This is a genomic window from Pseudomonas sp. TE3910 (genome assembly GCF_056279025.1).
This window is the reverse complement of the sequence record NZ_JBWBQN010000001.1, coordinates 1314955-1372625: the sequence shown is the minus strand read 5'-3', so window position 1 is coordinate 1372625 and position 57671 is coordinate 1314955. Positions and strand designations below refer to the sequence as shown.

Sequence of the window (57671 nt, the reverse complement as noted above, 5' to 3'; positions counted from 1 at the left end):
TGACAATCGCGAGCTGCAACGGCTGATTCGTGCCGCATTTTCCCCGGATGCCCCCAAGAGCGCCGAAGCGATGTCTGTCACGCGGCCATCCGGGCTGGTCAACCTGGGCCTGGTGGTCGAGTCGATTCCCTCGCTGGACTGGGCGGAAGAGAAGGGCCAGCCCGCCGCGCTGGTGTATATCCGCGACGCCGCGAGCAAGTCGCTGGCCAGCGAAGTGGTGACCAAGCAGTTGTTCAACCTGACCAGGGCCGAGACTGCCCTGGCAATGGAGTTGGCCAACGGTTTGTCCCTGGAGGAAGCGGCCGAAGTGCTGAACATCCGGCGCAACACCGCGCGTGCCCATCTGCGTTCGATTTTCTCCAAGACCGGCGTGCGCCGGCAGACCGAACTGGTGCGCATCATGCTCAACAGTGTCGTGGCGTTGGGCAAGCCCAAGGTCGCCCTCAAGGCTGTTGAAAAACTCAAGGTTCCACCGCCGCAGCTGGCGGTAGCTGCCCGTCAGGCGTGAATCGCCATTCTGTTTCCGGTCGGCAGGCAGTCGCCCGGCGCCACCACGAGCCTGAACACCCTTAGTCCGCACAGACGATGCAGCCTCGTGGTCGGTCTCTCGATACTGCCCGAACCTATCACGGAGAATACCTATGCCAGTTACAGCTATCAGCGGCAGCGCTTCGGGAATCGGTGCCGCGGTGAGCACTGCATTACGCGCCGCCGGACATCGTGTCATCGGAATCGACCGCAGCAATGCCGAGGTGATCGCCGACCTTTCAACGCCCCAAGGCCGTGAGGCCGCCATTGCCCAGGTACTCGAGCTCAGCGACGGGGTACTCGACGGCCTGGTCTGTTGTGCGGGTGTCGGGGTAACGGCCCCGTCCTGCGGGTTGATCCTGGCGGTCAACTACTTCGGCGTCAGCCAGTTGCTGAGTGGCCTGGCCGGGGCTTTGGCCAAGGGTGATAGCCCGGCTGCGCTGGTGATCGGCTCGGTGGCCGCGACCCAGACCGGTGCCGATCAGCAGGCGATGACCGAGGCGATGCTCGCCGGTGATGAAGCCAATGCACTGGAACTGGCCAATGCCCTTGGTCAGCCCCATGTGGCCTATGCCTGCTCCAAGTATGCAATCACCCACCATGCCCGGCGTACTTCATCCAGTTGGGCAAGCAAGGGTATTCGCTTGAACGTGGTGGCACCGGGGGCGGTGGAAACCCCGCTGCATCAGGCATCGCTCGACGATGCACGTTTCGGCAAGGCGGTACGGGAGTTCGTTGCGCCCTTGGGCCGAGCCGGGCATCCGCAGGAAATTGCCGCACTGGTGGCCTTCCTGCAGTCCAGGCAAGCCGCGTTCATCCATGGCAGCGTGGTGTTCATCGATGGCGGCATGGACGCCATGGTTCGCCCGCAGCGTTTCTAAAAGGACTCCTCATGAGCAAGGTGGCATTCATTACCGGCGCCAGCCGTGGCATCGGTCGCGAAGCGGCATTGGCGTTCGCGCGGGCCGGCTTCGACCTGGCGATCAGTGCGCGCACCCTCGACGAAGGTGAGCAGCACCCGCACGCCCTGCGCGACGCTGCAGGCGCGCCGCTTCCCGGCAGCCTCAACGGCACCGCCGAAGCGATCCGGGCACTGGGACGGCGGGTACTGGTCGTGCCCATGGACCTGCTCGACAGTGCCTCGGCCATCGGCGCCTGTGAGGCGGTGCTGGCCGAGTATGGGCGGATCGACGTGCTGATCAACAACGCGATCTACCAGGGCAGTGACCTTAATGCGGGCTTCATGAGCCTGCAGCCGGAAACGCTGGAGCGGATGTACAAGGGCTACATCCTGACGCCGTTCCTGTTGACCCGGGCAGTGGTCGAGCACATGGTCGAGCAGGGCACTGGCGTGGTGATCAACGTTACCTCCGGGGCCGGCGAGAGTGACCCGCCTGTGGCGGCCGGCAAGGGCGGGTGGGGGTATGCCTATGGGGCCGGCAAGGCGGCGGTATCGCGCCTTTCAGGGATCCTCTCGGTAGAGCTGGGGGAAGCCGGTGTGTGTGCTTACACCCTCAACCCGGGAGTGGTGACGACCGACGCGCTCAAGGCGACCATTGGTGACAAGGGCGTGATCGCCTTGCGTGCCGGTAGTGCGCCGCCGCAGGTTCCTGCCGAGGTGATGCTCTGGTTGGCGACGGCAGAACAAGCGCCTCGTTACCAGCGTCGAACCATCGCTGCGCAGCCGTTTGCGCTGGAGCATGGCATCGTTGCCGACTGGCGTTGAACACTTGATGTATTGACACCTTGATGTGAAGTTATTGGCGACTCAGGTCGCCAATAACGCAGGGGCAGGATCAGCCGATACCCAGTGACTCAGGCCTGGCGGCGTTGCCGGGCGAGGGTCATGGCGGTGTCCTCGATCATGTCCTCCTGGCCACCCACCATGCCGCGACGGCCCATTTCGACGAGGATTTCCCGCGCCGAGACGCCGTACTTCTTCTCGGCCCGCTTGGCAAACAGCAGGAACGAGCCATAGACCCCGGCATAGCCCATGGTCAGTGCATCGCGGTCGCTGCGGATCGGGAAGTCCATGATGGGCACGACCAGGTCTTCGGCCACGTCCTGGATGCCGAACACACTGACACCGGTCTCGATGCCCATGCGGTCGCAGACCGCGACCAGTACTTCCATGGGCGTATTGCCAGCGCCTGCGCCGAGGCCGGCACAGGCGGCGTCAATGCGGGTGGCCCCAGCGGCGATGGCGGCGATCGAGTTGGACACGCCCATCGACAGGTTGTGGTGGCCATGGAAGCCGATCTCGGTTTCCGGTTTCAGTGCCGCACGCATTGCCGCCACCCGGGCGCTGACGTCATGGGGCAGCAAGTAGCCTGCCGAGTCGGTCAGGTAGATGCAGTTGGCGCCATAGCTTTCCATCAGCTTGCCCTGCTTGACCAGGCCTTCCGGGCTGTTCATGTGGGCCATCATCAGGAAACCGACCGTGTCCATGCCCAGGCTGCGGGCGTGGGAAATATGCTGCTCGCTGACGTCTGCTTCCGTGCAGTGGGTGGCTACGCGAATGGTGTTGACGCCCAGCTCATGGGCCATCTTCAGGTGGTCGACGGTGCCGATCCCTGGCAGCAGCAGGGCCGAGACCTTGGCCCGTTTCATCAGCGGGATGACGGCCGACAGGTAGGCCTCGTCGCTGTGCGCGGGAAAGCCGTAGTTGACCGAGCTGCCGCCCAGGCCGTCGCCGTGGGTGACTTCGATCAGCGGGACGCCAGCTGCATCCAGGCCGCAGGCAATGTCTTTCATCTGTTGCAGGCTGATCTGATGACGCTTGGGGTGCATGCCATCGCGCAGGCACATGTCATGAACGGTGATGTGTTTACCGCGAAGATCCATGGTCGATTCCTCAGGCAAGGGCGGGTTGTGCGTGGGTGGCGTGCAGGACCAGTTCGCCCTTGAGGATTTCTTCGGCGAACATTTCGGCGGTACGCGCTGCGGCGGCGGTCATGATGTCGAGGTTGCCGGCGTACTTGGGCAGGTAGTCGCCCAGGCCTTCGACTTCCATGAACACCGAGACGCGGTTGCCCTCGAATACCGGGCCATTTACCAACTTGTAGCCGGGGACATAGCGCTGCACCTGCAGGATCATTGCCTCGATAGCGGCGGTGATGGCTGCCTGGTCGGGTTCCGTTTCGGTCAGGCAATGCACGGTGTCGCGCATGATCAGTGGTGGCTCGGCGGGGTTGATGATGATGATCGCCTTGCCCTTTTTCGCACCGCCGACCTGTTCGACCGCGCTGGATGTGGTGCGGGTGAACTCGTCGATGTTCTTGCGCGTGCCCGGGCCGACCGATTTGGAGGCCGCGGTTGCAATGATTTCGGCGTATTCCACCGGCTGCACGCTGGATACTGCCGCGACCAGCGGAATGGTGGCCTGGCCGCCGCAGGTGACCATGTTGACGTTCATCACGCCCAGGCCGAGGTTGGTCTTCAGGTTGACCGGTGGTACGCAGTAGGGGCCGATGGCAGCAGGGGTCAGGTCGATCATCAACACCCCCAGCGCATTGAGTTTGCGTGAGTTCTGCTCGTGAACATAGGCGGATGTGGCGTCGAAGGCGATCTGCACCTGGTCTTCGATAACGTGGGGCAACAAGCCGTCGACCCCGTCAGCGGTGGTTTTCAGGCCCAGCTCACGTGCCCGTGCGAGGCCCTCGGAGGTGGCATCGATACCGACCATCCAGACCGGCTCAAGCACCTCACTGCGCATCAGTTTGTACAGCAGGTCGGTGCCGATGTTGCCCGGCCCGATCAGCGCGCATTTGATCTTCTTGCTCATTGTCTATGGCTCCAGGGGAGGGATTGCGTAGGGTTCACTCAGGGCACGAAGCGCAGGCTGGTCTGGCCCAGGCCACTCATGGAAAGGCTGATGCGGTCGCCCGCCACAACCGGAACGAGCGGTGCCAAAGCTCCCGAAAGGATGATTTCGCCCCGGCGAAACGGGATGCCGAGCTCACCCAGGGTGTTGGCCAGCCAGGCCACCGCCGCACACGGATGGCCTTGCACCGCCGAACCCAGGCCGCTGCCCGCCGGTTGGCCGTTCTTGGACATCTGCATTTCGACCCGGGCCAGGTCCAGCCCGCGAGGGTCGATGCGCTGTGGGCCGAGGGCGAACACGCCGCAGGAGGCGTTGTCGGCCACGGTGTCCTGAATACGGATCTGCCAGTTGTCGATACGCGAGTCGACAATCTCGAAGCACGGCACCACGTATTGGCTTGCCGCCAGCACGTCTTCGGCGTTGATACCCGGGCCTTGGAGGTCTTCGCCGAGAATAAAGGCGATTTCGCCTTCGGCGCGCGGCTGAATCAGGTTGTAGCGGGCCAGGCTGACATCGCTGCCGTCGTCGACCTGCATGGCATCGGTGAGGAAGCCGAAGTCCGGTTGGTGGACATCGAGCATTTCTTGTACCGCGCGGCTGGTGACACCGATTTTCTTACCGATGACACGTTCACCGAGGGCTTCGCGGCGTTGCAAAAAATGCAGGGAAATCCGGTAGGCCTGCTCAAGGGTGATGTGCGGGTAGCGGCGGGTCAGGGGGGCGAGCGTCTGGCGTGTGCGCAGGGCGTTGAACAGTTCGTCACCGAGTGCGTTGATCAAGTGGGCGTCCATGACGGGGTGCTCTGTATGAAGGAAATAAAAGGGCCGGGCCCAACGGGCTCAGGGCGCCGGCCAAAAAACGGCGATGTTCAGCCGGGCCAGACCGTGGAGTCCGCGCCGCCGTCGACATCGATGATTTTTCCGCTGACCCAGGCCGAAGCGGGGCTGGCCAGGTACAGGGCCGCGGCGGCGATATCTTCCGGGCTGCCCAGGCATTTGAGCGGGGTATTGGCTTCCATGGTCTGGCGCATGGCCGCCGGCATCACGCCGTTCAGCGCTTCGGTCAGGGTGGGGCCGGGCGCGACAGCGTTGACCCGCACCAGTGGGGCAAAATCCTGTGCCAGCAAGCGGGTCAAGTGGCTCAGGGCTGCCTTGGCGGCGCCGTAAGCGCTGAAGTGCCGCTGTGAGTAGCGGGCGGCTACCGAACTGATGTTGACGATATTGCCGCCACCGGCCTCACGCATCAGTGGCACGCACAGTTGGCAGAAGGCGTAGGCGGTGGACACGTTGAACCGCAGGATCTCGTCGAACTGCTCTGGGCTCATGCTTAGTGGATCGTTGGGGCCGCCACCACCGACGTTGTTTACCAGATGAGTGATGCGCCCCATCTGCTCATGGCTCTGGCTGACCAGCGCCTTGCGCTGCTCGCTGTCGTTGACATCGCAGGCGATGGCCAGGGCGCGTCGGCCCAAGGCGCGCACTTCCTCGGCAACGCGTTGCACATCCTCAAGCGAGCGCGCGGAACAGACGACATCGGCACCCGCTTCGGCATAGGCCAGCGCGATGGCGCGGCCAATGCCTCGGCCACTGCCGGTGACGATGGCGACGCTACCGTCCAGGTGGAAACGCTGCAGGATACTCATGGGCTGTCCTTCCTCAAGGTAGGGGTTGGGTTGAACCGGTTTTCAATGTATCGAATATCCCGAGACTGACTCGCGGCTGCATCGTCTCAATGGACTAACGCAGGTGACCCGCGCCCTTTGCGGCAGCGCGGTGTCCTAGTCCGCTTTGACGATGAACGATCCGTCACTCGCCCCGATGATCAATCACGGCTCGCGCACCGGCGCAGCGAGATTGGGAGAATTGAGTGATGCAAAGCATGCGAGAAAGGACCCAGGACGAAATCGAACTGATCGAACGTGCGCGGCGCCTTGTGCCGGCACTCAAGGAGCGTACGGCGCAGGCTGACCGCGACTTGAAGGTCCCGGACGAAAGCATTGCCGAATTGCAATCGGCCGGGCTGCTGCGTGCCTTGCAGCCGCGTGCGTTCGGAGGCTATGAAGTCGACCCGCGAACCTTCTTTGAAATCCAGATGATTCTTGCCGAAGGCTGCATGTCCACGGCCTGGATCTACGGTGTGATGGGGGTCCACCCGTGGCAGTTGGCGCGCTACCCTGTCGAAGCCCAGCGTGAGGTCTGGGGCAACGATCATGAGGCCCTGATTTCCTCGACCTATATGCCGTCGGCCAAGGTGACAGTGGTCGAGGGTGGTTATCGCATCAGCGGCCAGTGGAGCTTCTCCAGTGGCAGCGAGCACTGCCAATGGGTGCTGCTGGGTGGCATCCTGCCCGCCGAGGGTGATGTTGCGGCGGAGCACGGCACCTTCCTGCTGCCTCGCAGCGACTACCGCATTCAGCGCAACTGGGATGTACTCGGGCTGCGCGGTACCGGCAGCCACGACATTCTGGTCGAGGATGTGTTTGTGCCGGCGCACCGGGTTCAGCGCACCAACAACTGCACCATCGAGGCCACGCCAGGGCGTCTGGTCAACACCAACCCGATCTATGCGATTCCGTTTGCCCAGGTGTTCTCCCGCGCGGTCTCGACCTCGGCCATCGGCGCGCTGCAAGGGGCGATCAATGAGTTCCGCGCCAATGCCGCCAAGCACATCGGCAAGCATGGTGCACGCACGGCGGATGACCCCGTGGCGCAAACCGCGGTGGCTGAAGCGACGATTACCGTCGACAGCCTGAAGCTGGTGCTGGAGCGCAACTACGAGCACCTCATGAGCCTGGCCAGGGCCGGCGAATACCCGGACACCGAAACCCGCTTGTTGTATCGCTACCAGTCCGCCTACGTGACCAACGTCTGTGCCGACAAGGTGAATGACCTGCTGCGCAGCATGGCGGCGTCCGGTCTGTACAACACCAACCCGGTTGCCCGGCTGTTCCGTGACCTGCACCAGGCCCGTGGGCACATCGCCAACAACTTCATGGCCTACGGTCGCGCCTTCGGTGCGGTGCAATTGGGCTTGCCCAACCCGGACCCGTACGTCTGAGGCTGCCCGGCCGTTCTAACGCCATCGCGTCTACACCCGCCTGTCTCTCGCAGGCGGGTGTTAATGAGTACCTGACCTATGAATGATTATCTTGCCCTGCGCGTGGCGCGGGTGATCGAGGAAACGGCCGACGCGCGCTCTCTGGTGTTCGACGTACCCGAGCACCTGGCCGAACGCTTTCGTTATCGCCCCGGTCAATTCCTGACGCTGCGTGTCCCGTTTGAAGATGGCTGGTTGCCCCGCTGTTACTCATTGTCCAGTACGCCGATGCTGGATGAGCCCTTGCGTGTGACGGTCAAGCGCGTGCATGAAGGCCGCGCCTCGAACTGGCTCTGCACTGAGCTGCAGGAGGGGCAGACCTTGCAGGTGCTGCCACCAGCAGGCGTGTTCGTGCCGCGTAACCTCGACAGCGACCTGCTGCTCTTTGGTGGCGGTAGCGGCGTAACACCAGTGCTGTCAATTCTGCGTTCGGCATTACTGGCGGGGCAGGGGCGGATCCTGCTGATTTATGCGAACCGTGACGAGGGCTCGGTGATTTTTCGCGATGAGCTCAGGTTTCTGGCCAGTGCTCATCCACAGCGCCTGCAAATCGTCCATTGGCTGGATTCGGTACAGGGCATTCCGGCGGTCGGGCAACTGGCCGAACTGGCCCGGCCGTTCATTGATGCGCAGGCGTTCATCTGCGGCCCAGGCCCGTTTATGGACGCTGCGGTCAGCGCCCTGAAAAGTCTGGGCATGCCCGATGCCAGGGTGCATGTAGAACGCTTCGTGTCGTTGCCGGGCGAGGGTGAGTTGCCAGTGGTCACCAGCAGTGAGGCTGCCGTAGCCGCGCAACTTGCCGTTCGCCTGGACGGTGAGGAGCACAACCTGGCCTGCGACAGCGGCGAAACCCTGCTGGCAGCGATGCAACGCGCCGGCCTGAACCCGCCGAGTGCGTGCCGTGTCGGTGGCTGCGCCTCGTGCATGTGCACCCTGGAAAGCGGCGACGTCGAACTGCTGCACAACGATGCCCTGGATGACAACGAGTTGGCCGAGGGCTGGATCCTCGCCTGCCAGGCCGTGCCGACCAGCGCGCAACTGCGTATCCGCTTTCCCGAATGATGCAGATGACCGAGCCTACGATGAATCAGAGCCTGAAGTGTTCCCCGCCGGTGCTCGATGCGCCGACCACCATTGCCCAATTACTGTTCTCCAGCGCCGAGCGGTTCGCTGGGCATACCGCCATTGAAGAGAATGGCCAGTGCACGGACTACGCCGAACTGCCCAATCAGGCGCTGACCATCACCCGTGGCCTGATGGCGCTGGGCATTCAGGCCGGTGACCGGGTTGGCATATGGGCACCGAACAGCCGGGACTGGATCCTGGCGGCTTTGGGTATCCACTGTGCCGGTGCGGTGCTGGTGCCGATCAACACCCGCATGAAAGGCACCGAGGCGGCCGATGTACTGGCGCGCAGTGGCTGCCGGGTGCTGTTCGTTCAGCAGCGCTTTCTCGACGTCGATTACCCGGCGATGCTTGAGCCCTATCGACCCGCCAGCCTTGAGCATCTGGTGGTGTTGGCTAGTGACACGCCGCTGCGCTCGGGCGATCTGAGCTTCCAGCAGTTTCTGCTGGGGGCTGCCACCTACGACACCGAGGCGGCGCGACGTCGTGCGCTGGCCATTGAGCCGCAGGCGATGTGCGATCTGCTCTTCACCTCGGGTACCACGGGCAAACCCAAGGGCGTAATGAGCGGCCACGGGCAGAACCTGCGGGCATTCAGCGAGTACGTCAAGGTGATTGGCCTGGTGCCGGGTGACCGCTACCTGATCGTCAACCCGTTCTTTCATGCCTTTGGCTACAAGGCTGGTTGGTTGACCTGTCTGATTGCCGGGGCAACCATCCTGCCGCATGCGGTGTTCGATGCTGATGCGGTGTTCCAGCGTATTGCCAATGAGCGCATCAGCGTCTTGCCCGGTGCCCCGACCCTTTACCTCTCACTGCTGGCCCACCCTCGTTTGGCCGAAACCGACCTGTCCAGCTTGCGGATTGCCGTAACCGGCTCGGCCAGTATCCCGCCGAGCCTGATCGAGCGCATGCGCAACGAGCTGGGTTTCAGGGTGGTGACCACCGCCTACGGGCTGACCGAATGCGGCGGCCTGGCGACCCTGTGCGACCCGCAGGATTCGGCGCAGGTGATCGCCGGCACCAGCGGGCGGCCGATTGCCGGTACCGAAGTGAGCATCCGCGACCCGCACAACCACGCCTTGGCCAATGGCGAAACCGGCGAAATCTGCTTGCGCGGCTTTCATGTCATGCAGGGCTATTTCGAGAACCCCGAGGCTACCGCCGAAGCCATCGATGCTGACGGCTGGCTGCACACCGGCGACGTCGGGCGCCTGGATGAAGCGGGCAACCTGATCATCACCGACCGCCTGAAAGACATGTACATCGTGGGTGGCTTCAACTGCTACCCGGCGGAAATCGAAGCCGCATTGATCGCCCACCCGGCCATTGCCCAGGTTGCCGTCATCGGCGTTGCGGACGCACGCATGGGTGAAGTGGGGTGTGCCTGTGTGGTGTTGCGTGAAGGCCAGACGCTGGACGAAAGCGCGTTGATCAGTTGGAGCCGTGAACGGATGGCCAACTACAAGGTACCCCGTCTGGTGCGCTTCTTCGATGCGCTGCCACTCAACCCCTCGAACAAGGTTGCCAAGAACGAACTGCGCGCTGCGATCAATCCAGGCTGACGGGCAACAGGCCGACATAACCAAACGGACGATGCGCAGGCCCAGGCAGTTTTTCAGACTGGGCCAGCAAACCGGAAAACAACAAGAAAGGAGAGGAGCATGTCTACGTTGAACCCTGCGGCGCTCAACGCGGCTAACGGTACTCGCCGGCACTGCCTGCTGGCCGTGGCCGTTGCGCTGGCCAGCGGTACGGCCAGCGCCGGGCCCACCATCGAGTTGGGAGAAAACACCACGCTGGACTCGTCGCTGACCGTCAACTACACCGCGTCGGTGCGTACCGCCAAGCCTGCCCAGCAATACCTCAACGACCTGAACAACGACGACGGTACGCGCAACTTCGACCGTGGCTCGATGATCAACAACCGGGTCAGCCTGTTTGGTGAGCTGCTGCTCAAGCACGACAATCTCGGCGCAGTGCTGCGCGGTAGTCATTTCTACGATGACGTCTACCACGAGCGCAACGACAACGATTCGCCGGATACCGTGAACAAGATCGGTCGGGCCAACGGCTTCAGCGAAGACACCCGTCGCCTGAGCGGGAGCAAGGCGCGCCTGCTCGATGCCTATGTCTACGGCAACTTCGATGTCGCCGACAGCCAGTACCTGTCGGTCAAGGCCGGTCGTCACCTGGTGGCCTGGGGTGAAAGCCTGTTCTGGCCGAACATCAGCCAGGGGCAGGCGCCGGTGGACGCTACCAAGTTCAACGTGCCAGGCACCGAAGCCAAGGACTCCTACCTGCCGGTGGGGCAGGTGTCCGCGTCCTGGTCGCTCAACGAAGACCTGGCGCTGGTCGGTTACTATCAGTACGAGTGGGAGAAGACCCAGCTCAACCCGGTGGGTGACTACTTCGGCAGCGATTACTTCGGCCCGGGCGCCGAGTTCTTCCGGCTCAACGCGGGGGTGATCAACAGCCTGCCGGACAAGACCTTTACCGGCGTCAACTATGCCGGTGAAGTCGATGCCCGCGACAGTGGTCAGTGGGGGCTTGGCGCGCGCTACCGGCTCACCGAAAACACCGAAGTGGGGCTGTTCCATTACCGCTACCACGAGCGGGTCGGGTCGATCTTTTTCGACTTCAGCGGCAGTACCCAGTACTCCTCGCTCAAGAGCATCGGCGAGCGCTCGAACACGGCAGTTGCGCCGGCCTACCGGTTGGGCTATTTCGAGGATGTCGAGCTGACGGGAATCAGCTTCAGCTCCAAGATCGGCGACTCGGTACAGTATGCCGGTGACTTGAGTTACCGCGATGGTGCCTCGGTTTATCTGAACAATGGTGCACCGACGACCGGGCAGCTCTGGCAGGCCAACCTCAACGCTACCTACATCCTGGGCCCAAGCTTCCTGGCCCAGCAGACCACCTTCCTCGGCGAAGTGGTGCATCAGCGTATCGAAGGGGTCGACACGTTGGTGGTCAGCGGTGGCGGTCCCGGTATCGACGGGACATTCAACCAGTTTGAATCCAATACCCAGACCCGCGGTTCGACCCTGCTTGGCGTGGGGGCCTACATGGATTATCCGGCAATCAGCGATGGCCTGGACCTGACCACCAAGGTGGTCTGGACGCAGAACGTCGACGGCAGTGCCTACCAGGGCCTGGGCCGTGATGAAAAGCGCCTCACCGTTGGCGGCGACTTCAAGTACCTGGGCAACTTCCAGGTGGGCCTGACCTATGTCGCTTACCTGAGTTCGCCGGATGTCGCTCAAGGGCGCCTGTTGGCTGACCGCGACTACCTGTCGTTCAACGCCAAGTACACCTTCTGATGCACGACCGGCCATGCCCTGCGCCCAGGCAGGCGTGGCCGGTATTCTCCGATAATCTGCTGCCAAAAAAGGGTCTGCCATGAACCTTCATCCGACACCGTCACCGTTCAGCCCCATTACCATTGGCCCGCTGACGTTAAAAAACCGTTTCATCAAGGCGGCGACCAATGAGGGCATGAGTGCCCAGGGCGTGCCCTCCAAGCAATTGGTCAAACTGCATGCCGCCCTGGCCAATGGTGGCACAGCGCTGACCACCGTGGCCTATTGTGCCGTGAGCCGCGATGGTCGCACGCTGCCCAATCAACTGATCCTGGCGCCTGAGAGCCTGCCGCACTTCAAGGCGTTGACCGATGCGGTACACCGCGAAGGTGGGCTGGCCAGTGCGCAGATCACCCATGGAGGCTGTTTTACCTTTATTCGTGAACGCTCCACCCCGCGTCCGCTGTCCGCCAGTGGCGGTTTCAACAAGATCGGCATGATGAGCGGCATGTTCCTCAAACAAGCGATGAATGAGGGCGATATGCAGCAGGTTGTGCAGGATTTCGCTCGCGGTGCGCGGCTGGCCCGGCAGGCCGGATTCGACGCCGTGGAAATTCACATGGGGCACGGCTACCTGCTCAGCCAGTTCATTTCGCCGCTGTACAACAAGCGTCGTGACCAATACGGCGGCAGCCTGGAAAACCGTCTGCGTTTTCCGCGTCGTGTGCTGCGAGCGGTACTCGATGCGGTTGGTCGGGACATGGCCGTGATTTGCAAGTACAGCATTACCGAAGGCGTACGCAGCGGTAACAGCGCCGAGGATGGTGCCCAGATTGCCCGCATGCTGGAACAGGAGGGCGCGCACCTGCTGGTGCTCAGTGCCGGCATGAACGCCGAGTCGATTACCACCATGTTTGGCTCCTCGTTTCCCAAGGAGAATCGCGTCCAGCAGAAAAACCCGGTGATCGCCCTGGCGATGGCCATTCAGCGACTGACCGATCCCAAGGTGGAGTTCCGAGAGCTTTACCTGCTTGAGCATGCTCGCAAGGTGCGTGCCGCGGTGAAGATGCCGCTGGCCTATCTGGGCGGTGCGAAGAGCCTCAACAGTATCGAGCGGATCATGGCCGAGGGCTTTGACCTGATCGCCATGGGGCGGGTGTTGTTGGCGGAGCAAGACTACGTCAACAAACTGGCCAGCGGGGCGAGCAAGAACTCGATCTGCACCGCCTGCAACCGCTGCGTGGCCATGATGTACACGCCAGGCGGCACCTCGTGCGTACTGGGCAAGCCCGGCGATGCCGAGCTGAACCGGCAACCGGCAGCGGCCCAGTAGGGCGGCTTGTTCTACCCTGGCACCGCCAGGATGCGTGAGCCCTTGTAGGTCAGCGCATCCTGGGTGCATCTCGGTGAGGCTACAGCGGGTGTAGCCCCTGTTCCCAGGCTCAGCCGTGCTGCAGGAAGTCGATGCAGCTGCGGTTGAACAGCTCGGGATGTTCGACCTGCACCCAATGCCCGCAGCGGTTGAGCACAATGAAGCGGGCGTTTTCGGCTCCGTCGATAATGCGCTGGACACCGCTGACCGGGTTGAAGTTGTCGTTGCTGCCCCAGAAGCCCAGGATCGGGCACCTGATCTCGCCCAGGCGGGCTTCCATGTTGGGCACCATCATGGTGCTGAACAGGTTCTTCGGTTGCGTCACCGCGACCGCTACGCGTTCCAGCAGCAGGCTCTCTGGCAGGATCGAGTCATCGAACAGTTGCAGGCGCATCATGCTGCGCATTTCTTCCAGGCCTATCGGCCCGGCGTTGAACAGGTTGACCATGCGCACGATGCCTTGCATCTGGAAGTAGGTCTCGCGTTCTTCGACGCCACCGGGTGCCAGCAGAATCAGGCGCTCTGCCAGTGATGGATAACGCAGTGCCAGCCCCAGGGCAATCGCACCCCCCAGGGAATTGCCCAGCATCGTGCAGCGTTCTACGCCGATTTCCGTCAGGAAAGTGCCCACACAGTCGACGAAGAAGTCCAGGTTGTACTGCACATCGTCGGGTTTGTCCGAACGCCCGAAACCCGGTAAGTCCAGCAGGATGTTGCGGTAACCGGCCTCGACGAATGCTGGGTAGTTACCTTTGAAATTGCTGAAACCACTGGCGCCCGGTCCGCTGCCATGCAGCCACAGCACCACCGGGCCGCTGCCTTCGTCCAGGTAGTGCAGGCGCAGGCCGTTGGGCAGGGTCGCGTAATGGCCTGTAGGCAATGGCAGGTCTACGGCTTGATTCATGGGGGTTCTCCAGAGTCTGCGGGTTCATGAGGCGCTTACCGGCCGGGCCACATTGATGCCTGAAGGGGATGCTGATGCCCGGCCCGGTTTGCGCAGAACAGATCCTGGGCTGCCGTGGTCCTGATGGCATCGTCCGTTCAGACCACGCCGATCGGCGTGCCGTTAGTCCTATCGGACGATGTTCGTATCGGGGTGGCAGCTAATCATGCAGGTGACTGGCTCGCTGCACCTGCAGCGGGTTGCGATGCTCGTCAATCCAGGAGAACGCAATGAAGTTGCTCAATAAAGTGGCCTTCGTGACAGGCGCAGGACAAGGTATGGGCCAGGCCATCGTGCGTCGGTTCGTCGCCGAAGGGGCGAAGGTGGTGGCGGTTGATCTCAACCTGCCAGCCTTGGCTGAAAGCCTCGCAGACCTCGGTGACAGTGTGCTGGCCTTGGCCTGCAACGTTGCCGACAGTGGATCGGTTGCCGATGCCATGGGGCAGACCGAACAACACTTTGGTGGCCTCGACATCCTCGTCAACAATGCCGGTGTCGGTGCCCTCGACAGTTTCCTCGACACGCCGGACGAAAGCTGGGCGCGGGTGATCAATGTCAACCTGGGCGGGACCTTCCTGTGCTGCCGCGAAGGTGCCAGGTTGATGGTCAAGGGGGCTCGCAAGGGCGTCATCATCAACCTCTCCAGTACGGCCGCACTGACCGGTGAAGGGCCTAGCCACTACTGCGCGTCGAAAGCCGGCGTCATGGGCCTGACCCGCTCGATCGCCCGCGACCTTGCTGCCAGTGGCATTCGCGTCAACACCCTGGTACCCGGCCCGACCAACACACCGATGATGGCCGGCATTCCCGACGAACACATGCAGGCGCTGCTCAAGAACGTACCGTTGGGACGCATGTGCGAAACCGACGAAATCGCCCGTGTCGCGGTATTCCTGGCCAGCGAAGACGCCAGCTTCATGACAGGGCAGAACATTGCGGTCAACGGCGGCATGGCCTTTATCTGAGAGAGGAGTGACCTATGAGCAAGCGTCTGGAAGGAAAAATTGCCTTTGTCACCGGCGCAGGTTCCGGTATCGGTGAAGCCACTGCGTTGCGGTTCGCCGAGGAGGGCGCCACGGTGGTGTTGTGTGGCCGACGTGCCGAACCGTTGCAAGGCGTCCAGGAGAAGATCCTCGGGCTGGGTGGTCGCGCTGAAATCGCCGTTGCGGATGTGAGTGATGAGCAGGCCTATGTCGGCGCACTTGAAGCTGCAGCGCAACGTCATGGTCGCCTGGATATCCTGGTCAACAACGCGATGGCCTACACCTGGGGCGGCATCGACACGATGTCTACGGCAGACTGGCACGCCAACTTCGCCACCACCGTGGACGGCACCTTCTGGGGTACCCGTACCGCCATGCAATTGATGAAGGCACAGGGCGGTGGTGCCATCGTCAATATTGCCTCCATCTGCGGCCTGTTCGGTACCGCCTGGATGGCGGGCTACTCAGCGGCCAAAGCGGCGGTGATCAACTTCAGCCGTGCCGCCGCCAGTGAAGGCGCACCCAACAACATCCGCTGCAACGTGATCATCCCGGGCGTGGTCGACACCCCGGCGACCGCCGGCATGCTCAGCGACGACAAAACCCGCAGCAACACCGAAAAAGTCATCCCCATGAAGCGTGTCGGCCTGCCGGTGGAACTGGCTAACGCGATTCTCTTCCTGGCCAGCGATGAGGCGTCCTACATCACCGGTGCGAGCCTGGCAGTGGACGGCGGGCGTAGTTCCGACCTGTACACGGTGCTGGATTGATGAATATGGATTCGACCTCACTGCTTGAACGGATCGACCGTCTGGAATCGCTGGATGCCATTCGCCAACTGGCCGGCAAGTACGCGTTGGCGTTGGACATGCGCGACATGGACGCCATGGCCAACTGCTTCGCCCCGGATGTTCGGGTTGGTCGTGACAAGAGCGGGCGCGCGCACCTCAAGGCCTGGTTGGACGAGACCATGCGCAAACAGTTTCACGGCACGTCTCATCACTTGGGGCAGCACATCATCGAGTTCAGCGATCCGGACCATGCCACTGGCGTGGTCTACTCCAAGAACGAGCATGAGACCGGCCCTGAGTGGGTCATCATGCAGATGCTGTATTGGGATGACTATGAGCGTATCGACGGCCGCTGGTGCTTCCGTCGGCGTTTACCGTGTTACTGGTATGCCACCGACTTGAACAAACCACCGATTGGTGGCTTGAAAATGCGCTGGCCGGGGCGTGAGCCTTACGCGGGGAGTTTTCACGAGTTGTTCCCGTCATGGGACGCGTTCTGGGCACAGCGCCCGGATAAAGACGCGTTGCCTCACATTGCCGAACCGGCACCGCTGGAAGGGTTTCTGGCGAACCTGCGACGGGGTGCGGGTGATCCCAAGATTCGTGTTCGGTAGGTTAGGTTTTTCGCAGGCAAGCCTGCTCTCACTCCTGTGAGCGTTGGCTTGCCAACGATGCAGGCGCCGCGCATCTACTGACACCCCCGCCGACGCCATCGCAGGCAAGCCTGCTCCAACAGAAAAGGCAGTGCCCTGCGCGGATCCCTGTAGGAGCCGGGCTTGCCCGCGATGCAGTCGCCGCGTATTCACTGACACCCCCGCCGACGCCATCGCAGGCAAGCCTGCTCCAACAGAAAAGGCAGTGCCCTGCGCGGATCCCTGTAGGAGCCGGGCTTGCCCTCGATGCAGGCGCCGCGTATTCACTGACACCCCGCCGACGCCATCGCAGGCAAGCCTGCTCCAACAGAAAAGCAGTGTTTCGCGCAGATCCCTGTAGGAGCCGGGCTTGCCCGCGATGCAGGCGCCGCGTATTCACTGACACCCGCGGTGAAGCCATCGCAGGCAAGCCTGCTCCAACAGAAAGGTAGTGCCCTGCACAGATCCCTGTAGGAGCCGGGCTTGCCCGCGATGCAGGCGCCGCGCACGTACTGACACCGCGCCAAGGCCATCGCAGGCAAGCCTGCTCCAACAGAAAAGCAGTGCCCTGCACAGATCCCTGTAGGAGCCGGGCTTGCCCGCGATTCAGGCGCCGCGCATCTACTGACACCCCGCCGACGCCATCGCAGGCAAGCCTGCTCCAACAGAAAAGCAGTGCCCTGCGCAGATCCCTGTAGGAGCCGGGCTTGCCCGCGATGCAGGCGCCGCGTATTCACTGACACCGCGTCGACGCCATCGCAGGCAAGCCTGCTCCAACAGAAAAGCAGTGCTCTGCGCAGATCCCTATAGGAGCCGGGCTTGCCCGCGATGCAGGCGCCACGCACGTACTGACACCCCGCCGACGCCATCGCAGGCAAGCCTGCTCCAACAGAAAAGCAGTGCTCTTCGCAGATCCTTGTAGGAGCCGGGCTTGCCCGCGATTCAGGCGCCGCGCATCTACTGACACCCCGCCGACGCCATCGCAGGCAAGCCTGCTCCAACAGAAAGGCAGTGCTCTGCGCAGATCTCTGTAGGAGCCGGGCTTGCCCGCGATGCAGGCGCCGCGTATTCACTGACCCAGAACCTGTGTATCAACCACGCACACGCGCTTCGCGCGGCATCCCCAGGGCCCGTTCAGCGATGACATTGCGCTGGATCTCGTTGCTGCCACCATAGATCGTGTCGGAACGGGTGAACAGAAACAGCGACTGCAACCGGCTCAATTGGTAAGGCGCACCTTCGAGAATCTCCCCCTCGCTGCCCAGCACGTCCATGGCCAGCTTGCCAAGGTCGGCATGCCAGGTCGACCAGGCCAGTTTATAGATCATGGCCTCGCGGCTCAGGCTGCCGTCCTGCGGCCCGGACAGCATCCGTAGCGAGTTGTAGCGCAGCACCTTGAGCCCTGCCCAGGCCTGGGCAATGCGTTGTCGCAGCAACGGGTCGCGGGAGGCGCCGTTGTCACGGGCAATGCGGATGATCTCGTCAAGTTCGTTCTGGAACTGCATCTGCTGACCCAGCGTCGATACCCCGCGTTCGAAACCCAGCAGGGCCATGGCGATTTTCCAGCCATCACCGGGTTGTCCGATCAGGTTGTCCACCGAGGTGCTGGCCTGGTCGAAGAACACTTCATTGAATTCACTGGTACCGGTCAGTTGCTGGATAGGCTGCACACGAATCTGCTCCTGGGCCATCGGCACCAGCAGGAACGACAGCCCATGATGCCCGCTGCTGCCCGGCTCGGTTCGGGCCAGGACGAAGCACCAATCGGCCTCGTGGGCCAGTGAGGTCCAGACTTTCTGGCCACTGATCAGCCAGTGCTCGCCGGTGGCATCAAGCCGGGCGCGGGTTTGCACGTTTGCCAGGTCAGAGCCGGCACCGGGCTCGGAATAGCCCTGGCACCAGAATTCAGTACCGTTGAGGATGCCCGGCAGCAACCGCTGCTGCTGGGCTGGGGTACCGAACGCGGCGAGTGTCGGCCCGACCAGGCCTTCGCCGATGTGGCCCATGCGTCCAGGACCGCCGGCGCGTGCGTATTCTTCATGGAAAATGACCTGTTGGCTGATGCTCAGGCCGCGCCCACCGTGTTCCTTGGCCCAGCCCACACCGATCCAGCCGCCAGCGGCCAATGTTCGCTCCCAGGCTTTGCGTTCGGCAGGAAAGCTGTGCTCGTCGCCAGGGCCGCCGCGAAAACGCAGGGGTGCGAAGTCGCCTGTCAGGTGTTCGGTCATCCACTGGGCAACCTGTCGACGGAACGCTTCATCTTCGTTGTTGAAACCGATTTTCATGGTTGCTCTCCAAATAGATGCGCGGCCAGGCGCTCGCGGTGGAATGCGGGTGTGCCCAGCAACTGCTCGCTGGCACGGGCCCGCTTGAAGTACAGGTGCGGGTCATATTCCCAGGTGAAGCCAACGCCGCCGTGCAGTTGAATGGACTCGGCGGCGCAGTGGAAGAACGCTTCGCTGGCGTGGATCTTGGCCGTTGCGGCGGCTGCATCGAGCTCGCTCGATACGGCGGCATCGCCCGCTGGATCAAGGTGCTCCTGGGCTACGCAAGCGGCGTAGTAGGCTGCCGAGCGGGCGCATTCGACCTGCAGCATCATGTCGGCGCAGCGGTGCTTGACGGCCTGGAAGCTGGCAATGCTGCGGCTGAACTGCCGGCGTTCGGCGGTGTAGGCCAAGGTCAGGTCGAGGGCCTGTTGCGCGCCGCCGGTCTGTTCGGCAGCCAGGCCGATGGCGGCGATCTGCAAGGTGTCACGCAGCAACGGCCAGCCTTGGCCGGTTGCGCTCAGCAACTGGGCGTCGCTCACGTCTACCGCGTGCAGTTCGATCCGGGCCAGGCGCCGGGTTTGATCCAGCGTCGGCAGTGCCTGGCGCACGACGCCCGCGGTATCCGCAGGCAGTGCGAACAGGCTGATGCCGTGTTCGCCCTGACTGCCAGGGGTACGCGCCGCGACGATCAGCAGGTCGGCCTGGGCCCCATCGATCACTTGGGTATAGGTACCTGTGAGGCGAAAACCGCCGGTGCAGGGGCGGGCCTCGGTCTGCACGCTGTTGGCGTCCAGGCCCGGGCCACTGGCGAAGGCCAGGCTGGCAGTGGTCGTGCCGGCCGCAATGGCGCTGAGCCAGGTGGCCTGCAATGCGGCGTTGTCGCCCAGCAGCAGGGCTGGGGTCGCCAGGCAGGTGGTGGCAAAGAGCGGTGAGCAGAGCAGGTAGCGGCCGCTTTGTTCGAGCAGGATCGCCAGCTCGACAAAGCCCAGGCCCATGCCGCCCAAGGCTTCGGGCACCATCAGGGCGGGCCAGTACAGCTCCTGGCCGATGCGTTGCCAGACGGCTGGGTCGTAGCCGTCAGGGCGGCTCATGGCGGCGCGTACCGCATGCGAGTCGCTGACTTGTGTCAGAAAGCGTATCGCGCTGTCCCGAATCATCTCGTGTTCTTGAGTAAAGGCGAACTCCATGGGGCTGTCTCTGCTGGGCGGATGGATGCCCGAGTCTAGGGTTGCGTGGCTTTTCGCCGAATCATTGAAACGGACTAGTCCGCCATCTACCCAAGGGCCCGGGAATGGCCAAGTTGCGTAGTCTCAACGGACGATGAAGGCAGCGCTGCGGGTTTGCACAATGTTCATCAGGCAATGAACTCAGCCATTGAGGAACATAGGCATGATCGACATTCGCGGTTTGAGCTATTTCGTCTCGCAGATCGAGAACCTCAGCCAGTGGCAGCGTTACGCCGAGGACGTCCTCGGTATGCAGGTCCATCCGGCGCCAGGTGGCGGCCTGTACGTGAAAATGGACGAGCGGCCGTTCCGCATGCTGATCGTCGAAGGCAGCGAAGCGCGTTATCTGGCCTCCGGTTGGGAGTTGGGTTCCGAGCAGGCGTTCAGTGATGCACTTCAGCACCTGACCCAGGCCGGCGTTGAGTGGGAGCTGGGCAGTGCCGCGCAGGTCGAGCAGCGTGGCGTGCAGGCACTGGCGACGCTGGTCGACCCGTCCGGTAACCGTCATGAGTTGAGCTGGGGGCATCGCTCCGACTGCCAGCCGTTCGTCTCGCCCCAGGGGGTGCCGCGTTTCGTTACCGGCGACATGGGGCTGGGGCACACCGTGCTGCCGGCACCGAACTTCGACGCAACGCTGGCGTTCGCCAAGGACGTCCTCGGCTTTGGCCTGTCGGACATTTTCAACTTCCGTCCTGATCCGGCGGCCGCGCCGATCCGTATCCACTTCCTGCATTGCCGCAATGCCCGGCACCACAGCCTGGCGCTGGCCGAGTACCCGGTGCCGTCGGGCTGTGTGCACGTGATGGTCGAGGTTGACTCGATGACCGAGGTTGGCCGTGCCCATGACCGCCTGCTGGCACATGACGTGCGCCTGTCGGCGACGTTGGGGCAGCACCTGAACGACCGCATGACCAGTTTCTACATGAAGACGCCGTCCGGCTTTGACCTGGAGTACGGCTACGGCGGGTTGCAAGTCGATTGGGCCGAACACTCGGCGTTCGAATTCACCCGCGTGAGCATTTGGGGGCACGACTTCTCGGTCGGCCAACAGTAAGGAACCTGCACATGAACAAACAACTGACAGCGGCCGATGCGGTTGCTCAATTGCGTGACGGCATGACCATCGGTTTCGGTGGATGGGGGCCGCGGCGCAAGCCGATGGCGATTGTCCGCGAGATCCTCCGTTCGCCAGTCAAGGACCTGACCGTGGTTGCCTACGGCGGCCCCGAGGTGGGCATGCTCTGTGCGGCGGGCAAGGTGCGCAAGCTGGTGTTCGGCTTCGCCACCCTCGACGCTATTCCGCTCGAACCTTACTACCGCAAGGCCCGTGAAGCCGGTGAGCTGGAACTGCTTGAACTGGATGAAGGGATGTTCCAGTGGGGGCTGCGCGCTGCCGGCATGCGCTTGCCGTTCCTGCCGACCCGCTGCGGGCTGGCCACCGATGTGACCCGTCTCAACCCGGAACTCAAGACGATTCAGTCGCCCTATGCCGATGGTGAAGTGCTGTTGGCAATGCCCGCGTTGAACCTCGATGTGGCGTTCCTGCATGTCAACGTCGCGGACCGCTTGGGCAACTGCCTGGTGACCGGGCCAGACCCGTATTTCGATCACCTGTTCGCCCGTGCCGCCGCGCAGTGCTTTGTCTCGTGCGAAACGCTTGAAGAGCGCCTTGAGCTGAGTGCCGAACTGGCCCGTTTCAATACCTTCGAGCGTTATCTGGTGACCGGTGTGGTGCATGCGCCGCTGGGTGCGCACCCGACCTCCTGCCCGTCGGATTACGGCTGGGACCTGGAACATCTCAAGCGCTATGTCGCCAGCAGCCAGGAAGAAAACGGCTGGAATGCCTATGTCGAGACTTACGTGGCGGGTGGCGAGCAGGCCTATCAAGCGCAGAACGGCGGTGCCGTACGCATGGGCGCCTTGCCCCTACCCGTGTTCTGAGGAGTATGAACAATGTCTGCAACCTGTGATTTCACCCTCGCGGAATTGATGATTGTCGCCGCAGCCGAAGCCTGGCGCGGCAATGGCGAGGTGATCGCCTCGGGCCTGGGCGTGATCCCCCGTTTGGGCGCAAGCCTGGCCAAGCTGACCCACAGCCCTGAACTGCTGATGACCGACAGCGAGGCCTTCCTGGTCGAAGAGCCGATCCCGCTTGGGCCGCGTGGCGATTTCGTGCCGCGCTACTCGGGCTATCTGTCGTTTGAGCGTGTGTTCGAATGCGTCTGGGGCGGCCGCCGTCACGCGATGATCGGGCCAACCCAGATCGACCGTTGGGGCCAGACCAACCTGTCGTGCGTCGGCGACTACCAAAAGCCGAAGACCGCGATTCTGGGGGTGCGCGGCTTGCCGGGTAACAGCATCAACCACCTCAATTCGTTCTTTGTGCCCAACCACAACACACGGGTGTTCGTCAGTGGTGAAGTGGATATGGTCTCGGGCGTCGGCTTCAAGGCCGAGCGCTGGCCTGAGGGGGTTCGCCGCGACCTGATGGACATTCGCCGGGTGGTCACGGACCTCTGCACCCTGGATTTCGACGGCCCGCAACGTGCCGCCCAAGTGCGCACCCTGCACCCCGGGGTGAGTTTCGACGAGGTTCAGGACAAGACCGGCTTCCCGTTGCTCAAGTCTGCGCACCTGCAGGAAACCGCGCACCCCAGCGCTGAACAGTTGGCGCTGATCCGTCGACTTGACCCCCACGATTACCGGGCCTCGGCGATCAAGGGCAACCCGGCCGGTATCCGTACGGCCTGAGGCGAGGACAGCGAACATGCACAGCCGCGACAGTGAATTCGTCGTCCGCGAAGACCAGGCGGTCTATGAGACAGATGCACCGGTGCTGTACAGCGTGGCCGAGGGTATTGCCACGCTGACACTGAACCGACCGACCTTCAACAATGCACAAAACTCGCAGATGACCTATGCGCTGGACGCCGCCTTTCGCCAGGCGGTCGACGACGACAGCGTCAAGGTCATCGTCTTGCGCGGCAACGGCAAGCATTTTTCGGCAGGGCACGATATTGGTACCCCAGGGCGCGATATCAACAAACCGTTCGAGCGGGCGCACCTGTGGTGGGACCACACCAACAAGCCGGGCGGGGAGCAATTGTACGCCCGAGAACAGGAAGTCTATCTGGGCATGTGCCGCCGTTGGCGTGACCTGCCCAAGCCGACCATTGCCATGGTCCAGGGCGCCTGTGTGGCCGGTGGGCTGATGCTGGCGTGGGTCTGCGACCTGATTGTCGCCAGTGAAGACGCGTTCTTCCAGGACCCGGTGGTGCGCATGGGCATTCCGGGCGTTGAGTATTTCGCCCATCCGTACGAGTTGAACCCGCGCATCGCCAAGGAATTCCTGTTCTGCGGTGACCGCATGAGCGCCGCACGGGCTTATCAGATGGGCATGGTCAATCGGCTGGTGCCGGGCGAGGAACTGGAACAGGCGACCTACGCGCTGGCCGCCGGTATTGCCCGACAACCGCGCATGGGCCTGGCCTTGACCAAGCAGGCCATCAACCATGTCGAGGACCTTCAAGGCAAGCGCACTGCCATGGACGCGGCGTTTGCCTGGCACCACTTCGCCCATGCCCACAACGAATTGCTCTCCGGCGACAAGCTCGGCGGCTTCGATGCCAAAGGCATGGCCCAGGCCAACAAGCGGGCGGCCACAGCCGAGGATAAATCCGTATGAGTCGCTGGTTGAACACACCGCTGACCGAGGCCCTGGGCTGTCGCTACCCGATCGTGCAAACCGCCATGGGCTGGGTCGCCGACGCGAACCTTGTGATCGCCACCACTCAGGCCGGCGGTTTCGGTTTCCTGGCGGGCGCGACAATTCCCGCGGATGAGCTCGAAGGCGAGATCCGCAAGGTGATCGACGCCACCGGTGGCAGCAACTTCGGGCTCAATTTCCACATGTTTCAGGACAACGCTGCGCAATGCGTTGACCTGGCCATCCAGTACCGCTTGCGTGCCGTCAGTTATGGCCGTGGGCCGGACAAACAGACCATCGCCCGTTTCAAGGCGGCCAAGGTGCTGTGCATCCCGACGGTCGGTGCGCTCAAGCATGCGCTGAAAGCGGTGGAACTGGGTGCCGACCTCATCACTATTCAGGGCGGCGAGGGCGGTGGCCACACCGGCGGCGTGCCCAGTTCGATCCTGTTGCCGCAAGTCTTGGCGGCGGTCAACGTACCGGTGATTGCCGCTGGCGGCTATGCCACCGGGCGCGGCCTGGCCTCGGTGCTGGCGGCAGGTGCCAGCGGAATTGCCATGGGTACGCGGTTTCTGATGACCCGCGAGTCGCCAACCCCGCGCGCGACGCTTGAGCGTTACCTGAAAGTGGCCGATCCACAGCACGTGCGGGTTACCACCGCGGTGGACGGCATGCGCCACCGAATGATCGAAAACCGTTTTATCAATGAGTTGGAGCGGGCCGGGCCTTTTGGCCGGTTGCGCATTGCCCTGGGCAGTGCCTGGCAGTGGAAACAGCAGACTGGCATGAGCCTGGCGCATATGGCCGGGGTGTTCTTCCGGTCGCTGCGTGAAGACCCGTCCGCTTTGTCGCAGGTGGTCATGGCTGCCAACCAGCCGGTGCTGCTGCAGCGTTCGATGGTCGATGGGCACCCGGACGAAGGCATCTTGCCCAGCGGCCAGGTGGCTGCGGCCATCGATGAACTGCTGAGTTGCCGCCAGGTGATCGAAGGCATCGCCGATGAAGCCGAACAGTGCCTCGACGCGCTCCTGGCCCGTTGCCAGCCCACCGCCGAGTCGTGCCAACCCCATCATCCCGCCAGCATTGGAGAACCCCTGTGAACCAGGCCTTTACCACGCAGCTCAATCAGGGGATCGCGGAACTTGTGATCGCCAAACCACCGGTCAATGCACTCGACAGCCAGGAGTGGCTGGCATTGGCCAAGCAGATCGAAGCGCTCGGAGCCAACCCCGAGGTGCGCGTCATCGTCATCCGCGCCGAAGGCCGGGGGTTCTGCGCCGGGGTCGATATCAAGGAACTGGACGCTCACCCGGAGCGCATTGTCGAGGTCAACGCGGGCAACTACGCGACCTTCAAGGCCGTACACCGCAACCCGGTGCCGGTGATCGTCGCTGTGCACGGTTTCGTGCTCGGTGGTGGCATCGGCATTACCGGCGCGGCCGATATTGTCGTGGCCTCCGAATGCGCCACCTTTGCCTTGCCGGAGGTCGATCGTGGCGCCATGGGCGGCGGCGCGCATTTGCAGCGGCTGTTTCCGGTGCAGAAGGTGCGTTACCTGTTCTTTACCGGCGCCTCGATTGGTGCAGTCGAGGCTCAGCAATACGGCTTTATCGAACAGGTAGTGCCGAAGGATCAACTGCGTGAAACCGCACTGGAAATCGCTGCGCGCATCGCGGCGAAAAGCCCGGGGATGATCCGCATTGCCAAGGAGGCCTTGAACGGTATCGAAGACGGCAACCTGGAAGACAAATACCGCTGGGAGCAGGGCTTCACTTTACAGGCCTACAGCAGCCCCGATTCGGCGGAGACCCGTCGGGCCTTTGTCGAAAAACGCGACGCCAAGTTCTGAGAGAACGCCATGGAACTGACTTACACGCCAAAACAAAAAGCCTTCCGCGCCGAAGTCCGCGCGTGGTTGGCAGACAATCTGCCGCGTGAACCGCTGGCCAGCTACGACACCCGCGAAGGCTTTGAGCAGCACCGCGCCTGGGAGGCGAAGCTGTTTGACAGTCGCTGGTCGATGGTGATGTGGCCCTCTGAACTGGGGGGCCGTGGTTGCGACCTTATCGAGTGGCTGATCTTCGAGGAAGAGTACTACGGTGCCGGGGCGCCGATGCGCGTCAACCAGAACGGCCAGTTACTGCTGGGCCCCACGCTGATGGAGTTCGGCACCACCGAGCAGAAACAACGCTTTCTGCCGCGTATGGCGGCCAGTGCCGACATGTGGGCCCAGGGCTGGTCGGAGCCCAATGCCGGTTCTGATATGGCGGCGATCACCAGCAAGGCGGTACTTGAGGGTGAACACTACGTCATCAACGGTCAGAAAACCTGGTCTACCCGGGCGATCTTTGCCGACTGGCTGTTCGGGCTGTTCCGCAGCGAACCTGGCTCCACCCGGCACCACGGCCTGTCGTTCCTGATGGTGCCGCTGAATGCGCCGGGGGTGAGTATTCGCCCGATCAAGGCCCTCAATGGCAAGGACGCGTTCGCCGAAGTGTTTTTCGACGACGTGCGGGTGCCGGTCGGCAACCGTATTGGTGCCGAGGGGCAGGGCTGGCATGTAGCGATGGCCACTGCCGGTTTTGAGCGCGGGTTGCTGCTGCGTTCACCGGCACGTTTCCAGCACACCGCCCGCAAGCTGGTCGAGCTGTACAAGGCCAACCGCGAAAGCGCCGACCGTGACCCCGGCCTGCGTGACGCCGTGCTTGAGACCTGGATGGGCGCCGAGGCCTACGCATTGTCTGCGTACCACACCGTCGGCCGGCTGAGCCGGGGAGAGGCGATTGGTGCCGAGTCGAGCATCAACAAGATCATCTGGTCGGAACTGGACCTGAAGATGCACGAGACCGCCATGCGCATTCTCGGCGCGCGCGGTGAGCTGCTGGCCACTGCACCTGTCGCTGGCGATGCGGCGGGCTGGCTGGAGGGTTTCCTGTTCGCCCAGTCCGGGCCGATCTATGCCGGTACCAACGAAATCCAGCGCAACATCATTGCCGAGCGGATGCTCGGCTTGCCGAAGTAAGGAACAGGCCATGGACTTCACTTTTACCGATGACCAGCTCACGTTTCGCGAAGCCATCAGCCGTTTTCTGATGACCGAAGCTGCGCCGGAAATGCTCCGCGAAATCTGGGAAACCGATGCCGGGCGCTCGCCCGACCTGCGTAACAAGATCGCCGCCCAGGGCCTTACTGCACTGTCGGTGCCCGAAGCTGAAGGTGGCCTGGGCATGGATGACGTGGCGTGGGCCTTGATGACCCAGGAGTTGGGCTACTACGCCATTCCCGACTCCATGGCCGACACCGCTTATGTCGCCACGGGCCTGCTTGCAGGCCTGGCGCCAGCGCATCCGGCGCGTGCTCGCCTGCTGCCCCGTATCGCCGAGGGCAGCTTGCGCCTGGCCATCGGTCACCCGGTCAACCCGCTGGTCAGTGATGCGCAACTGGCCGAAGTTCTGATCTTGCTTGATGGGGATGACATTCATGTCGTGCCGCGGGCGGAGGTTGATGTCGAGGCCAACCCGAGTATCGATGCCTCGCGGCGCCTGGGTCGGGTGACCTGGAACCCCAGCCCGGCAACATTGATCGCCAGCGCAGAGCAAGGGCGTGCCTTGCAGGCCCAGTTGCTCGACCGTGGCGCGTTGTCGGTGGCCGGGCAACTGCTGGGCTTGGCGCAACGCATGCTCGACCTGTCGGTTGACTACGTGGCCCAGCGCAAGCAGTTCGGCAAACCGATCGGCAGCTTTCAGGCGGTCAAGCACCACCTGGCTGATGTGGCCCGGCAAATCGAACAGGCCAAACCGGTGCTCTACCGTGCCGCCCATGGCCTGGCCCGGGGGGAGCGCAATGCCAGCCTCTGGGTCTCCCAGGCGCGCCTGGCCTGTTGTGAAGCGAGCTGGCTGGCGGCGCGCAAGGGTATTCAGGTGCATGGCGCCATGGGGTACACCTGGGAAGTCGATTTGCAGATGTTCATGAAACGCGCCTGGTCGCTCGATGCATCCTGGGGTGACCGTGCCTTCCACAAGTCGCGTGTCAGCGACTACCTGTTCGCCGACGGCGCCCGACTCGGGCCAGGGCATACCTTCGAGGAGTGAATCATGGCTCAAGCCTATATTGTCGATGCGCTGCGCAGCCCGACCGGCAAGCGCAAAGGGGCGCTGTCGGAGGTTCACGCGATTGATCTGGGTGCCCATGTGCTCAAGGCACTGGTGGCGCGCAACGTCATTCCCGGCGAAGACTATGACGATGTGATTTTTGGCTGCGTCGATACCATCGGCTCACAGGCCGGGGATATCGCCCGCACCAGTTGGCTGGCTGCCGGGTTGCCGCTGAACGTGCCGGGTACCACGGTCGATCGCCAGTGCGGTTCGTCGCAGCAGGCGCTGCATTTTGCCGCGCAGGCGGTGATGAGCGGCACCCAGGACGTTGTTGCCGTGGGCGGTGTGCAAACCATGACGCGCATCCCGATTTCCTCGGCGATGCTGGCCGGGCAGGCGCTGGGTTTTGCTGACCCGTTCTCCGGTAGCGAAGGCTGGCGCTCGCGTTTCGCCAACCAGCCTGTCAACCAGTTCTACGCCGCGCAGCGTATCGCCGACCATTGGCAGATCAGCCGCGAGCAGATGGAAGTGTTCGCCCTGCAGAGCCATCATCGCGCCTTGGCGGCCATCGAGAGCGGGCGCTTTGCCCGCGAGATCGTCGCCTGCCAGGGGCTGCAGCATGATGAAACACCGCGCCTGACCAGCCTGGAAAAAATGGCCGAGTTGCAACCGGTAGACCCACAGTTTCCTTCGATCACCGCTGCCGTCTCCAGCCAGACCTGTGATGCCTCGGCCGCCTTGCTGGTGGTGTCGGAGGCCGCCCTCAAGCGCTACGACCTGACGCCACGGGCACGTATTCATCACCTCACGGTGTTGGGTGATGACCCGATCTGGCATTTGACCGCCCCGATTGCGGCGACGCGCCACGCCTTGAAAAAGGCCGGCATGCGCATGGCTGATATCGACCGGGTGGAGATCAACGAGGCCTTTGCGTCGGTGGTCATGGCCTGGGCCAAGGAGCTGGATTACGACCCGGCGCAGACCAACGTCAACGGCGGCGCCATCGCCCTTGGCCATCCACTGGGCGCCACCGGAGCACGGTTGATGACCACCTTGCTGCACGAACTGGAGTGCAGCGGTGGCCGTTACGGCCTGCAAACCATGTGCGAAGGCGGTGGCCAGGCCAACGTCACCATCATCGAGCGCCTGTAGTCCCGTTCCCTCAATCAATCCGTGCCGCCGCCCTCAGGGCGGGCGGCCATGCAGTCAAAGGAGTCAAACATGGCTATTTGCACAGACCGCACCGTGATCATTACCGGTGCTGGCGGTGGGCTCGGTCGCGCCTATGCGTTGGCGTTCGCCGCGCAAGGCGCCAATGTGGTGGTTAACGATATCCGTGCCGACGCGGCGCAGGATGTTGCTGGCGAGATCCGCGCCAGTGGCGGCCAGGCCATCGCCAACAGCGACGACATTACAACCCTGGACACCGCTCAGCGTATCGTCGACGCCGCGTTGGCGGCCTTCGGTGAGGTGCATGTACTGGTCAACAATGCCGGGGTGTTGCGCGACCGAATGTTTATCAGCCTCTCGGAAGAGGACTGGGACACGGTGATGCGTGTTCACCTCAAGGGGCATTATTGCCTGGCAAACCTGCTGGGGCGTCGTTGGCGCGACCTGGCCAAGGCGGGAACCCCGGTCGCTGGGCGGATCATCAACACCAGTTCCGGTGCCGGCCTGCAGGGCTCGATCGGGCAGTCGAACTATTCCGCAGCCAAAGGGGGTATCGCCGCACTGACCCTGGTGCAGGCCGCTGAACTGGCTCGATATGGGGTCACCGCCAACGCCCTGGCACCGGCGGCACGGACGTCCATGACCGAGAGCGCCATGCCCGACGTGGTGAAAAAGCCCGAGGACGGCAGCTTCGATGCCTGGGCCCCGGAAAACGTCGCACCGCTGGTGGTCTGGCTCGGCAGCCTTGAATCGTCCCATGTCACGGGGCAGGTCTTCGAGAGCCAGGGCGGGCGAATCTCTCTCGGCGATGGCTGGCGCACCGGCACCACCCGTGACAAGGGCGGGCTTTGGCAGGTCGAGGAAATTGGCCCCGTCGTCGATGCGATTCTTGCTGAAGCGCCTGCGGCCCAGCGTGTCTGGGGCAGTTGAATCGGGGGCCGTTGAAGCGGCCCTGAAATGGCCGCTTCATGCGGCCATACCCCGTTTTGACGATGTGCCCGCCGGGGCGGCGCTTTATACCTGACAGCGTATTGATTTCTTCGGAGGTAATCGCTGTGAAACAAGCTCCCCCTTATGTACCCGGCCATCAACTGCTGGCCGGCAAGTCCGTACTGATTACCGCCGCCGCGGGTGCGGGTATCGGTTATTCGGCGGCCCGTCGCAGCGCCGAAGAGGGCTGCCGGGCATTGATGATTTCGGATGTGCACCCGCGCCGCCTGGAAGAGGCGGTGGAGCGGCTCAAGGCCGAAACGGGTTTACAGGCCATTTACGGCCAACTGTGCAATGTCACGGTAGAGGAAGAGGTTCAGGCCTTGGTCGACAGCGCCGAAACCCTGCTGGGTGGTGTCGATGTGCTGATCAACAACGCTGGCCTCGGTGGCCAGAAGCGGCTGGTCGACATGAGCGACGAGGAATGGTCGCGGGTACTCGACGTGACGCTCACCGGCACCTTCCGCATGACCCGCGCCATGCTCCCGCACATGCAGCGGCGCGGTGCTGGTGCCATCGTCAACAACGCTTCGGTACTGGGCTGGCGCGCCCAGAAAGAGCAGGCGCACTACGCCGCCGCCAAGGCCGGGGTGATGGCCCTGACCCGCTGCAGCGCCCTGGAGGCGGCGGAATTCGGGGTTCGGATCAACGCCGTCTCGCCTTCGATTGCCCTGCACGACTTTCTCAAGAAAGCCTCCAGCGAGGAACTGCTTGCCCGTCTTGCGGACCGCGAGGCCTTTGGCCGTGCGGCAGAAGTCTGGGAAGTGGCCAACGTGATGATGTTCCTGGCCAGCGACTACGCCTCCTACATGGTTGGCGAAGTGTTGTCCGTCAGTTCGCAGCAGGCCTGAGGAGTCCGTGATGAGTCATACCTTCAGTAGCGCCCAGGCGTTGCTCGAGGCCGAGGGCCTCGACCTTGGCTACACCGAATGGCTGAGCATCAGCCAGGAGCGGATCAACCTGTTTGTCGAAGCCACGGGCGATCACCAGTGGATTCATGTCGATCCCGCGCGTGCCGCCAGCGGCCCTTTCGGCGTTTGTATCGCCCACGGCTACCTGACCCAGGCACTGGCGAACCTGTTCATGCCGCAGTTGCTCACCCTCGAAAACATGGCGATGGGGGTCAACTATGGCAGTGATCGGGTGCGCTTTCCCGCGCCGGTCAAGGTCGGTTCGCGTGTACGCGGGCATGGCGTCATTGTGCGCGCCGAGCAACTTGGCGAAGCCGTGCAACTGGTGGTGCGCATCACCGTGGAAATCGAGGGCGAAGCGCGCCCTGGCTGTGTGGTGGACACCATCAGCCGTTACACCTTCAACCCTATTGCCGAGTGAGCCTGTTCATGGACCTGAATGAAGTTGTGATTGTCGCCACCGCGCGTACCGCGCTGGCCAAGTCTTTCCGTGGATCGTTCAACGACACCGAGGCCCCTGTGCTGGGCGGCCATGTAGTACGTGCCGTCGTCGAGCGGGCCGGTATCGAAGCTGAAGCGGTAGAGGATGTGATCATGGGCGCTGCCGTGCAACAGGGCACCCAGGCCTACAACATCGGTCGTCTGTGTGCCTATACCGGTGGTTTGCCGGACACTGTGCCGGGCATGGCCCTTGACCGTATGTGCGCATCAGGCCTGATGAGTATTGGTGTAGCCGCCAAGGGCATCATGACCGGCGAGATGAGTATTGCCATTGCTGGCGGCGTCGAGTCGCTGTCCCTGACCCAGACCAAGCACAAGAACACTTACCGTGCCCAGTCCGAGGCGGTGCTGGAGGTGATGCCCAGTGCTTACATCCCAATGCTGGAAACGGCCGAAATTGTTTCGCGTCGCTATGGCATCAGCCGGGCTGCGCAGGATGAGTATGCCTTGCAGAGTCAACTGCGCACTGCGGCCGCGCAGCGTGACGGGCTGTTCGACGATGAAATCGTCGGCCTGACGGTCGACAAGCTGTGTTTCGACGAGGCGGGCCAACCCAGCGGGCATACCCGAGTGTTGGTCGAGCGCGATGAGTGCAACAGGCCAGGTACCCGTCTGGAGGACCTGACGGCGCTCAAGCCGGTCTGGAAAGACGGCAAATGGGTTGCACAGGGCGAGTTCATTACCGCGGGCAACGCCTCGCAGTTCTCCGATGGCGCCTCGGCAAGCCTGTTGATGAGCCGTGCGCAAGCCCGGCACCGTGGCCTGACACCGCTGGGCATCTACCGCGGGATCGCCGTCGGCGGTTGCGCACCCGAAGAAATGGGCATTGGCCCGGTGGTGGCGGTCCCTCGCTTGCTCAAGCGCTTTGGCCTGAGCGTGGCGGACATTGGCTTGTGGGAAATCAACGAGGCCTTTGCTTGCCAGGTGTTGCATTGCCGGGACGCGCTGGGCATCCCGGCCGAGCGCTTGAACGTCAATGGCGGGGCCATTGCCATTGGCCATCCGTTCGGCATGTCGGGCGCTCGTATGGTCGGTCACGCCTTGCTCGAAGGCCGCCGTCGCGGCGTGCGTTACGTGGTCGTGGCCATGTGCATTGGTGGCGGCATGGGTGCTGCCGGCTTGTTCGAGCTGCCTTGATCGCCAATGAACCCGGCCGAGCGCTCTGACTAGGCCGTTTGGACGATGTAGCACGGGCGGGGCGGTCTGATGATCCTTCAAACAAAATCAAGAGGATCGCCCCATGATGCCCGTCCCGTGCCCCTGCGTTTCGCCATGGAGTCCAGTATGCGCCAGCTGATTGGATACGCCATGAGCGCCATCATCATCGCTGCGGTGGCCTTTGCCTTCTCGCCGCGTAACCCCACACCGTTGGCGATCACCCGGATCAATGCCGACCGGGTTCAGGTCAACGCCTTGCTGGCCAATGGTTCGCAACTGATCGCGGTGGGCGAGCGTGGCACGATTCTGACCAGCACCGACAGCGGCCTGTCCTGGCAAACCAGCCAGGTGGCCGTCGGGCGTGAGGCGACCCTCACCGGGGTCATTGCCCTGAGCCCCGAGGTACTGGTCGCGGTTGGCCATGATGGCTGGATCCTGCGTTCAAGCGACAGCGGCAAGACCTGGCAGGAGATGCGCTACGACGCACAGCTGGGTGAGCCGTTACTGGGTGTGTGGAGTGGCGACGGCAAGCACGTGGTCGCCTATGGCAGCTACGGCAAGTACCTGGAGTCGAGTGATGCCGGCGAACACTGGACGCCCCGTGACATGCCGGGCGAGGGCGCACATTTCAATGGCCTGGACGGCGGCCCTGATGGCCGGCAGATGCTGGTGGGCGAGCAAGGGCTGGTGCTGCGATCCAGTAATGGCGGGCAAGACTGGCAGAGCCTGACGCCGTTCTACAACGGCTCGCTGTTTGGCGTGGTGCGCTTGTCGGCCTCTCGCTGGCTGGCGTACGGCATGCGCGGGCATGTCTTTATCAGTACCGATTTCGGGGACAGCTGGAGCCAGGTAGATATTGGCAGCAGCCAGCCAATTTATGGCCATGCGTTGTTGCCCCAGCACGCTGGCCTGGTGCTGGTCGGTGCCGGTAGCCGGCTGATCCGACTGGATGCCGACGGCGCGTTGGTCGACAGCGCGCAACGGGCTGGCTTGGGCACCTTGACCTCGGCGGTGGTGCTCAACGCCCGTCGTTTGCTGGTGGCCGGGGAGCGTGGGGTATTTCAGGGCGCAGACGGTGGTCTTGCCGCCGTTGCACAGTGAGTAGGCATATGACACAGACTACAGGTTGGATCGAACGCCGCGTGCAAGACTGCGCGGACGTATTGCTGAACCATCGACGCTGGTGGCTGGGGCTGTTCATGCTGGTGACGGTGGCCCTGGGCTATAGCGCAACCCAGGTGCGGCTGGACCCCGGGTTCAATAAACAGATTCCGGTACGCCACGAGTACATGTTGAGCTTCCTGGACTTCAGTCGGGTGTTCACGGGCGCCAACCGGTTGCTGGTGAACGTGCACTGGAAGGGCGAGGGTGACATCTATAACCCGGAGTTTCTTCGGGTGCTGCAGCAGGTTACCGATGACGTGTTCTTCATTTCCGGGGTCAGCCGCCCGAGTGTGACCTCGCTGTTTACCCCGAACGTGCGCTATGTCGAGATCACCGAAGAAGGGTATGTCGGTGACCTGGTGGTACCGCCGCAATACGCCGGTACCGATGAGGACCTGCAGAAGGTCCGCAGTAATGCCGCCCGCGCCGGGCAGGTTGGCCGGCTGCTGGCCAACGATCAGCGCTCGGCCATGGTGCGGGCCGACTTGCAGGACACCGACCCGAAAACCGGGCAGCCGGTGTCCTATGTCGAAATCGCCAAGCGCCTCGAAGAGATCCGGGCCAAATACAACAGCCCGACCATCGAGATCAACGTGGTGGGGTTCGCCAAGTTGGTCGGAGATGTGGTCGAAGGGCTCAATACCGTCATGCTGTTCTTTGTCGTGGCGTTCATCATAACCGCGTTGCTGCTCTGGGCTTACTCGCGTTCCTTGCCATTGACCGTCGTGGCCCTGGTCGTGGCGCTGTTGCCCGTGGTCTGGTTGCTCGGGCTGCTGCCACTGTTGGGGCTGGGCATCGACCCGATGTCCGTGCTGGTGCCGTTCCTGATCTTCTCCATTGGTGTTTCCCATGCGGTACAGATGACCAACGCCTGGAAGCAGGACGTGCTGGCCGGCAGATCCTCGCTGCAGGCGGCGCGCTCGGCGTTCTGCAAGATCTTCATTCCAGGGTCCCTGGCGCTGCTGATGAATGCCCTGGGTTTTGCGGTGATCATGCTGATCGATATCCCCATCGTGCATGAATTGGGGGTGACTGCCTGCATGGGCGTAATGCTGATGATCATCACCAACAAGATGATGTTGCCACTGATCATTTCTCATTTGTCCCTGGGATCGTCTGCGCGTGCAGCACGATCGACGCATGACGAAGCTCGCCACCCGTTATGGTGGCGGTTGTCGGCGCTGGCTGAGCCGCGTCCGGCACTGGTGGTGTTCGCCATCAGCCTGGTGTTGCTCGGCTTTGGCGTGTTCAAGGCGCGAGAACTGGCGGTCGGCGACATTGGCCCGGGTGCCCCTGAGCTGCGCGCCGACTCGCGCTACAACCAGGACAACCAGCGGATTATCGACAGCTACTCGATCGGCCTGGATGTGCTGGCGGTCTTCCTTCAGACCCAGAGTATCGACGAAGCCTGCCTGAACCCGGGTGTCATGCGTGCGGTCGAGGCCTTTGACTTCCAGATGCGCAATGTCGCGGGCGTGCAATCGGTGCAAAGCGTTGCCGGCATGGGCAAGGAAATGATTGCCGGCAATAACGAAGGGAACCCGCGCTGGTCGGCCATCCCGGGTTCGTCGCGCGGCTTGCAGCAGGGCTCGATGGCCTATTCACCGGATTCCGGGCTGGTCACCGATGGCTGCAAGCGCATGCAGATCCTGGTGTTCCTCAATGACCATGAGGGCGCGACGGTGTTCCATGTGGTCAATGAAGCCAAGCGGATTATCGCCGGTATCCGGGCGCCTGGGGTTGAGTTCAAGCTGGCTGGCGGCAACATCGGGGTCATGGCAGCCTCCAACGAAGCGGTGAAACGTGCTGAAGTGTGGATGCTCGCGGCGTTGTTCTGCTCGGTGGCGTTTTTCTGCCTGCTGACTTTCCGTTCATTGCGCGCAGTACTGTGCATTCTGGTGCCGATGGGCATCGTGGCGATTCTTTGCAATGCGCTGATGGCCATGCTCGGTATTGGCCTGAAAGTCGCGACCTTGCCGGTGATGGCGCTGGGCGTCGGGGTCGGGGTGGACTACGGCATTTACTTGTATGAGCGCATCCAGCACGAAATGGCTGAGGGCCGGGACCTGCGTCATGCCTTTTATCGCGCCATGTGCCAGCGTGGCACGGCAGCGGTGTTCACCGCCCTGACCATGTCGATCGGGGTCGGTACCTGGGCCTTTGCCCCCCTCAAGCTGCAGGCCGACATGGGCATTTTGCTGGCGTTCATGTTCCTGGTGAATGTCTTTGGCGCAATCTTCCTGTTGCCCGCGCTTGCGGCCTGGTTCAATCGTGGCCGGCCACTGGTTGCTGTGAAAGCCGTTTCACTCGGCACCAAGGCGTCGCCGCCGTTCTCCGGTGTGCTCGCAGGTCGTTAAGCGCGCAGCTAACCCATCACAATAAAAATCATGCAGGCCCTGGTGATTCAGACCACCACAGGGCCTGCGCTTGGGGAGTGTCTATGCAAACTAGCGTGCCCAATACTCAGGTCCTGGCGGAAATGGGGCTTGAGTTGGCCGAATACGAACAGATCATCGGCAATATGTACGATTCGGCTCTGGATACCCGCCACATGACCGAATCGCTGCAGCAGATCCGGACATTGTTCCAGGCCAATTTCGTCACGCTGATCCTGCGGGTGATGGATGAGCCGTTCCTGTCGCCGATGATGGTCGCCGGCGATATCGAACTGGGGGAGGGTGGGATCAACCATTACGCGTACTACGCCAAGTCCACGTTGTTCAACAATCTGCCCACGGATCAGGTGTTCACCATTGATGACCTGATGAGCGATGCCGAGTGGGTCAGTTCATCGTTCTACCTGCTGTTTTGCGAGCCCTATGACTGCTACCAGATGCTAGGCGCCGACATCGGCATGCCCGATGGCGGCACCTTGCGTTTCCGCATCAACCGGCCCAAGGACCACCCGCGTTTTTCGGCCGCCGAACGGGCCATGTGCGCGATGTTGCTGCCGCATTTGCGTCGCGCCTTGCACATGCACTCATTGCTGGACCGCAGCGAGTCGCTGGGTAGCCTGTACTCGCAGACCATCAGCCGCTTGTCGGTGGCGACGATTGTGCTCGACGAGGGCGGCAACGTACTGCAACTGAACCCGGTGGCGCGGGAGATCCTCGACAGTAATGACGGCCTCAAAGTGGTCGGTGGCCGGCTGGAGGCCACCTACCCGAGCGATAACCGAGAGCTGCTGCGGCTGGTGCGCAATGCGTTCCTGCGGGCCAGGCAAGGCGGCGATGTGTTGCAAGGGGCCGAGGCGATGTCGATCTCCCGGCCATCCGGGCAGGTCAGCCTGGGGGTCGTGGTGGAACTGATCCCGTCACAGGAACTGGTCGAGGGCAAGGGCAAGCCCACCGTGATGGTGTATGTGCGTGATGCCGTGAGCAAATCGCTGGTCAGTAATGCAGTGACCTCGCAGCTCTACAACCTCACGCCGGCAGAGACGGCGCTGGCGCTGGAGCTGGCCAACGGCCTGTCGTTGGAGGAAGCCTCCGAGACCTTGAACATCCGCCGCAATACGGCACGGGCGCACCTGCGCTCGATTTTCTCCAAGACCGGTGTGCGGCGCCAGACCGAACTGGTGCGGATCATGCTCAACAGCGTTGTTGCACTGGGTAAGCCGGGTGCGTTACCGGTGGCGGTAAGCGTTGGCTAGCGTGTCGCTGTAAAAATGCGTTAGTCCGTGCGGACGATGCTCCCGGCTCCATTGGCTGCTGATACTGAGGGACCGCTATCGGTAACCAAGGAGAATAAGAAATGACCGGCAGTAATCTGGCCTCTCGTTGTTCTGTTTCGCGGACTGCCAATGTCACGCATAGGTGGACGTTAGCGCTGTTGCTGGGGTGCAGTGTGATTGGCACGGCCAGTGCGGCGCCGGAGGATCTGGCACGCCTGGGCAAGGATCTGACCTGTTTGGGGGCTGACAAGAGCGGTAACGCCGACGGCAGCATCCCGCCGTACAGTGGCAAGTGGCTGGGGGTTCCGCCGCATGTCGACTTCAAGGGCACTGGCAACCACCCGGTTGACCCTTACCCGGACGAAAAACCGCTGTTCGTGATCACCGCAGCCAACCTGGCGCAATACAGTGACTACTTGTCCGACGGGCAGAAAGCCTTGTTCAAGCTTTACCCTGCAACCTTCAACATGCCGGTCTATCCGTCGCACCGGGACTTCCGCGGCCCCGACTCGGTGTGCCAGGCGACCCGCGAGAACGCCAGCGTTGCCCGCCTGGTCGATGACGGAGAGGGTGTGGTCGGCAAAACCGGCGGTACCCCGTTCCCGGTACCCCGCAGTGGCCTGGAACTGCTTAAGAACGCCTCGACCTTCACCCTGCGTGCCTGGACCGAGGAATACACCTCCGACAACGCCTACGTGCTCAAGGACGGCAACATCAACTGGGGTCGCGTGCATTCACGCAACCTGGCGCCGGCACTGGAGCCGGGCAAGATCGGTGACACCGTTGGCAACTCCTCGTTCTACTTGAACGAAACCTTGCTGCCGCAGCGTGACAAGGGCGAGATCAACACGGGTACCGAATTCTGGAACGACAAGACCGAACCCCGCCAGAGCTGGCGCTACGACCCGGGCACCCGCCGCGTGCGGCAGTCGCCGGGGTATGGCTTCGACATGTCGTTCCCGGGCAGTGGTGGTTCGATCACCGTCGACGAGGTACGCCTGTTCAACGGTTCGGGGCAACGCTATGACTGGAAGATCGTCGGCAAGCGCGAGATGTACATCCCTTACAACGCCTACCGGCTGCACGCCGCCAACCTGAAGTACGCCGACCTGCTCACCCCAGGCCACATCAACCCGCAGGCCATGCGCTACGAGCGCCACCGCGTATGGGAGCTGGAAGGCACCCTCAAGCCGGGTTACCGCCATCTGTATGGCAAGCGCAAGTTGTACATCGATGAAGACACCTGGTTCCCGATGCTTGCGGACAACTACGACAACCGTGGCGAGCTGTGGCGTACCTCGATGGTCAACTACTTCTATGCCTACGAAAGCCAGGCACAGCAAGCGGGTGTGGGGCTTTACCACGACCTCAACGCGGGCAGCTACCTGGCCTTCAACCTGATCAACGAGCAGCGCAACGGCTATCAACTGAACAAGCCAGGCTTCAGCCCGCGCGACTTTGGCCCGGAGGCCGCGCGTCGCTTCGGTCAGTAGTGCTTGAGTGGGGCGCCGTTCAGGCGCTTCGCCTGCAGTGTGGTGACAGGGGCGAATCCATCATGGGGTGGCGCGTTGAGAGTCGATCTCGCTTGATCTAGTCCAATTGGAGGATGAGCACCTTGCTCAGGCTGCTCAATGATGTCTGCCATGGATTCACCCTGTTTTTTCAGGGGGTATTGCTCCCCCAGAGTTTCCAACAGAGGAACAACAACAATGACGAAACTCGCTGAACTCTCGATCGAGAACGCCCAGCGTACTCACCGTTATGCCCGTGGCTGGCACTGCCTGGGCGTGGCCGACGATTACCGCGATGGCAAGCTGCACACCCTGAATATCTTTGGCACCCGTCTGGTGGCGTTTGCCAACAGCGAGGGCGCGATCAGCATTCTTGACGCCCATTGCCCGCACATGGGCGCCGACCTGTCCCAGGGCACCATCGAGAACGATACCGTGGTGTGCCCCTTCCACCATTGGAAGTACGACACCACCGGCAAGTGCGTCGAAATCCCTTACTGCAAGCGTATTCCGCCCAAGGCCAAGACCCGCAGTTGGCTGACCTGCGAGGAGAACAACCTGCTGTTCGTCTGGAACAACCCTGAGGGGCGTCCGCCGAAAGACGGCGTGATCATCCCGCACCTGGCCGAGATGGACGATCCCGAGTGGATTCACGACTGGAACATCGACACCATGCTGATCGAAACCAACCCGCGCGAGTTGGTCGACAACCTGGTGGATGCCCAGCACTTCGGGCCTGTGCATGGCACCCCGACCAAGTATTTCGCCAACGTTTTTGAAGGGCATATCGGCCGACAGATCTTCCATGGCGATTCCGAGCGCCTGGGCGGTGACTTGATCGCGCCGTCGGCCTACTACGGTCCTGCCACCCACTTCACCCACCTGAGCTCGATGTTCGGTGACGTTCGTGTGCATGCCATTTTGCTCAACAGCCACGTGCCCGTTACCCCGGACAGCTTTGAGCTGCGCTTTGGGTGCATGGTCAAGCGGATACCGGGCTGGAGCGAGGAGCAGAACCTCGAAGTGGCCAAGGCCTATGTCATGGGTAACCGCGCCTCGTTCTACCAGGACGTGGACATCTGGAAGCACAAGATCCGTATCGACAAGCCGGTACTGGCGGAAAACGACGGCCCGGTGTACCAGCTGCGCGAGTGGTACCAGCAGTTCTTCACCGATGAAGACCTGGTGCCCGCGAGCATGGCCGAGCGTCGCGAGATCGTCACTGTCGACGAGCGCTGAGTTGTAACGGGGCCGTGAACGGCGAGCCGGCACTCTGCGTGCTTGCCGTTTGACGGGCTCCGGCCAGGGAGGGTGAACCTGTACTTCGTCACGTTGTAACGACGTAGGTCCGAATCAAAGGTCACGAGAAAGCCGACAATGAAAATAAAAAGCCTTCTAGCCTATTCCGTTCCTCTGTTGATCCTGCTTTTCCTGGTGTTCACCGTTCTTGTCTCGGTGCCACCGGAAGCGCACAGTCCCTGGGCCTGCAAGACGTCCCCGGCCTGCGTTGGGGTGACGCCAAGCTTCCAGGGCTGGCCGAACGTGCGCTAACGCCAACGTTCGCACGGCATCTGGCTGATGCAAACAGCACGGGCAGGGCCCGGCGCTGTTCGGCTCGGAGTCAAGGTTCTCCGAGCCTTTTTTCGTCTGTAAACAGCGTTTGTGCGTGAACCTACAGCAGGTTTTCCAGTTCCGGGACGGCCTCGAACAAATCCGCCACCAGGCCATAGTCGGCCACCTGGAAGATCGGCGCTTCCTCATCCTTGTTGATTGCAACGATCACCTTGGAATCTTTCATACCCGCCAGGTGCTGGATGGCACCGGAGATACCGACAGCGATGTACAGCTGCGGCGCAACGATCTTGCCGGTCTGGCCGACTTGCATGTCGTTGGGTACGAAACCGGCGTCGACGGCAGCACGGGAAGCACCGACCCCAGCGCCCAGCTTGTCGGCCAGCGCATACAGGTGCTTGAAGTTGTCGCCGTTCTGCATGCCGCGGCCGCCGGAAACGACGATCTTGGCAGCGGTCAGCTCAGGACGATCGGACTTGGCCAGCTCTTCACCGACAAACGCCGACTTGCCCGCGTCGTGGGCAGCGGCAACCGCTTCCACAGCCGCCGAACCGCCTTCTGCAGCAACGGCGTCAAAGCCGGTAGCACGCACAGTGATGACCTTGACCGCAGCGCTCGACTGCACGGTGGCAATGGCGTTGCCCGCGTAGATCGGACGCTTGAAGGTGTCGGCCGACTCAACCGAGATGATCTCGGAGATCTGGTCAACATCCAGCAGTGCGGCAACCCGCGGCAGGATGTTCTTGCCGTTGGAGGTCGCAGGTGCCAGCACGTGGCTGTAGGCCTTGCCGATCTCGGTAACCAGCGGCGCAACGTTCTCTGGCAACTGGTGCGCGTAGGCAGCGTTGTCGGCAACCAGCACCTTGCTGACGCCAGCGATGTTTGCAGCGGCCTGCGCTACGGCGCCAACGCCCTGGCCAGCAACCAGTACGTGAATATCACCACCGATTTTCGCAGCAGCGGCAACAGTGTTCAGGGTAGCCGGGGCAACGGCACCGTTTTCGTGTTCAGCGATAACCAGGATAGCCATCAGATCACCTTCGCTTCAGTTTTCAGTTTCTCGACCAGTTCAGCCACCGATTTGACCTTGATGCCGGCGCTTCGGTTAGCTGGAGCGTCGACGCGCAGGATCTGTTGGGTAGAGACAGTGGATACGCCCAGGGCGCTCGGGGTGACGGTTTCCAGCGGCTTCTTCTTGGCCTTCATGATGTTTGGCAAGGACGCGTAGCGCGGCTCGTTCAGACGCAGGTCGGTGGTAACGATGGCTGGCAGGTTCAGCGCAACGGTCTGCAGGCCGCCGTCGATTTCACGGGTGACGTTGACCTTGTCACCGGCGACTTCAACCTTGGAAGCGAAGGTACCCTGAGCGAAACCGCTCAGCGCTGCCAGCATCTGGCCGGTCTGGTTGTTGTCGCTGTCGATGGCTTGTTTGCCAAGGATCACCAGCTGTGGCTGCTCCTTGTCGACAACCGCCTTGAGCAGTTTGGCCACGGCCAGGGAATTGAGCGCTTCATCGGCTTCGACCAGGATCGCACGGTCGGCGCCCAGCGCCAGCGCGGTGCGCAGTTGCTCCTGAGCCGTGCTCGGGCCGATGGTAACGACGACGATCTCGGTCGCCACGCCTTTTTCCTTCAGGCGTACGGCCTCTTCCACAGCGATCTCGCAGAAGGGGTTCAGGGCCATTTTCACGTTAGTCAGGTCGACGCCGGAGTTGTCCGCCTTGACGCGAACCTTGACGTTGTAATCGACCACTCGTTTGACGCTTACCAGCACTTTCATAGCGCTCTCCAAAGGTGGTGCATCGTGATAGCGGGCAGTGACGGCAGCAGTGGGCCGCCCCGCGTGGATCGCGAATCAGATCGCGGTGGGTGGTGCCGACAGAGTGCGTCGGGCAGGCGTTCGTTAGTGTGTTTCAGGGCCGCAGCAGTACTGCCGTGGCGCCGTTTACGATACCGACGCCCCTGCGGTGTCCGAATCGTCCGTTCGGATCAGGTCAGGCCTTGTTTTGTGGCGCAATGCCGCCGCCAGCAGGCGGCGGCGTGGCCTTTTTCAGTGCCTTTTCAGTGAGGGTGCCCGCTGGCGGTGGCGCGTACTTCCTTGGCGGTGCAACCGAAGCGTTGGCGGAAGCTGCGGGCAAATTGAGCCTGATCACTGAAGCCCCAACGCATTGCCAGTTCGCCGATGGACAGGTGGCAATAAGGGTCATGCAGCTCTCTGTGCACCGCTTCAAGACGCCGTAGGCGGATCCACTCGCTGAGGCTGTAGGGGGTGGCCGTGAACAGTTTGTGCAGATAACGCACCGACAGCTTGCAGGCGTCAGCGATCATTTGCGGGTCGAGATCCGGGTTGCCCAACTGTTGCTCGACGTAGTGTTCAATACGCTGCAAATGCAGGGCAGCCAGGCTTGAACTTTCGCTGTTGAGTACCCGCTGGTCATCGCGTAGCGCCATCAGCAAGGTTGAGAGCGCTTGCTCCAGCAGCATATGGCGGGCGGTATCGTCGCATTCATCGAAGCGTGCCGCGCACATTGCCAGTTGGTCGACGAAGATTCTCCCCAGCCCGCGCTTGGCATCGAAGCACAGGCGGGTATAGCGCTCGGCGCCGCGCAGTTGGCCATGCAGGGCGCGTTCGGGAAGCTTGAACACCCACAGGTCGTTGTCGCTGGCGTAGTGAAAGCGGTAGGGCGCATCACCGCGCTCAAAGATAAACCCGCCAGGCTGGCAGTGCAGTACGCGGCCATCCTGCTCGAAGTGCACCTCGCTGCGGCGCGGTACCGTGACCAGGTAGCACGCCTCGCGGTCCTCACTGACCTGGGCCTTGCTGCGCGAGTAGCCCATTTGGGTGGAGCGCAGCCGTGACAGGGTCAACGCGGTGCTTTGGGTTTCCCACACTTGCAGGTTGCCACTGAAACGTGCGCCGGGATCGAAATTCAGTGACAGCGGGAAATAGGTACTGCCGATCGCCGCGGCCCAACGTGCCTGGCGTTCGTTGTCGGGCCAATAGCGGCTGCTGAGTGTGATTGCCATGGCCGATCCTCGTGTCTTTTTTATTGTGAGGACGGTGCCGGGGGTAAGCCCCCGGCACCGTTGCTTTGCCATAATTTGCCAATGCTTAGCTAAGGTCAATCACTGGGCGTCAGCCGGTAGGTAGCCGAAGGCGCCAGTGTGGCTTGCCAGCCCGGTGGCACGACGATGTTGGTCGTCGCTTCCTCGATCACGCAGGGGCCTTGAACCGTGTGCCCGGCCTGCAGTCGATCACCGTTGTACACGGGGGTTTCCTGCCAGGCGTCTTGCGCGTCGAAGAGCATGGCCCGGTGAGCGATCGGGCTGGCCGGATCGAGGTTGGCCTGCACGGGCAATTCCGGCATGGGTGGGCGCTGCAGGCGGGCGATCACCGAGCACTCCAGGTTGACCAGCTCTGCCGGGCTGTCCGGCTCGCTGTAGGAAAAGAGTGCCTTGTGTCGCTCATGGAACGCCGTGCGCAAGGCTTGAAGGCGCTCATGATCCAGCTGATCGCAGTCCAGTTCGACACTGCATTCGTGGACCTGGCCCAGGTAGCGGATTTCCAGGTTGTACAGGCATTCGACCGCATTGCCCGCACTGAAACCGTCATCGCGCAGGTTGTTCAGGCCGCGCTCGCGCAGGGTGCGCAGGGTTTGATTGAGCAATGGTAGGTCGACCAGGTCGTCGTCCAGGCGCATGGGCAGGGTGCTCAACTGATCGTAACGGATGTCCGAGAGGATCTGCCCGAACGCGCACAGGCCGGAGGCGACTTTAGGGATCAGTACCACCTTGCTGCCGATTTCCTCGGCCAGGCGCATGACGTGCATGCCCGCTGCGCCACCAGCGCCGATCAAGGCAAAGTCACGGGGGTCGTAGCCGCGTTCGACCGATACCCGGCGGATGCCGCTGACCATGTTCAGGTTGACCAGGGTAATGATACCGATGGCCGCACGCTCGACGCTGATGCCCAGCGGTTCAGCGATCTTGTGGCGAATGGCATCAATCGCCGCTTGCCGGTTCAGGCGAATGCTGCCGCCCAGCAGCGCACCATCGGCCAGGTAGCCGAGTGCCAGGTTGGCGTCGGTGACGGTGGGTTCGACGCCACCTTTGCCGTAACAGACCGGGCCAGGGTTGGCGCCGGCACTGCGCGGGCCAACCTGCAACATGCCAAAGTCGTCCAGGTAGGCAATCGAGCCGCCGCCAGCGCCCAGCGTTTCGACCTGGATCATCGGTACGCCAATACGGTAACGCAGGAAGTCGGTGTCTTTGCTGAAGTTGGTTCGCCCGGACTTGCTCAGCGTGATATCGAACGAGGTGCCGCCCATGTCCACGGTGATCACGTTGTCGATGCCGAACGGCGCCGCCACGCACAGCCCGGCTTGTGGGGCGGACGCCGGGCCTGAGTTGATCGCATTGACCGCGCGCTCGCGCATCACGACACCCGGCGCCAGGCCGCCATTGGACTGGAAGTAGCGGGTGGGTTGTTGCGCACCGAGCTCTTCGAACAGCGCATCGATCCGTTCGATGTAACGGCCCATGACCGGGCTCAGGTAAGCGTTGACCACGGTGGTCGAGGTACGGGTGTACTCGCGAATCTGAGGGAACACCTCGTTGCCGGTGCACACGAACACGCCGGGCAGGGCGTCACGGACCATGGCTGCAGCGCGTTGCTCATGGCTGGGGTTGCGCACCGACCAGACGAACGAGATAGCCACGGCCTTGACGTCCTGCTCGCGGAAGTAGTCGATGGCTTCCCGGATGGCGTCTTCGTCAAGCGGGCTGTACTCGCTGCCGTCGCTGAGGATGCGGCCACCGACAGGGCGGCGCAGATGACGCGGTACCAGCATGTGCGCCGGCGGGTAGCTGGCATCGTAGCGGTGGCCATCCTCCTTGTGGCCCAGGCGGATTTCCAGGCTGTCTTCATGGCCCTCGGTGCACAGCAGGCCGACCTTGACGCCGGTTTTCTCGATCAGGGCATTGAGGGCCACTGTGGTGCCGTTGATGCACAGGTCGCAGTCGGCAATGATCTGCGCCGGTGTGCGGCCGATGGCGTCAGCGATTTGCGCCAGGCCATTGCGGATGGCGAGGGTGCCGTCCTGTGGCGTCGAAGGCGCTTTGAACAACTGAACGTTGCCACTGCGGTCAGCGAGGATGAAGTCGGTGAAGGTGCCGCCGGCGTCGATGCCCAGGCGATATTGCTGCTTAGTCATGGTAAAAGTCTCTGCATTGCTCAAGGGGCATCAATCAGTGTGCGGCGCGGATGGCGTGTGTCGCGGCTTCGTCGAGGTTGCCGTTGCTGTCGAGCACCACCCCGTATTCCAGTCGGGCGCCTTCAGGCGACACCAGGCCGTTCAGCACGTCGTTCAATACCGTGGCGACAGGCCGGCGCATCGGGTTGCCGTAGCCACCACCCCCAGGATTGACGTTGATGACCCGCTCGCCCGGTTGGGCAGTCAGCAGTGCGTTGTAGGTAAAGTGGGCTTCCTCACCGTCGACCTTGCGGTGGATCAGGCGGCCAAGCTTGGGTTCGAGCAGGACGTTGGTCGCACCCGCAGCGCCCGCCGTTGGCAGTTGCCGACCTTCACCAAACCCCACCACGGTCATGGCATGGTTCAGTGGCTCGATCTCGATGCGTGTGCCCGAGCCGCCTCTGAATTCCCCGGCGCCACCGCTGTCGGTCATCAGGCTGTAGCGGTGGATCAACACCGGGTAGGAGTACTCCAGCAGCTCGATATCACCGGACATCAGTGCACCGAAGCAGCACAGCGGACCACAGGCCGGCCAGCCATCCATTTCCTTGTTCGCACCCGCGCCGGAAATGATCGAGGCCAGCACCATGGTCACGTATTCATCGTTGCCGTTACGCGGATCGTGACCGGCAATGTTGATGCCGCTGGCGTGGCCCCAGGAGGCGGTGACCCGCTCCGGTGCGGCTTGCTCGAGCGCCTGGCGCACGGCGTCGGCGAGGGTTTCCATGGGCGTGGTGGTGCTGTTGACGTGCGGTGCGGGTTCCTGCGCGTTGCACAGGGTGCCTGGTGGCCCGAGGTCGACGCTGACGCAGCGGTAGAGCCCTTCGTTGTAAGGCGGTGGCACCTGGGCAAACATCATCAGCCCCAGGTACACCCCGGAGACCGAGTTGCCGGCATAGGAGTTGATGAAGTAGGGCACCTGTGGCGGGCTTTCGATCAATACGTGGGCTTCGTCACCGCGAATCTCCACCTGGGCGGTGATCGACAGTTGGCCCAGGCCATGGCCTGAGTCTTCAAGCACCGCCGTACCGCTGTAGATACCGTCAGGAACGTCACGCAGCAAGGCACGCATATGGCGGTCAGCCATGTCTTTCAACTCGGCGATGCAGGCGCGAACCTGTTCCACGCCATAGCGGTCAAGCAGCTCGATCAAGTGCCGCTCGCCAACGCTGCAAGCACCGTATTGAGCATTCAGATCACCTTCCTGGTAAGCCCGGGCGCGCATGTTGGTCAGCAACAGGTTGATGACGTCTTCGCGGCGCTGGCCTCTGGACCACAGCTTCACTGGCGGAATACGCAGGCCTTCGGCGTAGATTTCCTTGGCATCCGGGTTGTAACCGGCCGGTACCGGGCCACCGATGTCGGTCAGGTGGCCTTTGCAGACCGTCCAGAACACCAGTTCCCCTTTGTAAAAGACCGGCTTGTACATGCAGCAGTCGAGAATATGACTGCCGTTGTAGGCAGGGTCGTTGTGATAGATCACGTCGCCTTCAAGGATGTCATCGCCAAAGAAGCCGGCAACGCACTTCATCGCGGGGATCAGCGACCCCAGGTGTATGGGGATGTCCTGGCCTTGCAGGATCATTTCCGGCAGGTGGTCGAAGAGGGCGTTGGAATAGTCGTGTGCCAGGTTGAAAACACTCGAACGGCCGGTTTTTTCCAGCGTCAGGGTCATTTCCCGCTGCGCGGTTTCGAGTGCGCCTCGCACGACGGCCAGGGTGATCGGATCTACTGTACTCATGGGTCACCAAGAATCTTGTTGTTATCTGGGTGGGGCAGGACGGATGCCTGACCCACGACACAAAGCTACGCGTACCTCGAGGCGGCAGGCTTGTCGCCGCGTGCACTGTTTTTTGATACTGAGGGCACTGGTACTGTCGCGCGGGGTTAGAAGTAGTACCCGATGTTGGTGTAAAGCTGGTTCTCCCATTGATTGCTGCCACCCGCGCCCAGGCTCTGGGTGAAGCTGCTGCCACCGATGTACGGGTCGTTCTTGCCGTGCAGCCACTCCACGGCTATCCAGAGGTCCTTGAGTGAGAACGACGTGCCGAGAATGAAACGCTGGGAGTCATGGAATGCACTGTCGCGCTTGTCGAAGAGGCTGTAGTTGCCGTACAGCTTGATGCCTGACAACCAACCGTATTTCCCGGCGATGTCATAGCTGAGGTCGGTCACATACAGGTCGCCCTTGGCCGCAACGTTGAACGTCGCGTCATAGCTGCCGAACGTGACGTACTTGTCGTTACCGGGATTTCTCGGCGTCATGTCCTGGCGTGTGGCCTGCAGTTGAACGCCCCAAGGGCCGTTCTTGCCCATGTAATGCACGGCCACGGCGTTACGTCGACCGCTGTCATGGGTGTCGCGGTTCTCCAGTTCCGAAGTAAGCGCCGATGCGCCGACCTCCGACTGCCAGTTGCCGAGCTTCAGGTTACGGGCCAGGCGTCCGACGACAATATTGCGCTCCTGGTTGCTGCTGCCGTCTGCCACATAGGTGTCGGCCTTGGCGACGCTGGTCGAATAGGTACGTCCACCGCGGCTGGTGCCCTGGCCCTGATCAATCGGGCGCAAGTAATAACCGGCCTGCAGGTTCCAGTCCGGGGTGTTCTGGATGTACTTGATGCCCAGGTCCTGAATGTCCTCCAACCCGATCACATTGCCCAGCGATTCAAAGAAGGGGCTGCCGAAGTAGGGCTGCAAGCCAAACGGAATGTGGTTCAGGCCGACCTGTACCTGTTGCGAATCGTTGAATTTGTAGCCTAGCCAGGCGTACTCGGGAAAAGAGATGTCGCCGATGCTGTCTGTGTAGGAAAAGGGGTAGGCATCTCCGTAGAAGCGGTATTTCGCGGCGCCTATCCAACTGCTGGAGGTGTAGGTGGCGGTCAGGAAAAACGTATCGAAGCTGATTTTTTCCAGGTCTTGATCCGGGTCGTAGTCAACACGCGCACGGATGGCGCCGCCAATATCCAGGTTTTCGTTGATGGCCACGGCAAACGCGGGAGCGCCGTACAGGGTCAGCAGTTGTGCAAAAACTGCAGCCGTCACCGTGCGATAGTTCACTGAACGCATGTGTATGTCCTTGGGTCTTATTGTTGTTTTAGGTGCGTAAAAAAGCCGAACCGCAGTCATCCCGCGGCTCGGGGAGGTAAAGCGCTTTCAGGTGCTGAAAAGGGGGAGGCGTGAAGTGGTTGTCAGGAACAGTGCGGTCGCACGAACCAGCTGCGTTTGGCACTGTTGAGCAACAGCCAATAGGCAGCAAAGGCACTGATGAACGTCACCGGGGCAGAAAAAGTGGCGAGCGTGGCGCTGCCCGAGTTGAGCAGGAGAATCCCCAGCCCGGCGGCGAAGAACCAGGCGCCAAGACCGCAAGGGTTTATCGCGCTGACACGTTCCAGTTCATACTCGATCTTGCCGTCGAACAGTTGGTGGTACTTGGGCGAGAAAATATGCGCCAGTGCAATCGCCACCCAGGCCACGACAAAGATGCTCTGGTAAGCCAACGCCTGCAGGATGTAGTCGAACACGTTCAAGCGCATCAGTGCGTAGACCAATGCCCCGACTGCGACTGCCCACGCGATGTAAGGCACCCTGGCCAAGCCCAGGCGGCCAAAGAAGGCTTGCATGTTGGTCGCTGCCAGGAAGAAGTTTGCCGAGTTGATGCGTGTTTGGCTTACCCAGACGAAAATCAGGCCCCACACACCCATCAGCTCGACGATCGCCTTCACGACCGAAACTTCTGTCAGCCCTCCTGGCGTGGGAATCGTCCCGGCAATGAAAATTCCCACCAGGCCGTTGATGAGAAAGGTAAAGGTGTAGAACGGCAGGCCGAAGTTGAATCGGCTGTGGAAGGATACGTCCTCTTTACGGCCGAACCTGGCATAGTCCCAGGTGTACATCATCAGGATCCATACGCCCATGAAGTAGCTGAAACAGTGCCACCAGCCGTTTTCCACCGGGCCGCTTGCCGGCCCCATGTGCAACCACGCCGAGCTGTAGCCGTATTCGGCGATGGTCATGATCACCAACGCAACCAGGCCCACCAGGTAAAACGGCAGCAGCACCCCGTTGAGCTTGTCCATCCAGTTTTGCACGCTGCCGAAGATCAACGGCACGCTGTACAGCACAACCAACAGGTAGGCCTGATTCAACGACATTGACGACACGTAGTCATGAATGGCGATGGCAATGACCGAACCTTCAAAGACGCTGTAGTAGGTGGCCGTGGCGAAGAAGATCAGTGTGGCAAGGGTTGCACCGGTTCGCCCGAACAACACCCGGGAGAAAAGCGCTACCGAAAGCCCGGTTTTCATTGCATAGCGGGAGATGACGGTGTTGATAGCGGCATAGGCGATGACCGACAGCACCAGGCCGATAATGGCCTGCTCAGTGCCGAAGGTCATGGCCAGCGTGGCCGAGACCACTAGCCAGAACATTGCGCTGCAGATGCCCCACCAGGCCATCGTTAGCGATAGTTTACTGAGGCGGTGCGTGTCTGGAACGGCAAAGGCGGTGCAGTCGGTACTGTCGACCTGTTTGGGGATGGGTGTGGCCATGGCTCTTCTCTTTATTGTTGTATGAAGAGTCGCGATTATAAAAAGGCTCATCCGCTCAATAATTGTGCTTGGCTGCACTGTCTTTTGCAGGTCAGCGCATTGAGACCCTGTGGAGCATTGGCTTGCCAACGATGCAGACGCCGCGCAGATCCGTGTGGGAGCCGGGCTTGCCCGCGATGCAGACGCCGCGCACTCACTGACACCGCGCCGAGGCCATCGCAGGCAAGCCTGCTCCAACAGAGCCCGCGCAACCTGTAGGAGCCGGGCTTGCCCGCGATACAAACGCCGCGAAACCACTGACACCCCACAGACGCCATCGCAGGCAAGCCTGCTCCAACAGAGCCCGCGCAACCTGTAGGAGCCGGGCTTGCCCGCGATGCAGCCACCGCGAACTCACTGACACCCCCCCCCGACGCCATCGCAGGCAAGCCAGCTCCAACAGAGCCCACGCAGCCTGTAGGAGCGGGTCTTGCCCGCGATACAGTCGCTGCGTACTCACAGGCACCCCCCCGACGCCATCGCAGGCAGCCAACTCCAACAGAGCCCGCGCAGCCTGTAGGAGCCGGGCTTGCCCGCGATACAAACGCCGCGCACTCACTGACACCCCACCGACGCCATCGCAGGCAAGCCAGCTCCAATAGAGCCCGCGTAACCTGTAGGAGCCGGGCTTGCCCGCGATGCAGACGCCGCGCACTCACTGACACCCCACCGACGTCATCGCAGGCAAGCCAGCTCCAACAGAGCCCGCGTAACCTGTAGGAGCCGGGCTTGCCCGCGATGCAGACGCCGCGCACTCACTGACACCGCGCCGAGGCCATCGCAGGCAAGCCAGCTCCAACAGAGCCCACGCAGCCTGTAGGAGCCGGGCTTGCCCGCGATGCAGCCACCGCGAATTCACAGGCACCCCCCGACGCCATCGCAGGCAAGCCAGCTCCAACAGCGCCCGCGCCAGCTGTAGGAGCCGGGCTTGCCCGCGATGCAAACGCCGCGAACTCACTGTCACCGCGCCGACGCCATCGCAGGCAAGCCAACTCCAACAGAGCCCGCGCAGCCTGTAGGAGCCGGCCTTGCCCGCGATGCAAACGCCGCGAACCCACTGGCACCCCACCGACGCCATCGCAGGCAAGCCAGCTCCAACAGAGCCCGCGCAGCCTGTAGGGGCGGGTCTTGCCCGCGATGCAGCCACCGCGAATTCACAGGCACCCCCCGACGCCATCGCAGGCAAGCCAGCTCCAACAGCGCCCGCGCCAGCTGTAGGAGCCGGGCTTGCCCGCGATGCAAACGCCGCGAACTCACTGTCACCGCGCCGACGCCATCGCAGGCAAGCCAACTCCAACAGAGCCCGCGCAGCCTGTAGGAGCCGGGCTTGCCCGCGATGCAGGCGCCGCGGACGTGCTGACACCGCGCTGAAGTCATCGCGGGCAAGTCCCGCTCCTACAGGAAAAGCAGTGTTCTGTGGGGATCGCTGTGGGATTCAGCCTGGAAAAACAAACCCCCGGTAAAAAGCGGGGGCTTGTCGTTCACGTGCCTTCCTGGCGTATGACGGTGACTTAGCGGCTGGCGTTGAACCAGTGCTCGGTCTCGTCAAGCGAACGGGCAAAGCGCTCGACGATCAGGCGGATCTCCGCTTCGCTGGAAATCAACGGCGGGCAGAAGGCAATCGCATCACCCATGTTACGGGTAATCATGCCGTGCGCCTGGGCGCGACCGGCCAGGAAACGTCCCAGTTTGCCGGTGACCTCGAACGGGGTCTTGAGCTCGCGGTCGGCAACCAGTTCGACCGCCGCAATCAGGCCACGGCCACGGATTTCGCCCACCCGTGGGTGGTCGGCGAATTGGTTCAGACCCTCATGAAGAATCGCGCCCATGGCCGCAGCATGCTCGACCAGGTTCTGTTCTTCGATGATCTTCACGTTTTCCAGCGCAACCGCCGCCGCAACCGGATGGCCACTGGCGGTGAAACCATGGCCAAGGGTGCCCAGCGAATGGCTTTGGTCAGCAATGCCCTGGTACAGCGCATCGTTGATCAGGATCGCCGAGATCGGCTGGTAGGACGAAGACAGCTGTTTGGACAACACCATCACGTCCGGTTTGATACCGAAGGTCTGGCTGCCGAACAGGTTGCCGGTACGGCCGAACCCGCAGATCACTTCGTCGGCGACGACCAGTACGTCATATTTACGGCAGACGGCCTGGATTTTTTCCCAGTAGGTGCGTGGCGGCACAATGACGCCACCGGCACCCATCAAGGGCTCGCCATAGAAGGCGGCGACGGTTTCCGGGCCTTCACGCAGGATCAGGCTTTCCAGCTCGGCGGCGAGACGGTCGGCAAACTGTTCTTCGGTTTCGCCTGGCAGCGCATGGCGGTAATGATGTGGTGCGCCGACGTGGAAGAAGCCCGGCAACGGCACGTCAAAGCCGCGCTGGTTGGCCGGCAAGCCGGTCAGGCTGGCGCTGACGATGGTGATGCCGTGGTAGCCGTTGAGGCGGCTGATGAACTTCTTCTTGGCCGGCTTGCCAATGGCGTTGTTGCGGTACCAGATCAGCTTGACCACGGTATCGTTGGCTTCGGAGCCCGAGTTGGTGAAGAACACCTTGCTCATCGGGACCGGCGCCATTTCGATCAGCTTGTCCGCCAGCTCGATGCTGGGGGCATGCGCCTTGTGGCTGAACAGGTGGTAGAACGGCAGCGTGCGCAATTGCTGCTCGGCGGCCTTGATCAGGCGTTCGTTATTGAACCCCAGGGCAGCGCTCCACAGGCCGGACATGGCCTCAATGTATTGCTTACCCTGGTCGTCATACACATAGATGCCTTCGCCGCGCTCAATGATCAGCGGGCCAAGCTCTTCGTGCATGCGGGCATCGGTGTAGGGGTGCAGTTGATGCTGGACATCTTTTTCAGCCAACGACAGTGTTTGCTTGCTCATTCGTCAACACTCATCAAATAGGTAAATGGACCTGTCAGCGACCCAGCGCGACAGGGATGCCACCTTGTGCGGTAGCCAAGGCCTTGGCTTTGGCATGGCGACGGCTGACCAACAAGCCCGAACAGACCACCAACAGGCTCAATACGCCGGTGGAGATGACTTCAAGCTGATGATCGGGACGGAACAGCATCACGATGAGCACGGCGCTGATGAACAGGATCACACCCCAGGTCAGCCACGGGAAAAGCCACATGCGGTAGTTGAGCGTCTTGCCTTCGGCGATCAGCTTCTTGCGCATACGCAGTTGCGAGATGGCGATGACCAGATAGACCAGCAGGGCAATGGTGCCGGAGCTTGCCATCAGGAAGCCGAATACCTTGGAGGGCACCAGGTAGTTGGCGATGACCGTCAGGAACGCCGCGCCGGTAGACAGCAACACGGCATAGATCGGTGTGCCGATGCTGTTGGTGTAACGGGCGCAGGCCGGTGCTTCACCACGTTTGCTGAGGGAGAAGAGCATGCGCGAGGCGGTGTACAGCGAGGAGTTCAGGCAACTGGTCACCGAGGTCAGTACGACCACGTCGATCAGCAGCTTGGCGTGCGGAACACCCAGGATTTCCAGTACGGTCACGTAGGAGCCTTGGGAGGCCAGGCGCGGATCGTTCCAGGGTACCAGGGCTACGACGATGAAAATCGACAGGATGTAGAACAGCGTAATCCGCCAGATCACCGAATTGGTGGCCCGGGAGATCTGCTTCTCGGCCGCGTCGGATTCGGCGGCCGCAATGGTCACTACCTCGGCGCCAAGGAACGAGAACATGGTGATCAGCATGGCACTGATGACTGCGCCGAAGCCGTTAGGCATGAAGCCGCCATTGTCCCACAGGCGCGAAACGCCGCTGACCGGGGCATCGGGCAGCAGCCCGAAAATGGCGCAGGCGCCCAGTGCGATGAAACCGACGATGGCGAGTACCTTGACCAATGCGAGCCAGAACTCGAATTCGCCATAGTTCTTCACGCTGGCCAGGTTGGTCGCGGTCAGCACCAGGGTGATGATCAGGGACAGTACCCAGATATCCCACTCGGGCACCCAGGTGTTGATGATGGTGGCGGCGATGTTGGCTTCGATCGGAATGATCAGTACCCAGAACCACCAGTACAACCAGCCGATGCTGAACCCCGCCCATTTGCCGATGGCGCGGTCTGCATAGGTGGAAAACGAACCGGTATCCGGCGACGCAACGGCCATTTCGGCGAGCATGCGCATCACCAGCATGACCAGAATGCCGGCAAAGACATAGGCCAGAACAGCCCCTGGGCCGGCTTCGGCAATCGCACGTCCGGAGCCGACGAACAGCCCGGCGCCAATCACCCCGGCAATCGAGAGCATGGTGACATGACGGGATTTAAGCCCGTGACTCAAGTTGTTTTTATGTTTGTTGTTCATGGTCTTACCTTTTTAACGCGATGTCGTTGCCCGCGTGAACGCAGGGCGGCCGCTGCACGCGTAGTGCGGCCACCCTGCTGTTTCGTGTTCACGTGGGCAACGACAAGTGGAGGTCTTACGCCAGTTCGTTGAAGCACTCACCGATGATCGTCAGACCGCGAGCAAGGTCCTCGTCGCTGACGGTCAGAGGTACGAGGATGCGCAGGACGTTGTAGTAAGTACCGCACGACAGCAGGATCAGACCTTTCTCGCGAGCGAGGGCAACGATCTTGCCGGTCAGTTCAGCGGCCGGCTTGTGTACGTCGCCACCTTCGCACAGCTCCACGGCAACCATGGCGCCGAGGGTCCGCACTTCAAGAATGCTGGAATGCTGCTCAGCGATCTTGCGCAGGCCGGTGCCGAGGATCTCGCCCACGGCCTTGGCGCGATCCAGCAAGTGCTCTTGCTCGAAGGCTTCGATGACGGCCAGGGCCGCAGCACAGGACACAGGGCTGCCGGCATAGGTGCCACCCAGGCCACCCGGGGCAACGGCGTCCATGATTTCGGCCTTGCCCGCCACGCCCGCCAGTGGGAAACCACCGGCGATGGATTTGGCGAAGGTGGTCAGATCGGCGGCGACGCCCATCTGTTCCATGGCGAAGAAGGTACCGGTACGACCGGCGCCGGTTTGTACTTCGTCAGCGATCAGGACGATCCCGTGCTCGTCGCACAGGGCGCGCAGGCGCTGCATGAAAGCTTTTGGCGCGACGTTGAAACCGCCTTCACCCTGTACCGGCTCCAGAATGATCGCGGCGATATCGCTCGGCTGGGCATCGTTCTTGAAGATGCGCTCGATGCTGGCGATGGCCTCGTCGGTAGAGATACCGTGCAGTTCATTCGGGTACTGGGCACGGAAGATGCCGCCTGGCATCAGGCCCATGCCAGCAGAGTAGGGCACTACCTTGCCGGTCAGCGACAGGGTGTAGTGGGTACGGCCATGGTAGGCGCCGGTGAAGGCGATGACACCGGTACGGCCGGTGGCAGCACGGGCGATCTTGATGGCGTTTTCGACGGCTTCAGCACCGGTGGTGACCAGCAGGGTCTTCTTCGCGAAGTTGCCTGGCACCAGCGTGTTGAGTTTCTCGCACAGTTCGACGTAAGGCTTGTAGGCGAACACGTGGAAGCAGGTGTGGGTCAGTTTGGCTTGCTGTGCTTGCACGGCAGCCATGACTTTTGGGTGCAGGTGGCCGGTGTTCAGCACGGCAATGCCGCCTGCGAAGTCGAGGTACTCACGGCCTTCGACATCCCAGACGGTAGCGTTTTCTGCGCGCTCGGCGAAGATCTGGTGGATCTGCCCGACGCCACGTGGGATGGCGTCCAGACGACGTTGCTGCAGCGATTGGTTGGTGTCGCTCATTATTACCTCATAAACCGCAACGGGTTGCGGTCTTGTCCGATGTAGAAAGGAAAGGTTCAGATACCGATGCAGAGGTACTTGATTTCCAGGTAGTCCTCGATGCCGTACTTGGAACCTTCACGGCCCAACCCCGAAGCCTTGATGCCGCCGAACGGGGCCACTTCGTTGGAGATGATGCCGGTGTTGATTCCGACGATGCCGTATTCCAGGGCTTCGCCGACACGGAACACCCGGCTCAGGTCACGGGCATAGAAGTAGGACGCCAGGCCGAACTCGGTGTCGTTGGCCATGGCAATGACCTCAGCCTCGTCCTTGAAGCGGAACAGCGGCGCCAGTGGGCCGAAGGTCTCTTCCTTGGCTACCGCGGCGTTACGCGGTACGTCGACCAGAATCGTCGGCTCGAAGAAGGTGCCACCCAGTGCATGCGGCTTGCCGCCTGCAACGACGCGAGCGCCTTTGCTCACGGCGTCGTCGATGTGCTCCTGGACTTTGGCCAGGGCCTTGGCGTCGATCAGCGGGCCGGTGGTGATGCCATTTTCCAGACCGTTGCCGATGTTGAGCTTGGCGACGGCTGCGGTGAGTTTTTCGACGAAGGCATCGTAGACACCGTCCTGAATGTACAGGCGGTTGGCGCAGACGCAGGTCTGGCCGTTGTTGCGGTATTTGGAAATCAGCGCACCGTCGACAGCCGCGTCCAGGTCGGCATCGTCAAATACGATGAAGGGGGCGTTACCACCCAGTTCCAGGGAGACTTTCTTGATGTCCTTGGCGCATTCGACCATCAGCTGGCGACCGATTTCGGTCGAGCCGGTGAAGGTTACCTTGCGCACGATCGGGTTGCCGGTCAGCTCGCCGCCGACTTCACCCGCGCTGCCAGTGACAACGCTGAACACGCCTTTTGGAATGCCGGCGCGCTCGGCCAGTTCAGCCAGTGCCAGTGCCGAGTAGGGGGTCTGGGAGGCAGGCTTGAGCACCATGGTGCAACCGGCGGCCAGTGCCGGGCCGGCTTTGCGGGTGATCATTGCCGAAGGGAAGTTCCACGGGGTGATCGCTGCCGTTACACCAATAGGCTGCTTGAGCACCATCAGGCGCTTGTCGACCTGATGCCCAGGAATCATGTCGCCGTAGATGCGCTTGGCTTCTTCACCGAACCATTCCAGGAACGATGCAGCGTAGGCGATCTCGCCTTTCGACTCGGTCAGTGGCTTACCCTGTTCCAGGGTCATCAGACGGGCCAGGTCTTCCTGGTTGGCCATCATCAATTCAAACCATTTACGCAGCTTGACCGCACGTTCCTTGGCGGTCAATGCACGCCAGGCCGGCAGCGCGCGGTCCGCGGCTTCGATGGCACGACGGGTTTCGGCCGCGCCCATCTTTGGCACGGTGCCGATCGTTTCGCCTGTGGCCGGGTTCGTGACCGTGATGGTCTGGCCGTTGTCGGCTTCTACCCAGGCGCCGTCGATGTAAGCGTGTTGGCGAAACAGTTTCAAATCGTTGAGTTGCACGTTGAGTTCCTCGTTACTTGGTCGCGGCGGATGCCGCTGCCACGGCAGGCCGGGCGG

The 57671-nt window shown here is 62.2% G+C and carries 48 protein-coding genes (2 of these 48 only partly in view); 29 read left to right on the top strand and 19 right to left on the bottom strand.

Features of this window, described 5'->3' with window-relative positions:
* The 3 genes from ACZ9H3_RS06030 to ACZ9H3_RS06020 form a co-directional block, all read left to right on the top strand.
* On the top strand, positions 1-508 hold the 3' end of the coding sequence (locus ACZ9H3_RS06030) for a helix-turn-helix transcriptional regulator (RefSeq protein ID WP_099775149.1). Its footprint begins 725 nt before the window's first position; only the last 508 of its 1233 coding nucleotides appear in the window; its start codon lies off the left edge, out of view; it ends in the stop codon at positions 506-508.
* 133 nt (positions 509-641) lie between these two features.
* Positions 642-1409, top strand: coding sequence for an SDR family oxidoreductase (locus ACZ9H3_RS06025; RefSeq protein WP_065761219.1), 768 nt, complete (start codon positions 642-644; stop codon positions 1407-1409).
* Positions 1410-1420: 11 nt separating this feature from the next.
* The gene (locus ACZ9H3_RS06020; protein ID WP_476220106.1) at positions 1421-2254 is read left to right on the top strand and encodes an SDR family NAD(P)-dependent oxidoreductase; all 834 of its coding nucleotides are present in this window, start codon (positions 1421-1423) and stop codon (positions 2252-2254) included.
* An 89-nt stretch (positions 2255-2343) separates the two neighbouring features.
* Here ACZ9H3_RS06020 and dmpG read toward each other — a convergent pair whose 3' ends face one another.
* From dmpG to ACZ9H3_RS06000, 4 genes are all read right to left on the bottom strand, one after another.
* A complete protein-coding gene (gene dmpG / locus ACZ9H3_RS06015; RefSeq protein ID WP_065761217.1) occupies positions 2344-3372 on the bottom strand; it encodes a 4-hydroxy-2-oxovalerate aldolase in 1029 nt (342 codons plus the stop codon).
* A 10-nt stretch (positions 3373-3382) separates the two neighbouring features.
* The gene (locus ACZ9H3_RS06010; protein WP_065761216.1) at positions 3383-4312 is read right to left on the bottom strand and encodes an acetaldehyde dehydrogenase (acetylating); all 930 of its coding nucleotides are present in this window, start codon (positions 4310-4312) and stop codon (positions 3383-3385) included.
* Positions 4313-4350: 38 nt separating this feature from the next.
* A complete protein-coding gene (locus tag ACZ9H3_RS06005; protein WP_476220103.1) occupies positions 4351-5142 on the bottom strand; it encodes a fumarylacetoacetate hydrolase family protein in 792 nt (263 codons plus the stop codon).
* A 77-nt stretch (positions 5143-5219) separates the two neighbouring features.
* A complete protein-coding gene (locus tag ACZ9H3_RS06000; protein ID WP_065761214.1) occupies positions 5220-5993 on the bottom strand; it encodes a glucose 1-dehydrogenase in 774 nt (257 codons plus the stop codon).
* A 227-nt stretch (positions 5994-6220) separates the two neighbouring features.
* Between ACZ9H3_RS06000 and ACZ9H3_RS05995 the strand changes: the two genes are divergently transcribed.
* From ACZ9H3_RS05995 to ACZ9H3_RS05975, 5 genes are all read left to right on the top strand, one after another.
* Positions 6221-7408 carry an acyl-CoA dehydrogenase family protein gene (locus tag ACZ9H3_RS05995; protein ID WP_330523395.1) on the top strand — a complete coding sequence of 396 codons (1188 nt, stop codon included), beginning with the start codon at positions 6221-6223 and terminating at the stop codon, positions 7406-7408.
* 78 nt (positions 7409-7486) lie between these two features.
* Positions 7487-8509: a 2Fe-2S iron-sulfur cluster-binding protein gene (locus tag ACZ9H3_RS05990; protein WP_476220102.1), complete on the top strand. Its 1023-nt coding sequence runs from the start codon at positions 7487-7489 to the stop codon at positions 8507-8509.
* A gap of 20 nt (positions 8510-8529) precedes the next feature.
* Positions 8530-10137 carry a FadD3 family acyl-CoA ligase gene (locus ACZ9H3_RS05985; RefSeq protein ID WP_476220101.1) on the top strand — a complete coding sequence of 536 codons (1608 nt, stop codon included), beginning with the start codon at positions 8530-8532 and terminating at the stop codon, positions 10135-10137.
* A gap of 99 nt (positions 10138-10236) precedes the next feature.
* Positions 10237-11898, top strand: a complete 1662-nt coding sequence (locus ACZ9H3_RS05980) for a DUF1302 domain-containing protein (protein WP_102051890.1) — start codon at positions 10237-10239, stop codon at positions 11896-11898.
* 79 nt (positions 11899-11977) lie between these two features.
* The gene (locus ACZ9H3_RS05975) at positions 11978-13210 is read left to right on the top strand and encodes an NADH:flavin oxidoreductase (RefSeq protein ID WP_102051889.1); all 1233 of its coding nucleotides are present in this window, start codon (positions 11978-11980) and stop codon (positions 13208-13210) included.
* Positions 13211-13319: 109 nt separating this feature from the next.
* On the opposite strand, the gene ACZ9H3_RS05970 is transcribed toward ACZ9H3_RS05975, so the two are convergent.
* Positions 13320-14153: an alpha/beta fold hydrolase gene (locus ACZ9H3_RS05970; protein WP_330523400.1), complete on the bottom strand. Its 834-nt coding sequence runs from the start codon at positions 14151-14153 to the stop codon at positions 13320-13322.
* A gap of 269 nt (positions 14154-14422) precedes the next feature.
* Here ACZ9H3_RS05970 and ACZ9H3_RS05965 point away from each other — a divergent pair, with 269 nt between their 5' ends.
* Genes ACZ9H3_RS05965 through ACZ9H3_RS05955 form a run of 3 tightly spaced genes read left to right on the top strand, consistent with a single transcriptional unit; the run spans position 14423 to position 16580 of the window.
* Positions 14423-15157, top strand: a complete 735-nt coding sequence (locus ACZ9H3_RS05965) for an SDR family NAD(P)-dependent oxidoreductase (RefSeq protein ID WP_330523401.1) — start codon at positions 14423-14425, stop codon at positions 15155-15157.
* A 14-nt stretch (positions 15158-15171) separates the two neighbouring features.
* Positions 15172-15945 carry an SDR family NAD(P)-dependent oxidoreductase gene (locus tag ACZ9H3_RS05960; protein ID WP_330523402.1) on the top strand — a complete coding sequence of 258 codons (774 nt, stop codon included), beginning with the start codon at positions 15172-15174 and terminating at the stop codon, positions 15943-15945.
* Complete coding sequence (locus tag ACZ9H3_RS05955; RefSeq protein ID WP_371918199.1) at positions 15945-16580, top strand: nuclear transport factor 2 family protein; 636 nt, start codon at positions 15945-15947, stop codon at positions 16578-16580. Before ACZ9H3_RS05960 ends, ACZ9H3_RS05955 begins: the two co-directional genes overlap by 1 nt.
* A 1109-nt stretch (positions 16581-17689) precedes the next feature.
* Here ACZ9H3_RS05955 and ACZ9H3_RS05950 read toward each other — a convergent pair.
* Positions 17690-18883 (bottom strand): acyl-CoA dehydrogenase family protein, encoded by a 1194-nt coding sequence (locus tag ACZ9H3_RS05950; RefSeq protein ID WP_476220100.1) that lies wholly within the window; start codon positions 18881-18883, stop codon positions 17690-17692.
* Positions 18880-20052, bottom strand: coding sequence for an acyl-CoA dehydrogenase family protein (locus ACZ9H3_RS05945; RefSeq protein ID WP_476220099.1), 1173 nt, complete (start codon positions 20050-20052; stop codon positions 18880-18882). Before ACZ9H3_RS05945 ends, ACZ9H3_RS05950 begins: the two co-directional genes overlap by 4 nt.
* Before the next feature lie 202 nt (positions 20053-20254).
* On the opposite strand from ACZ9H3_RS05945, the gene ACZ9H3_RS05940 reads away from it, so the two are divergent.
* The 18 genes from ACZ9H3_RS05940 (at position 20255) to ACZ9H3_RS05855 (ending at position 40205) form a co-directional block, all read left to right on the top strand.
* Positions 20255-21145 carry a VOC family protein gene (locus tag ACZ9H3_RS05940; RefSeq protein WP_065761514.1) on the top strand — a complete coding sequence of 297 codons (891 nt, stop codon included), beginning with the start codon at positions 20255-20257 and terminating at the stop codon, positions 21143-21145.
* 11 nt (positions 21146-21156) lie between these two features.
* Positions 21157-22032 carry a CoA transferase subunit A gene (locus ACZ9H3_RS05935; protein ID WP_330523404.1) on the top strand — a complete coding sequence of 292 codons (876 nt, stop codon included), beginning with the start codon at positions 21157-21159 and terminating at the stop codon, positions 22030-22032.
* Positions 22033-22044: 12 nt separating this feature from the next.
* Complete coding sequence (locus ACZ9H3_RS05930) at positions 22045-22842, top strand: CoA-transferase subunit beta (RefSeq protein ID WP_065761512.1); 798 nt, start codon at positions 22045-22047, stop codon at positions 22840-22842.
* 16 nt (positions 22843-22858) lie between these two features.
* Positions 22859-23776 carry an enoyl-CoA hydratase gene (locus ACZ9H3_RS05925; RefSeq protein WP_476220098.1) on the top strand — a complete coding sequence of 306 codons (918 nt, stop codon included), beginning with the start codon at positions 22859-22861 and terminating at the stop codon, positions 23774-23776.
* A complete protein-coding gene (locus ACZ9H3_RS05920) occupies positions 23773-24897 on the top strand; it encodes an NAD(P)H-dependent flavin oxidoreductase (protein ID WP_476220097.1) in 1125 nt (374 codons plus the stop codon). The genes ACZ9H3_RS05925 and ACZ9H3_RS05920 overlap by 4 nt, the downstream gene beginning before the upstream one ends.
* Positions 24894-25646 (top strand): enoyl-CoA hydratase family protein, encoded by a 753-nt coding sequence (locus ACZ9H3_RS05915; RefSeq protein WP_476220096.1) that lies wholly within the window; start codon positions 24894-24896, stop codon positions 25644-25646. Before ACZ9H3_RS05920 ends, ACZ9H3_RS05915 begins: the two co-directional genes overlap by 4 nt.
* A gap of 9 nt (positions 25647-25655) precedes the next feature.
* A complete protein-coding gene (locus tag ACZ9H3_RS05910) occupies positions 25656-26819 on the top strand; it encodes an acyl-CoA dehydrogenase family protein (protein WP_099775136.1) in 1164 nt (387 codons plus the stop codon).
* A gap of 10 nt (positions 26820-26829) precedes the next feature.
* Positions 26830-27888, top strand: a complete 1059-nt coding sequence (locus ACZ9H3_RS05905; protein ID WP_102051474.1) for an acyl-CoA dehydrogenase family protein — start codon at positions 26830-26832, stop codon at positions 27886-27888.
* A gap of 3 nt (positions 27889-27891) precedes the next feature.
* On the top strand, positions 27892-29043 hold the full coding sequence (locus ACZ9H3_RS05900; protein WP_099775134.1) for an acetyl-CoA C-acetyltransferase: 1152 nt from the start codon (positions 27892-27894) through the stop codon (positions 29041-29043).
* A 69-nt stretch (positions 29044-29112) separates the two neighbouring features.
* Complete coding sequence (locus ACZ9H3_RS05895) at positions 29113-29991, top strand: SDR family oxidoreductase (protein WP_102051475.1); 879 nt, start codon at positions 29113-29115, stop codon at positions 29989-29991.
* A gap of 125 nt (positions 29992-30116) precedes the next feature.
* Entirely contained in the window at positions 30117-30902 is a 786-nt protein-coding gene (locus tag ACZ9H3_RS05890; protein ID WP_099775132.1) for an SDR family oxidoreductase, read from the top strand.
* Positions 30903-30912: 10 nt separating this feature from the next.
* Positions 30913-31383: a MaoC family dehydratase gene (locus ACZ9H3_RS05885; protein ID WP_476220095.1), complete on the top strand. Its 471-nt coding sequence runs from the start codon at positions 30913-30915 to the stop codon at positions 31381-31383.
* An 8-nt stretch (positions 31384-31391) separates the two neighbouring features.
* A complete protein-coding gene (locus ACZ9H3_RS05880) occupies positions 31392-32600 on the top strand; it encodes an acetyl-CoA C-acyltransferase (protein ID WP_083199915.1) in 1209 nt (402 codons plus the stop codon).
* A 147-nt stretch (positions 32601-32747) separates the two neighbouring features.
* The gene (locus ACZ9H3_RS05875; RefSeq protein WP_476220094.1) at positions 32748-33722 is read left to right on the top strand and encodes a WD40/YVTN/BNR-like repeat-containing protein; all 975 of its coding nucleotides are present in this window, start codon (positions 32748-32750) and stop codon (positions 33720-33722) included.
* 8 nt (positions 33723-33730) lie between these two features.
* A complete protein-coding gene (locus ACZ9H3_RS05870; RefSeq protein ID WP_476220093.1) occupies positions 33731-36142 on the top strand; it encodes an efflux RND transporter permease subunit in 2412 nt (803 codons plus the stop codon).
* A gap of 83 nt (positions 36143-36225) precedes the next feature.
* The gene (locus ACZ9H3_RS05865) at positions 36226-37434 is read left to right on the top strand and encodes a LuxR C-terminal-related transcriptional regulator (RefSeq protein ID WP_102051478.1); all 1209 of its coding nucleotides are present in this window, start codon (positions 36226-36228) and stop codon (positions 37432-37434) included.
* Between the two features lie 101 nt (positions 37435-37535).
* Positions 37536-38948: a DUF1329 domain-containing protein gene (locus ACZ9H3_RS05860; protein WP_256587492.1), complete on the top strand. Its 1413-nt coding sequence runs from the start codon at positions 37536-37538 to the stop codon at positions 38946-38948.
* A gap of 216 nt (positions 38949-39164) precedes the next feature.
* Positions 39165-40205, top strand: a complete 1041-nt coding sequence (locus ACZ9H3_RS05855) for a 3-ketosteroid-9-alpha-monooxygenase, oxygenase component (protein ID WP_099775128.1) — start codon at positions 39165-39167, stop codon at positions 40203-40205.
* 433 nt (positions 40206-40638) lie between these two features.
* Here the strand turns inward: ACZ9H3_RS05855 and ACZ9H3_RS05850 are convergent, their stop codons facing one another.
* The 12 genes from ACZ9H3_RS05850 to lhgO form a co-directional block, all read right to left on the bottom strand.
* A complete protein-coding gene (locus ACZ9H3_RS05850; protein WP_476220092.1) occupies positions 40639-41568 on the bottom strand; it encodes an electron transfer flavoprotein subunit alpha/FixB family protein in 930 nt (309 codons plus the stop codon).
* Positions 41568-42317, bottom strand: a complete 750-nt coding sequence (locus ACZ9H3_RS05845) for an electron transfer flavoprotein subunit beta/FixA family protein (protein WP_476220091.1) — start codon at positions 42315-42317, stop codon at positions 41568-41570. The genes ACZ9H3_RS05850 and ACZ9H3_RS05845 overlap by 1 nt, the downstream gene beginning before the upstream one ends.
* Positions 42318-42598: 281 nt before the next feature.
* Positions 42599-43564 (bottom strand): AraC-like ligand-binding domain-containing protein, encoded by a 966-nt coding sequence (locus ACZ9H3_RS05840; protein WP_476220090.1) that lies wholly within the window; start codon positions 43562-43564, stop codon positions 42599-42601.
* 95 nt (positions 43565-43659) lie between these two features.
* Positions 43660-45750, bottom strand: coding sequence for a caprolactamase subunit alpha (capA, locus tag ACZ9H3_RS05835; protein WP_409279356.1), 2091 nt, complete (start codon positions 45748-45750; stop codon positions 43660-43662).
* Between the two features lie 34 nt (positions 45751-45784).
* Positions 45785-47530, bottom strand: a complete 1746-nt coding sequence (capB, locus tag ACZ9H3_RS05830) for a caprolactamase subunit beta (RefSeq protein ID WP_409279355.1) — start codon at positions 47528-47530, stop codon at positions 45785-45787.
* 146 nt (positions 47531-47676) lie between these two features.
* Entirely contained in the window at positions 47677-48855 is a 1179-nt protein-coding gene (locus ACZ9H3_RS05825) for a hypothetical protein (RefSeq protein ID WP_102051484.1), read from the bottom strand.
* A 122-nt stretch (positions 48856-48977) separates the two neighbouring features.
* On the bottom strand, positions 48978-50339 hold the full coding sequence (locus tag ACZ9H3_RS05820; RefSeq protein WP_476220089.1) for a purine-cytosine permease family protein: 1362 nt from the start codon (positions 50337-50339) through the stop codon (positions 48978-48980).
* A 1550-nt stretch (positions 50340-51889) separates the two neighbouring features.
* The gene (locus tag ACZ9H3_RS05815) at positions 51890-53266 is read right to left on the bottom strand and encodes an aspartate aminotransferase family protein (protein ID WP_330523926.1); all 1377 of its coding nucleotides are present in this window, start codon (positions 53264-53266) and stop codon (positions 51890-51892) included.
* A 34-nt stretch (positions 53267-53300) separates the two neighbouring features.
* Entirely contained in the window at positions 53301-54713 is a 1413-nt protein-coding gene (gabP, locus tag ACZ9H3_RS05810) for a GABA permease (protein WP_099775120.1), read from the bottom strand.
* Between the two features lie 115 nt (positions 54714-54828).
* Positions 54829-56109 carry a 4-aminobutyrate--2-oxoglutarate transaminase gene (gene gabT / locus ACZ9H3_RS05805; protein WP_065761892.1) on the bottom strand — a complete coding sequence of 427 codons (1281 nt, stop codon included), beginning with the start codon at positions 56107-56109 and terminating at the stop codon, positions 54829-54831.
* Between the two features lie 56 nt (positions 56110-56165).
* Entirely contained in the window at positions 56166-57614 is a 1449-nt protein-coding gene (gene gabD, locus ACZ9H3_RS05800) for an NADP-dependent succinate-semialdehyde dehydrogenase (RefSeq protein WP_099775119.1), read from the bottom strand.
* Positions 57615-57627: 13 nt separating this feature from the next.
* Positions 57628-57671, bottom strand: the end of a protein-coding gene (lhgO, locus tag ACZ9H3_RS05795; protein WP_065761768.1) for an L-2-hydroxyglutarate oxidase. It continues 1225 nt past the right edge of the window; the window shows 44 of its 1269 coding nt (coding positions 1226-1269); its start codon lies off the right edge, out of view; the stop codon is at positions 57628-57630.

Coding starts and splice junctions, on each gene's coding strand:
- gabP (WP_099775120.1), bottom strand. CDS start 54,713: ATGAACAACAAACATAAAAACAACTTGAGTCACGGGCTTAAATCCCGT.
- ACZ9H3_RS05845 (WP_476220091.1), bottom strand. CDS start 42,317: ATGAAAGTGCTGGTAAGCGTCAAACGAGTGGTCGATTACAACGTCAAG.
- ACZ9H3_RS05855 (WP_099775128.1), top strand. CDS start 39,165: ATGACGAAACTCGCTGAACTCTCGATCGAGAACGCCCAGCGTACTCAC.
- ACZ9H3_RS05865 (WP_102051478.1), top strand. CDS start 36,226: ATGCAAACTAGCGTGCCCAATACTCAGGTCCTGGCGGAAATGGGGCTT.
- ACZ9H3_RS05840 (WP_476220090.1), bottom strand. CDS start 43,564: ATGGCAATCACACTCAGCAGCCGCTATTGGCCCGACAACGAACGCCAG.
- gabT (WP_065761892.1), bottom strand. CDS start 56,109: ATGAGCGACACCAACCAATCGCTGCAGCAACGTCGTCTGGACGCCATC.
- ACZ9H3_RS05815 (WP_330523926.1), bottom strand. CDS start 53,266: ATGAGCAAGCAAACACTGTCGTTGGCTGAAAAAGATGTCCAGCATCAA.
- ACZ9H3_RS06025 (WP_065761219.1), top strand. CDS start 642: ATGCCAGTTACAGCTATCAGCGGCAGCGCTTCGGGAATCGGTGCCGCG.
- ACZ9H3_RS05975 (WP_102051889.1), top strand. CDS start 11,978: ATGAACCTTCATCCGACACCGTCACCGTTCAGCCCCATTACCATTGGC.
- ACZ9H3_RS05995 (WP_330523395.1), top strand. CDS start 6,221: ATGCAAAGCATGCGAGAAAGGACCCAGGACGAAATCGAACTGATCGAA.
- ACZ9H3_RS05940 (WP_065761514.1), top strand. CDS start 20,255: ATGATCGACATTCGCGGTTTGAGCTATTTCGTCTCGCAGATCGAGAAC.
- ACZ9H3_RS05925 (WP_476220098.1), top strand. CDS start 22,859: ATGCACAGCCGCGACAGTGAATTCGTCGTCCGCGAAGACCAGGCGGTC.
- ACZ9H3_RS05930 (WP_065761512.1), top strand. CDS start 22,045: ATGTCTGCAACCTGTGATTTCACCCTCGCGGAATTGATGATTGTCGCC.
- capA (WP_409279356.1), bottom strand. CDS start 45,750: ATGACTAAGCAGCAATATCGCCTGGGCATCGACGCCGGCGGCACCTTC.
- ACZ9H3_RS06005 (WP_476220103.1), bottom strand. CDS start 5,142: ATGGACGCCCACTTGATCAACGCACTCGGTGACGAACTGTTCAACGCC.
- ACZ9H3_RS05970 (WP_330523400.1), bottom strand. CDS start 14,153: ATGAATCAAGCCGTAGACCTGCCATTGCCTACAGGCCATTACGCGACC.
- ACZ9H3_RS05990 (WP_476220102.1), top strand. CDS start 7,487: ATGAATGATTATCTTGCCCTGCGCGTGGCGCGGGTGATCGAGGAAACG.
- ACZ9H3_RS05910 (WP_099775136.1), top strand. CDS start 25,656: ATGGAACTGACTTACACGCCAAAACAAAAAGCCTTCCGCGCCGAAGTC.
- dmpG (WP_065761217.1), bottom strand. CDS start 3,372: ATGGATCTTCGCGGTAAACACATCACCGTTCATGACATGTGCCTGCGC.
- ACZ9H3_RS05985 (WP_476220101.1), top strand. CDS start 8,530: ATGAATCAGAGCCTGAAGTGTTCCCCGCCGGTGCTCGATGCGCCGACC.
- ACZ9H3_RS05875 (WP_476220094.1), top strand. CDS start 32,748: ATGCGCCAGCTGATTGGATACGCCATGAGCGCCATCATCATCGCTGCG.
- ACZ9H3_RS05955 (WP_371918199.1), top strand. CDS start 15,945: ATGAATATGGATTCGACCTCACTGCTTGAACGGATCGACCGTCTGGAA.
- ACZ9H3_RS05920 (WP_476220097.1), top strand. CDS start 23,773: ATGAGTCGCTGGTTGAACACACCGCTGACCGAGGCCCTGGGCTGTCGC.
- ACZ9H3_RS05905 (WP_102051474.1), top strand. CDS start 26,830: ATGGACTTCACTTTTACCGATGACCAGCTCACGTTTCGCGAAGCCATC.
- ACZ9H3_RS06010 (WP_065761216.1), bottom strand. CDS start 4,312: ATGAGCAAGAAGATCAAATGCGCGCTGATCGGGCCGGGCAACATCGGC.
- ACZ9H3_RS05885 (WP_476220095.1), top strand. CDS start 30,913: ATGAGTCATACCTTCAGTAGCGCCCAGGCGTTGCTCGAGGCCGAGGGC.
- ACZ9H3_RS05935 (WP_330523404.1), top strand. CDS start 21,157: ATGAACAAACAACTGACAGCGGCCGATGCGGTTGCTCAATTGCGTGAC.
- ACZ9H3_RS05860 (WP_256587492.1), top strand. CDS start 37,536: ATGACCGGCAGTAATCTGGCCTCTCGTTGTTCTGTTTCGCGGACTGCC.
- ACZ9H3_RS05870 (WP_476220093.1), top strand. CDS start 33,731: ATGACACAGACTACAGGTTGGATCGAACGCCGCGTGCAAGACTGCGCG.
- ACZ9H3_RS05950 (WP_476220100.1), bottom strand. CDS start 18,883: ATGAAAATCGGTTTCAACAACGAAGATGAAGCGTTCCGTCGACAGGTT.
- ACZ9H3_RS05895 (WP_102051475.1), top strand. CDS start 29,113: ATGGCTATTTGCACAGACCGCACCGTGATCATTACCGGTGCTGGCGGT.
- ACZ9H3_RS05945 (WP_476220099.1), bottom strand. CDS start 20,052: ATGGAGTTCGCCTTTACTCAAGAACACGAGATGATTCGGGACAGCGCG.
- ACZ9H3_RS05820 (WP_476220089.1), bottom strand. CDS start 50,339: ATGGCCACACCCATCCCCAAACAGGTCGACAGTACCGACTGCACCGCC.
- ACZ9H3_RS05850 (WP_476220092.1), bottom strand. CDS start 41,568: ATGGCTATCCTGGTTATCGCTGAACACGAAAACGGTGCCGTTGCCCCG.
- ACZ9H3_RS05960 (WP_330523402.1), top strand. CDS start 15,172: ATGAGCAAGCGTCTGGAAGGAAAAATTGCCTTTGTCACCGGCGCAGGT.
- ACZ9H3_RS05825 (WP_102051484.1), bottom strand. CDS start 48,855: ATGCGTTCAGTGAACTATCGCACGGTGACGGCTGCAGTTTTTGCACAA.
- ACZ9H3_RS05880 (WP_083199915.1), top strand. CDS start 31,392: ATGGACCTGAATGAAGTTGTGATTGTCGCCACCGCGCGTACCGCGCTG.
- capB (WP_409279355.1), bottom strand. CDS start 47,530: ATGAGTACAGTAGATCCGATCACCCTGGCCGTCGTGCGAGGCGCACTC.
- ACZ9H3_RS06020 (WP_476220106.1), top strand. CDS start 1,421: ATGAGCAAGGTGGCATTCATTACCGGCGCCAGCCGTGGCATCGGTCGC.
- ACZ9H3_RS05980 (WP_102051890.1), top strand. CDS start 10,237: ATGTCTACGTTGAACCCTGCGGCGCTCAACGCGGCTAACGGTACTCGC.
- ACZ9H3_RS05900 (WP_099775134.1), top strand. CDS start 27,892: ATGGCTCAAGCCTATATTGTCGATGCGCTGCGCAGCCCGACCGGCAAG.
- ACZ9H3_RS05965 (WP_330523401.1), top strand. CDS start 14,423: ATGAAGTTGCTCAATAAAGTGGCCTTCGTGACAGGCGCAGGACAAGGT.
- ACZ9H3_RS06000 (WP_065761214.1), bottom strand. CDS start 5,993: ATGAGTATCCTGCAGCGTTTCCACCTGGACGGTAGCGTCGCCATCGTC.